At 50.0% G+C, this 57,671-nt stretch carries 44 protein-coding genes (2 of these 44 only partly in view); 27 read left to right on the forward strand and 17 right to left on the reverse strand.

Annotated features, from left to right (window positions below; all coding sequences use genetic code 11):
* The 3 genes from ACFVVF_RS16935 to ACFVVF_RS16945 all read left to right on the forward strand — a co-directional run.
* The coding region (locus ACFVVF_RS16935) for an S-layer homology domain-containing protein (RefSeq protein WP_387811895.1) at window positions 1–1,877 on the forward strand (1,877 nt) is incomplete at its 5' end.
* Window positions 1,878–1,999: 122 nt separating this feature from the next.
* On the forward strand, window positions 2,000–2,974 hold the full coding sequence (locus ACFVVF_RS16940) for a helix-turn-helix transcriptional regulator (protein ID WP_387811898.1): 975 nt from the start codon (window positions 2,000–2,002) through the stop codon (window positions 2,972–2,974).
* Between the two features lie 97 nt (window positions 2,975–3,071).
* Window positions 3,072–3,590, forward strand: a complete 519-nt coding sequence (locus ACFVVF_RS16945) for a DinB family protein (RefSeq protein ID WP_387811901.1) — start codon at window positions 3,072–3,074, stop codon at window positions 3,588–3,590.
* Between the two features lie 91 nt (window positions 3,591–3,681).
* Here the strand turns inward: ACFVVF_RS16945 and nspC are convergent, their stop codons facing one another.
* Window positions 3,682–4,809, reverse strand: coding sequence for a carboxynorspermidine decarboxylase (gene nspC / locus ACFVVF_RS16950; RefSeq protein WP_387811904.1), 1,128 nt, complete (start codon window positions 4,807–4,809; stop codon window positions 3,682–3,684).
* Between the two features lies 1 nt (window position 4,810).
* Window positions 4,811–6,049: a saccharopine dehydrogenase family protein gene (locus ACFVVF_RS16955; protein WP_387811906.1), complete on the reverse strand. Its 1,239-nt coding sequence runs from the start codon at window positions 6,047–6,049 to the stop codon at window positions 4,811–4,813.
* 786 nt (window positions 6,050–6,835) lie between these two features.
* Here ACFVVF_RS16955 and hprK point away from each other — a divergent pair.
* Window positions 6,836–7,756 (forward strand): HPr(Ser) kinase/phosphatase, encoded by a 921-nt coding sequence (gene hprK, locus ACFVVF_RS16960; protein WP_387811909.1) that lies wholly within the window; start codon window positions 6,836–6,838, stop codon window positions 7,754–7,756.
* 216 nt (window positions 7,757–7,972) lie between these two features.
* Window positions 7,973–8,506 (forward strand): GNAT family N-acetyltransferase, encoded by a 534-nt coding sequence (locus ACFVVF_RS16965; protein ID WP_387811913.1) that lies wholly within the window; start codon window positions 7,973–7,975, stop codon window positions 8,504–8,506.
* 125 nt (window positions 8,507–8,631) lie between these two features.
* Here ACFVVF_RS16965 and ACFVVF_RS16970 read toward each other — a convergent pair whose 3' ends face one another.
* The gene (locus tag ACFVVF_RS16970; RefSeq protein ID WP_387811916.1) at window positions 8,632–9,951 is read right to left on the reverse strand and encodes an LLM class flavin-dependent oxidoreductase; all 1,320 of its coding nucleotides are present in this window, start codon (window positions 9,949–9,951) and stop codon (window positions 8,632–8,634) included.
* Window positions 9,952–10,198: 247 nt separating this feature from the next.
* Between ACFVVF_RS16970 and ACFVVF_RS16975 the strand changes: the two genes are divergently transcribed.
* Complete coding sequence (locus ACFVVF_RS16975) at window positions 10,199–11,077, forward strand: AraC family transcriptional regulator (RefSeq protein ID WP_387811919.1); 879 nt, start codon at window positions 10,199–10,201, stop codon at window positions 11,075–11,077.
* A 100-nt stretch (window positions 11,078–11,177) separates the two neighbouring features.
* On the opposite strand, the gene ACFVVF_RS16980 is transcribed toward ACFVVF_RS16975, so the two are convergent.
* From ACFVVF_RS16980 to ACFVVF_RS17000, 5 genes are all read right to left on the reverse strand, one after another.
* The gene (locus ACFVVF_RS16980; RefSeq protein WP_387811921.1) at window positions 11,178–13,526 is read right to left on the reverse strand and encodes an ABC transporter permease; all 2,349 of its coding nucleotides are present in this window, start codon (window positions 13,524–13,526) and stop codon (window positions 11,178–11,180) included.
* Window position 13,527: 1 nt separating this feature from the next.
* Window positions 13,528–14,286 carry an ABC transporter ATP-binding protein gene (locus ACFVVF_RS16985; protein WP_387811924.1) on the reverse strand — a complete coding sequence of 253 codons (759 nt, stop codon included), beginning with the start codon at window positions 14,284–14,286 and terminating at the stop codon, window positions 13,528–13,530.
* A gap of 127 nt (window positions 14,287–14,413) precedes the next feature.
* Window positions 14,414–15,685, reverse strand: a complete 1,272-nt coding sequence (locus ACFVVF_RS16990) for a sensor histidine kinase (RefSeq protein WP_387811927.1) — start codon at window positions 15,683–15,685, stop codon at window positions 14,414–14,416.
* Window positions 15,682–16,362 carry a response regulator transcription factor gene (locus tag ACFVVF_RS16995; protein WP_387811930.1) on the reverse strand — a complete coding sequence of 227 codons (681 nt, stop codon included), beginning with the start codon at window positions 16,360–16,362 and terminating at the stop codon, window positions 15,682–15,684. The genes ACFVVF_RS16990 and ACFVVF_RS16995 overlap by 4 nt, the downstream gene beginning before the upstream one ends.
* Before the next feature lie 479 nt (window positions 16,363–16,841).
* A complete protein-coding gene (locus tag ACFVVF_RS17000) occupies window positions 16,842–17,825 on the reverse strand; it encodes a glycoside hydrolase family 43 protein (RefSeq protein ID WP_387811933.1) in 984 nt (327 codons plus the stop codon).
* A gap of 205 nt (window positions 17,826–18,030) precedes the next feature.
* On the opposite strand from ACFVVF_RS17000, the gene ACFVVF_RS17005 reads away from it, so the two are divergent.
* From ACFVVF_RS17005 to ACFVVF_RS17040, 8 genes are all read left to right on the forward strand, one after another.
* The gene (locus tag ACFVVF_RS17005; RefSeq protein WP_387811940.1) at window positions 18,031–19,845 is read left to right on the forward strand and encodes a cache domain-containing sensor histidine kinase; all 1,815 of its coding nucleotides are present in this window, start codon (window positions 18,031–18,033) and stop codon (window positions 19,843–19,845) included.
* Entirely contained in the window at window positions 19,842–20,630 is a 789-nt protein-coding gene (locus ACFVVF_RS17010) for a response regulator transcription factor (RefSeq protein ID WP_387811944.1), read from the forward strand. The genes ACFVVF_RS17005 and ACFVVF_RS17010 overlap by 4 nt, the downstream gene beginning before the upstream one ends.
* Before the next feature lie 110 nt (window positions 20,631–20,740).
* Window positions 20,741–22,132 carry an ABC transporter substrate-binding protein gene (locus tag ACFVVF_RS17015; RefSeq protein WP_387811947.1) on the forward strand — a complete coding sequence of 464 codons (1,392 nt, stop codon included), beginning with the start codon at window positions 20,741–20,743 and terminating at the stop codon, window positions 22,130–22,132.
* Window positions 22,133–22,229: 97 nt separating this feature from the next.
* The gene (locus ACFVVF_RS17020; protein ID WP_387811950.1) at window positions 22,230–23,198 is read left to right on the forward strand and encodes a carbohydrate ABC transporter permease; all 969 of its coding nucleotides are present in this window, start codon (window positions 22,230–22,232) and stop codon (window positions 23,196–23,198) included.
* Window positions 23,199–23,201: 3 nt separating this feature from the next.
* Window positions 23,202–24,056: a carbohydrate ABC transporter permease gene (locus tag ACFVVF_RS17025; protein WP_042169527.1), complete on the forward strand. Its 855-nt coding sequence runs from the start codon at window positions 23,202–23,204 to the stop codon at window positions 24,054–24,056.
* Window positions 24,057–24,122: 66 nt separating this feature from the next.
* The gene (locus tag ACFVVF_RS17030) at window positions 24,123–25,439 is read left to right on the forward strand and encodes an extracellular solute-binding protein (RefSeq protein WP_387811955.1); all 1,317 of its coding nucleotides are present in this window, start codon (window positions 24,123–24,125) and stop codon (window positions 25,437–25,439) included.
* Between the two features lie 85 nt (window positions 25,440–25,524).
* Entirely contained in the window at window positions 25,525–25,995 is a 471-nt protein-coding gene (locus ACFVVF_RS17035; protein ID WP_387811958.1) for a hypothetical protein, read from the forward strand.
* A 126-nt stretch (window positions 25,996–26,121) separates the two neighbouring features.
* Window positions 26,122–26,817, forward strand: a complete 696-nt coding sequence (locus tag ACFVVF_RS17040) for an HAD family hydrolase (protein ID WP_387811961.1) — start codon at window positions 26,122–26,124, stop codon at window positions 26,815–26,817.
* A 59-nt stretch (window positions 26,818–26,876) separates the two neighbouring features.
* Here ACFVVF_RS17040 and ACFVVF_RS17045 read toward each other — a convergent pair whose 3' ends face one another.
* Window positions 26,877–27,725 carry a hypothetical protein gene (locus tag ACFVVF_RS17045; protein ID WP_387811964.1) on the reverse strand — a complete coding sequence of 283 codons (849 nt, stop codon included), beginning with the start codon at window positions 27,723–27,725 and terminating at the stop codon, window positions 26,877–26,879.
* 306 nt (window positions 27,726–28,031) lie between these two features.
* On the opposite strand from ACFVVF_RS17045, the gene ACFVVF_RS17050 reads away from it, so the two are divergent.
* Complete coding sequence (locus ACFVVF_RS17050) at window positions 28,032–28,508, forward strand: GNAT family N-acetyltransferase (RefSeq protein WP_387811967.1); 477 nt, start codon at window positions 28,032–28,034, stop codon at window positions 28,506–28,508.
* Between the two features lie 23 nt (window positions 28,509–28,531).
* Here ACFVVF_RS17050 and ACFVVF_RS17055 read toward each other — a convergent pair whose 3' ends face one another.
* Together ACFVVF_RS17055 and ACFVVF_RS17060 are read right to left on the reverse strand one after the other, a co-directional pair.
* Window positions 28,532–28,792 (reverse strand): hypothetical protein, encoded by a 261-nt coding sequence (locus ACFVVF_RS17055; RefSeq protein WP_387811970.1) that lies wholly within the window; start codon window positions 28,790–28,792, stop codon window positions 28,532–28,534.
* A gap of 3 nt (window positions 28,793–28,795) precedes the next feature.
* Window positions 28,796–29,668 (reverse strand): helix-turn-helix domain-containing protein, encoded by an 873-nt coding sequence (locus tag ACFVVF_RS17060; RefSeq protein WP_387811973.1) that lies wholly within the window; start codon window positions 29,666–29,668, stop codon window positions 28,796–28,798.
* Window positions 29,669–29,791: 123 nt separating this feature from the next.
* Between ACFVVF_RS17060 and ACFVVF_RS17065 the strand changes: the two genes are divergently transcribed.
* Complete coding sequence (locus ACFVVF_RS17065) at window positions 29,792–30,556, forward strand: phytanoyl-CoA dioxygenase family protein (RefSeq protein ID WP_387811976.1); 765 nt, start codon at window positions 29,792–29,794, stop codon at window positions 30,554–30,556.
* 124 nt (window positions 30,557–30,680) lie between these two features.
* Here ACFVVF_RS17065 and ACFVVF_RS17070 read toward each other — a convergent pair whose 3' ends face one another.
* Window positions 30,681–33,209, reverse strand: coding sequence for a DUF7507 domain-containing protein (locus ACFVVF_RS17070; RefSeq protein WP_387811979.1), 2,529 nt, complete (start codon window positions 33,207–33,209; stop codon window positions 30,681–30,683).
* Window positions 33,210–33,451: 242 nt separating this feature from the next.
* On the opposite strand from ACFVVF_RS17070, the gene ACFVVF_RS17075 reads away from it, so the two are divergent.
* Together ACFVVF_RS17075 and ACFVVF_RS17080 are read left to right on the forward strand one after the other, a co-directional pair.
* Window positions 33,452–34,498, forward strand: a complete 1,047-nt coding sequence (locus ACFVVF_RS17075) for a phosphotransferase enzyme family protein (RefSeq protein ID WP_387811982.1) — start codon at window positions 33,452–33,454, stop codon at window positions 34,496–34,498.
* A complete protein-coding gene (locus tag ACFVVF_RS17080) occupies window positions 34,495–35,046 on the forward strand; it encodes a GNAT family N-acetyltransferase (protein ID WP_387811985.1) in 552 nt (183 codons plus the stop codon). Before ACFVVF_RS17075 ends, ACFVVF_RS17080 begins: the two co-directional genes overlap by 4 nt.
* Before the next feature lie 25 nt (window positions 35,047–35,071).
* Here ACFVVF_RS17080 and ACFVVF_RS17085 read toward each other — a convergent pair whose 3' ends face one another.
* A complete protein-coding gene (locus ACFVVF_RS17085; protein ID WP_387811988.1) occupies window positions 35,072–35,461 on the reverse strand; it encodes a VOC family protein in 390 nt (129 codons plus the stop codon).
* 192 nt (window positions 35,462–35,653) lie between these two features.
* Between ACFVVF_RS17085 and trpB the strand changes: the two genes are divergently transcribed.
* Both trpB and ACFVVF_RS17095 read left to right on the forward strand, forming a co-directional pair.
* The gene (gene trpB / locus ACFVVF_RS17090; RefSeq protein ID WP_387811991.1) at window positions 35,654–36,820 is read left to right on the forward strand and encodes a tryptophan synthase subunit beta; all 1,167 of its coding nucleotides are present in this window, start codon (window positions 35,654–35,656) and stop codon (window positions 36,818–36,820) included.
* Between the two features lie 145 nt (window positions 36,821–36,965).
* A complete protein-coding gene (locus ACFVVF_RS17095; protein ID WP_387811994.1) occupies window positions 36,966–38,366 on the forward strand; it encodes a hypothetical protein in 1,401 nt (466 codons plus the stop codon).
* A 95-nt stretch (window positions 38,367–38,461) separates the two neighbouring features.
* Here the strand turns inward: ACFVVF_RS17095 and ACFVVF_RS17100 are convergent, their stop codons facing one another.
* Window positions 38,462–39,208, reverse strand: coding sequence for a glycoside hydrolase family 16 protein (locus tag ACFVVF_RS17100; protein ID WP_387811997.1), 747 nt, complete (start codon window positions 39,206–39,208; stop codon window positions 38,462–38,464).
* A 123-nt stretch (window positions 39,209–39,331) separates the two neighbouring features.
* Between ACFVVF_RS17100 and ACFVVF_RS17105 the strand changes: the two genes are divergently transcribed.
* From ACFVVF_RS17105 to ACFVVF_RS17125, 5 genes are all read left to right on the forward strand, one after another.
* Complete coding sequence (locus ACFVVF_RS17105) at window positions 39,332–40,276, forward strand: ABC transporter permease (protein WP_387812000.1); 945 nt, start codon at window positions 39,332–39,334, stop codon at window positions 40,274–40,276.
* Between the two features lie 18 nt (window positions 40,277–40,294).
* Window positions 40,295–41,179, forward strand: coding sequence for a carbohydrate ABC transporter permease (locus ACFVVF_RS17110; RefSeq protein ID WP_387812003.1), 885 nt, complete (start codon window positions 40,295–40,297; stop codon window positions 41,177–41,179).
* Between the two features lie 99 nt (window positions 41,180–41,278).
* On the forward strand, window positions 41,279–42,940 hold the full coding sequence (locus ACFVVF_RS17115; RefSeq protein ID WP_387812006.1) for an extracellular solute-binding protein: 1,662 nt from the start codon (window positions 41,279–41,281) through the stop codon (window positions 42,938–42,940).
* 126 nt (window positions 42,941–43,066) lie between these two features.
* Window positions 43,067–44,905: a sensor histidine kinase gene (locus ACFVVF_RS17120; protein WP_387812009.1), complete on the forward strand. Its 1,839-nt coding sequence runs from the start codon at window positions 43,067–43,069 to the stop codon at window positions 44,903–44,905.
* 3 nt (window positions 44,906–44,908) lie between these two features.
* Window positions 44,909–46,480, forward strand: coding sequence for a response regulator (locus tag ACFVVF_RS17125; protein WP_387812012.1), 1,572 nt, complete (start codon window positions 44,909–44,911; stop codon window positions 46,478–46,480).
* A 924-nt stretch (window positions 46,481–47,404) separates the two neighbouring features.
* Here the strand turns inward: ACFVVF_RS17125 and ACFVVF_RS17130 are convergent.
* Window positions 47,405–51,781, reverse strand: a complete 4,377-nt coding sequence (locus ACFVVF_RS17130) for a helix-turn-helix transcriptional regulator (protein ID WP_387812014.1) — start codon at window positions 51,779–51,781, stop codon at window positions 47,405–47,407.
* Window positions 51,782–52,235: 454 nt separating this feature from the next.
* Here ACFVVF_RS17130 and ACFVVF_RS17135 point away from each other — a divergent pair, with 454 nt between their 5' ends.
* Together ACFVVF_RS17135 and ACFVVF_RS17140 are read left to right on the forward strand one after the other, a co-directional pair.
* Window positions 52,236–52,571 (forward strand): hypothetical protein, encoded by a 336-nt coding sequence (locus tag ACFVVF_RS17135; protein WP_387812017.1) that lies wholly within the window; start codon window positions 52,236–52,238, stop codon window positions 52,569–52,571.
* 69 nt (window positions 52,572–52,640) lie between these two features.
* The gene (locus tag ACFVVF_RS17140) at window positions 52,641–56,561 is read left to right on the forward strand and encodes an S-layer homology domain-containing protein (RefSeq protein WP_387812019.1); all 3,921 of its coding nucleotides are present in this window, start codon (window positions 52,641–52,643) and stop codon (window positions 56,559–56,561) included.
* A 434-nt stretch (window positions 56,562–56,995) separates the two neighbouring features.
* Here the strand turns inward: ACFVVF_RS17140 and ACFVVF_RS17145 are convergent, their stop codons facing one another.
* Window positions 56,996–57,671, reverse strand: partial view of an ABC transporter ATP-binding protein gene (locus ACFVVF_RS17145; RefSeq protein WP_387812022.1) — the 3' portion only. It continues 2 nt past the right edge of the window; only the last 676 of its 678 coding nucleotides appear in the window; the start codon is cut by the window's right edge — 1 of its three bases falls inside, at window position 57,671; it ends in the stop codon at window positions 56,996–56,998.
* A protein-coding gene (locus tag ACFVVF_RS17150) for an ABC transporter permease (protein WP_387812025.1) crosses the window boundary here: on the reverse strand, window positions 57,670–57,671 show a 2-nt sliver of it. The gene runs 1,117 nt beyond the window's last position; a 2-nt sliver of its 1,119-nt coding sequence is all that appears in the window; its start codon lies beyond the right edge, outside the window — the gene reads right to left on this strand; the stop codon is cut by the window's right edge — 2 of its three bases fall inside, at window positions 57,670–57,671. The genes ACFVVF_RS17145 and ACFVVF_RS17150 overlap by 4 nt, the downstream gene beginning before the upstream one ends.

Here is a 57,671-nt window from a genome sequence, read left to right on the forward strand (position 1 = left end):
CGAACACGGAGAAGGAACTAAATACGTTCAGCTTTGCGGGACTGACACCAGCGGTGACAGGAACGATTAATGGAACAAACGTAACGCTGACTGTGCCGTACGGAACGAACGTAACTGCCTTGGCAGCAACATTCAGCAGCTCGGCAGGTTCGACCGTTAAGGTAGGAAACGTTGCTCAAGTGAGTGGAGTGACGCTGAATGACTATACGTCTCCGGTCATCTACACGGTGACGGCACAAGACGGCAGTACAAAGGATTACACAGTGACGGTCTCTGTTGCGTCGAACACGGAGAAGGAACTAAATACGTTCAGCTTTGCGGGACTGACACCAGCGGTGACAGGAACGATTAATGGAACAAACGTAACGCTGACTGTGCCGTATGGAACAGATGTAACTGCCTTGGCAGCAACATTCAGCAACTCGGCAGGCTCGTCTGTTAAGGTAGGAACTGTCGCTCAAGTGAGTGGAGTGACGTCGAATGACTATACGTCTCCGGTAATCTACACGGTGACAGCACAAGATGGCAGTACAAAAGATTACACAGTGACGGTCTCTGTTGCGTCGAACACGGAGAAGGAGCTGACTACGTTCAGCTTTGCGGGACTGACACCAGTGGTAACAGGAACAATTAATGGAACTAACGTAACGTTGACCGTGCCGTACGGAACGAACGTCACTGCCTTGGCAGCAACATTCAGCAGCTCGGCAGGCTCGACAGTCAAGATAGGAAACGCTGCTCAAACGAGCGGAGTAACGCCGAATGACTATACGTCTCCGGTCATCTACACGGTGACGGCACAAGACGGCAGTACAAAGGATTACACGGTGACAGTTACGGTAGCGTCGAATCCGTCACCAGGAGGCGGCAATGGAGGAAATGGAGGAAGCGGAGGTGCAGGCAGCGTTGATGCCGGACCTAAGGATTATGATGAAATTTTTGTAAAAGCAGGACAATCGGGGAGCTTCACTCGTAAAGGCGAAATCGCTCTTGCCATTCCGAACGGAGTATCGGAGCAGGATTTGACGCTTCAGGTAAGAAAGATCACTGACACAGCGAAGCTAGTAAACCATGGTGAACGTTTAGTTGGCCCCGTTTACGAGGTGCTGAAGAAATCATCAGGCACGATCGTGAAAAAAATGCTGATTTCGCTGAATTTTGATCCTGCCCTAATCAATGAAAACGAGAAGCCATCTATCTTCTATTATGATGAGGTTAATAAGAAGTGGATAGAGCTTGGCGGTGTTGTTGAGGGTAATAGCATTACAATGGAAACGAATCAATTCGCCAAGTTTGCTGTGCTGCCCGTTCTTAAAAAATCGGATGGCGGGACAACGTCTCCTCAGTTTATAGATATACAGGGGCATTGGGCTTCAGCTGCAATTATTCAAGCAGCATCGTTAGGAATTACTTCGGGGTACTCAGACGGCTCGTTCCGGCCGAATGCACCGATTACGAGAGCAGAATTCGCAGTTTTGCTCGTTAAGGCACTTCAAATTCAGGGTGAAGGTTCAGAATTACGTTTCACGGATAACGAAGCGATAGGAAACTGGGCCAAACATTATATCGCTCTCGCGGTCAAGGAAGGAATCATTAACGGCTACTCTGACGGTACTTTCCGGCCGCACGGACTTATTACGCGCGCAGAGATGGCTGTCATGCTGGCCAATGCCCAACATATGAAGCCTGAGACAGCTGCAGTGACAACCTTTGCGGACGATGCGGATATTCCAGCTTGGTCGAAGGGTGCAATTACGGAGATCGCTGAGCAAGGAATCGTGCAAGGAAGAGGCGGCAATAAATATGCGCCGCTGGCGACCGCATCCCGAGCAGAAGCAGTCGTAGTTCTCTTGAAGCTAATTCAAATCGCAAACTAAGCAAATACAAAGCAGCCATTGACGACCGGTGAGTCGTTGATGGCTGTTTTAGTTTTCTAAATTATTGAATGATTCGGCCTTGTCCAGTAAAATAGGAGAAAAATCAGAAGAGGGTGCTTCCGGTGGCGAAATGGGATAACATGCTGTCTATGCTTTGGATGCTGCGCTCCGGAAGAAAATTTACTGCGGCGCAGATTGCAGACAGCTTGGAGATCAGCGTCCGTAGTGTGTACCGGTATATCGATGCACTATGTGCCAGTGGCGTACCTGTCGTGGCGGAAGCTGGCCATGATGGCGGTATTCACATTATGGACAGCTTCAAGGAAACGCCGCTGTTTTTCAACTCCGTAGAGCTCAAGGCGCTTGTAGACGCGTTTAAGTTTACGCAAGGGGCGGGCTATCCCTATACAGAGGAGCTGGAAAGTGCGCTGAAGAAGGTGGAGAGCGGACTGCATGAGGAGCAGCGCCATGAGCTGTCCCGTCAGACAAGCGGGCTGGATGTGATTGCGCCGTCGATTCCGCCATTTGTCGTGCCCTTGTTAAAGGACTTGGAGCAAGCGGCAAAGGAAGGACAAACGGTCCGTATCGCCTACCGCAAAGCGAATGCCGAGCAGGCTGAAGAGCGGGATGTTGATCCGCACGGATTAGCTTACGACCGGAATATATGGTATGCTGTCGCGTTCTGTCACCGGTCACAAGCGGTGCGGACGTTCCGTGTGGACCGTATGACGGGGCTGGAGCGGACAGAAGCACGCTTCGAAATACCGGAGCGGTTCTCCGCGTCAGACTACTTTCGAGACCAGTCTGAGCAAGGACGGGAATCGGCTGGGCCGCTCACCCTGATTCGAATTGGGGGAGAGCCTGACACATTGAACGCAGTTTGCAGCCATTGGCATTTGCGCCACTTTTTAAAGGAAAGGACCGATCAAGAGGCCAGGTTTCTGCTCGATGTCCCAACGATGAACAAGTACCTTCCAATGTATCTGATGACGTTCGGCAAGGCTATTCGTATTCTGGAGCCGCTGGAGCTGAAACAAGAGATTAAGAAAATTGCATACGGAATCGCCAAACATTATGATGCTGACGACACCAATTAAATCTTCACTGACAGCGGTTGTCAGTGAATCGGGTATACGATACAGGTAAGGCTAAGGCAGCCAAACGACAGCGTATAAAAGAAAGGTGTGTTCATCGATGCTGCAGCAATCCCATCAATTGTACGAATATCATGTTTGGGCGAACGATCAGTTATTTGCTCATATAGATGAGCTTCCAGAGGATGTATTTCATGCGGAGATAACGAGCGTCTTCCCGTCCGTTGCACAAACGCTGGGTCATATTTACTTATTTGATCAGCTCTATAGGCTTGTGCTCGCAGAAACCCCCAATGAGGATATTTTTCCGAGGATGCCAGGCTGGATGGAGGAAGCGAAGGGGAAAACCGCAGGTGAGATGCGGCAGCTGTTTGCGGGTGTCACCGAACAGTTCCGTGAGTTGCTGCGGCGTACGCCAAATCCTGACAAGGCAATGACAATTCAGCATCCAAAGTACGGCAGTCTTGATACTCGCTTCTCTGACATTCTGCAGCATGTGGTCAACCACGGAACCTATCATCGGGGTAATGTCACCGCAATGCTGAGGCAGCAGGGATATGTCGGCGTCCCGACGGATTATATGTTTTATTTGCTGGCTCTGCAGAAAAGCCAGCGATAAATTACCTCATTCATTTAAAACCTCTGTCCATTCAAAAAAAGCCTTAACCCTCTCACGAATCAGGGTTAAGGCTTTTCTATTCATTAATTCATTAAGCTAGGCGCGTCTTGAAGTCCTGATAGCCGAACTCGCGAACGACGCGGCAATCGCCGTCTTTGTCCTGCACGGCAATTGCCGGCAGAGGCATGCCGTTGAAGGTGTTCGTTTTGACCATGGAGTAGATCGCCATATCACCGAACACTAACCGGTCGCCGATCTTCAGCGGCTGATCGAAGGAATAATCCCCGATGACATCGCCCGTAAGGCAAGTTGGACCGCCGAGACGATACGTATGCGGCTTCTCGCCAGCTTCGCCCGAGCCGAAAAGCGGCGGACGATACGGCATTTCCAGCACATCCGGCATATGACAGGTTGCCGATGTATCTACGATCGCAATGTCAATGCCGTTCCGGTTCAAATCGAGAACGGAGGTAACCATGTAGCCTGCATTAAGCGCGATGGCTTCCCCTGGCTCAAGGTAGACCTTCAGACCGTACTTCTCCTGCATTCTGCGAATGCAAGCTTCCAGTCTCGGAATATCATAGTCTTCTCTTGTAATATGGTGGCCGCCGCCGAAATTGATCCATTCCATTTGCGGCAGAAACTCGCCGAATTTCTCTTCCACTGCATTCAGCGTCGTCTCCAGATCATCGGAGTTCTGCTGGCAGAGCGTGTGGAAGTGTAATCCGGACACGCCTTCAAGCAGCTCCGGTTGGAAATCTACCCGTCTTACGCCGAATCTTGAACCTGGCGAACACGGATCGTAGATTTCATGACCAACTTGCGTGGAGCATTCCGGATTGATGCGAACGCCTATTTTACAGCCTGCAGCAAGAGCTTTCGCTTTATACTTCTCCAACTGTGAGAAGGAGTTGAAAATAATGTGATCGCAGATCGCTACAATATCGTCGATCTCATCTTCACGGTAGGCAGGGGCAAAGACGTGATTTTCTTTGCCCATCTCCTCATGACCCAGTCGCGCTTCGTACAAGCCGCTTGCAGTCGTGCCGCTCAAATGTTTTCCGATAAGCGGGTACATGGTCGTCATGGAAAACGCCTTTTGCGCCAAAATAATTTTGGCTCCTGTACGCTCCATAATACCGCTCAAAATGTTCAAGTTTTTCTCGATCAGGGCTTCATCGACTACGAAACAAGGTGTCGGTAATTGCTCGAACCGCATCTTAGCGAACAAGCTCCGGCTTCTTCGTATCTTCAGGCAATGCGTCAACCAGTACGGGGTTGAAGTCTTCTACCCAAGGAAGGCCCCATTTGTTCAGCTCTTCCATGAATGGATCCGGGTTGAACTCCTCGACATTGTATACGCCTGGTTTATTCCATTTTCCAGTCATAACCATCGCTGCACCGATCATGGCAGGAACGCCAGTTGTGTAGGAGATGGCTTGGGAGCCCACTTCTTTGAAGCACTCTTGGTGGTCGCAAACATTGTAGACATAGTAAGTTTTGTCTTGGCCGTCTTTTTTACCTTTGAAAATGCAGCCGATGTTCGTTTTGCCCACTGTACGAGGTCCCAGGGAAGCCGGGTCTGGAAGTACAGCCTTCAGGAATTGAAGTGGAATGATCTGCTTGCCTTCGTATTCGATCGGCTCGATGGAAGTCATGCCTACATTCTCAAGCGCCTTCAAGTGCATGAGGTAGCTTTGACCGAACGTCATGAAGAAACGGATACGTTTCAGGCCAGGAATGTTTTGTGCAAGGGATTCCAGCTCTTCATGGTAAAGCAGGTACATATCTTTTTCGCCAACTTCAGCGAAGTCGTACGTGCGTTTGATTTCCATCGGCTTTGTTTCGATCCATTCGCCATTTTCCCAGTAGCGTCCGTTAGCAGATACTTCACGGATGTTGATCTCCGGGTTGAAGTTCGTTGCGAACGGATAGCCGTGGTCGCCGCCGTTGCAATCCAGAATGTCGATATATTCGATTTCGTCAAAATAGTGCTTCAATGCGTAAGCGGAGAATACGCCAGTTACGCCTGGGTCAAAGCCGCTGCCGAGCAGAGCTGTGATGCCCGCTTTTTCAAAGCGCTCACGGTAGTCCCATTGCCATTTGTATTCGAATTTCGCCGTATCTTCCGGCTCATAGTTCGCTGTATCCATGTAGTTTGTCTTAGTAGCCAAGCAAGCATCCATGATCGTCAGATCTTGATAGGGCAAAGCCAGGTTCATAACGATATCCGGCTTCACTTCGTTGATCAGAGCGATCAGCTCTTCTACATTGTTGGCATCGACTTGTGCAGTCGTAATTTTCGTTTTGCCGCCATCCAATTTAGCTTTGATCTCATCGCATTTGGATTTTGTACGGCTGGCAATGCAGATTTCCTCGAAAACTTCGCTGTTTTGAACGCATTTATGAATTGCTACTGATGCTACGCCGCCCGCGCCGATGACTAGTGCTTTTCCCATTTTTCATTCTCCTCATCCAAATAAAGTATTTTTTTATGCAAAACGGTAACAAAAAAAGCAAGCGAAATACGCCTCATGCGCATCACACTTGCTTGATATTTAAATTATTAAAAGACATGACTGGACATGCGTGCTCGCCAGTCCGCCACAAAACACATCGTTTCATGGAGAAGCCTTTAATATTCAAATATCATGTTAGGATCAGAGTCTATATAGCAAATAATTACTTTTACCACTCTTATTGACCGTTTCACAAGTTGACGTGCATATGCACTGGTTGTAAAGTAACCAACTTATAAAATTTGAGCTTTTAACTCAATCAATAAGGCAACGAAAGTTGCCAATCGGCATTTGACCCGGCTGTCCGTATGGCCTTAACTTCTTGGTGGAAGTGGTCAAAGATTATCTGCTTGGAAAGATCCTACATGACTGAATATTAGCTTTCCAAAATCATACCTCTGTATAATAGCAGGATAAAGTTTAATGAGCAAGAAAAATTTTTTGGTGGAGGTTATTTTATTTGCGGTGCTGAATAGCGCTCCTTGATACAGGCTGATTTCCCTATAGTTTGCCCGCAATTGAAGCCCGGATTTATGGTAATATAAGTAGACAACAACGCCATTTTTATTGCGCAATAACGCGAATTCATCAGCATTTTGAACTGGTAATTATTCAGCTGAACTCATAACGATAACAGGAAGACAATTTGACGGCCTTGCTTCACAGGCGATTTATGTTTTTTTTGTAAAGAAGATAAGGGTACGCCCTGCAGAAAGGGGAGCACGAATGAAAACAATTACAGTGAAACGTCTAACTGAAGCGTTCCAATTAGAAGTACTTGCAGGAGCCGACCGGATGGATCGTGTCATTTCCCGTCCGCGGACGCATAGACCGGGACTCGAGTTTGTCGGGTACTTCGATTTTTTCCCGATGGAACGGGTGCAAGTGCTGGGACGCAAGGAGATCAACTATTTGCTGACGCTGACTGTAGAGGAGCGGTTGCTTCATATCGGGAACATCGTGAAGTATCATCCGCCATGCTTTATTGTGACGTCAGGACAGCAGGAAATTCCTTATCTGACGCTGTTCTGCGAGCAGGAGGGCATACCGTTATTGCGTACACCAGAGAAGACGACGGAGTTTATTGCCAAGCTGGACGGCTATCTGGTCAAAGCGCTGGCACCGGAAGTGTCCATTCACGGCGTATGTGTAAATGTCTCGGGCATCGGCATTCTGCTGCGCGGCAAATCGGGAATTGGCAAAAGTGAGACCGCTCATACGCTGATCCGAAGAGGACATCGATTTGTTGCGGACGATATTGTCGTACTTAAGAAGCTTGGTCCGTCTACTCTTCTGGGCACACATAACGTGACAGCTCGTGAGTTTCTTGCCTTGCGCAGCGTTGGGCTGATCAATGTCGTACGCCAGTACGGACGCAGAGCTTTCCAAGATGAGACGCGAATTGTACTCGATATCGAGCTCTCTCCATGGCAGGAAAATTCGCTGAACAACGAGCTGGAGGTTATACCTCAGTTCACGGAATATCTCGGCGTTCAAATTCCGCATATTGAAATTCAGCTTCAGCCGGGGCGTGATGTGGCCGGATTAATCGAAGCAGCCGCGAATAACTGGTATTTGAAGCAGCACGGCTACAGTGCCGTTGATGAGTTTATGAAACGGGTCGAAGACGGTATGCAACAGCAGTGAATGCATGAAATTGCAGGGGAACGAGCGTTATGGCGTTCTCTTTTTTATTATCCCGCAAACAGAGATAGACAATTTCAATAGACAGATAGAACACCTTTATTAGGCAGAGCATTTACTTTTGCTTTGCAAAAGAGTAATTTTAAAACCAAGTTGATCAATTGGAATAATTTAGTTTTCATTCGCTTAGTCTTTTAATTTCAATAGCGGGGTGATTGTATGGGAACCGGTCAAGTCATTATTCGTGAGACTACGGCAAGTGATCTGCCTGAAATCGAAAGTCTGCTGCTGGATGCTTACGTGCAATATGCGCAGGTTTTGCCGGAGGAGGTGTGGTCAGGCTATCGGGAAGATATTTTATATAATGCCCGCAGCAGCGAAGCTTGGCATAAGCTCCATGCCGTGTATGAGAATAAGGTGGCGGGCAGCGTCTTCTTGTTCGGGCCATCCTTGTCAGAATCGGATATCGAGAAGCGCCGGGCCGGTGCTCCATTTGTCCGCTTGCTTGCTGTCCATCCGTCCGCAAGAGGCAAAGGCGTTGCTACAGCGCTCCTTCAGCATTGCGCTCGTCTATCTGCAGACCAGGGCAAGGATTATCTTTATCTGAACACATCGGATATGATGTCGGATGCGGTCCGTCTCTATGAGAATCTGGGATTTGAGCGGATTCCTGAGTTTGAGCGGAACAATTCGGGAATATGGATTAAAAGCTATAAATTGAATTTGCAAACGACGAGGCTGCTTCATGCTTAATACGTGTATGCTGGAAGGGGAGCGCTTCGGTCTAACGGACTGGAGCGTTCTTCTTTTTATTTTGCACGGAATCAGCGGCTGTATTGGTGTTTGCATGTGCACGTCCCATACAGCCGCCATGAGCATTATCGTTCTTTGGCATATCGGTTAGCTGGAACAGGCACACCCAGATTGCCGCGCAGCGTATCCGATTCATATTCCTTGCGGTAAATGCCTCTAGCTTGCAGGAGCGGAACAACCTCATCGACGAAGTCGTCTAATCCGCTCGGTACGGCAGCGCCAACAATAAAGCCGTCCGCAGCATCTTCTTCCAGCCACTGTTCAATAAGATCAGCCACCCTTTCTGGAGTGCCGATAAAGCCTGGGCGCGGTGTTGCGACGCGAAGAGCAACCTCACGTAAAGTTAGTTGTTCTTCTTTGGCTTGCCGTTTAATGATCTCATTGCCGCTGCGAATGCTCGGCCAATTATAAATATCAAGATCCTCGAACAGCGCGTCAAGCGGATACTGAGACAGGTCATGATGATTGAAGTACCGTCCTAAGTAATCAAGTGCTTTGTCCACCGTGACCAGATTGGCTACTTCCTGATATTTGCGTTCCGCCTCTTCAGTTGTCCGGCCTACAACGGGGCCAATGGCCGGGAAAATCTTGATAGCGTCAGGAGAGCGTCCGAAACCTGCTGCCCGGGCTTTAATATCGGCATAGAATGTTTTGGCGTCCTCAATGGATTCAAGGCCCGTGAAGACGGCATCGGCTTCCCTTGCAGCCAGCGCGCGGCCGTCTTCGGATGATCCCGCTTGAAAGATTACTGGCTGCCCTTGCTTGGAACGGGAAATGTTAAGCGGACCTCTGACGGAGTAATATTGGCCCTTATGATGGAGCGTGTGCAGCTTATCAGGATCGAAAAACTGTCCACTTTGCTTGTCCACCACAAACGCGTCGTCCTCCCAGGAATCCCACAATCCGCGAACGACATCCAGATATTCTTGTGCAATCTTATAACGCTCTTCCCGCTGGATATGATTTTCCTTGCCGAAGTTGGCAGCTGATCCTTCCATATAGGAGGTGACGAGATTCCAGCCCGCACGTCCGCGGCTGATTTGATCCAGCGAGGCGAATTGTCTCGCCACGTTAAAGGGTTCACTATAAGAGGTAGAGAGTGTGCCGACTAGACCGATGCGGGAAGTGACGGAGCCAATAGCCGACAGAAGGGTGAGCGGCTCGAAGCGATTAAGGAAATGCGGCAGCGATTTCTCTGTAATGTACAGTCCGTCTGCGATGAAGACAAGGTCAAACTTGCCCTCTTCCGCTTTTAATGCCTGTTTTTTATAGAAATCAATATTTATACTCGCATCAGGCGACACGTCGGGATGCTGCCAGTCCGTATGGCTGCCGCCTACTCCATGCAAGATAGCGCCAAGCTTAAGCTGTTTACGGCGGGACATTTGATTTCCTCCATTTCATCATATGAAATTAAACCTAAGGGATAAGTGGTATTTATAGTCGTGGAAAAAAGCAGTTGATTATATTAGTCTATCATTGGGAGTTTTTCCTCCGTTATAAAGCTTTTCAATGGATACATACAATTTTCTAATTGATGGTTTGTAGAACGCCCCTGCAATAGTTGAACGGAATAAGTCGGATGCTAAATGATATATCCTGCTAGTCTGAGTGAGAAGGGAGGTCGTTGGAATGAATATGCTTGAAAATTTAAATAGAGCATTAGCCTATATCGAACAGAATTTGGAGAATGAAGTGGATGAGCAGGAGCTAGCTAGACGTGCGTATTGCTCGGTGTATCATTTTAAAAGAATGTTCGCCTACTTGGCAGGCATACCGCTTCAAGAATATATTCGCCGCAGACGTCTAACGCTTGCTGCACTAGAACTGCAGAACAGTACGATGAAAGTAATTGATGTTGCCGTGAAGTATGGATACCATTCCCCTGATGCTTTTACACGAGCGTTCCAAAGTCAGCACGGGATGACACCTACAGAAATGAGAGCAACGAATCAGTCGCTCAAAGTATATCCGCCAATGACCTTTCGTCTAATGATTGGAGGAGGCGAACCGATGAAGTTTAGAATCGAGAATAAGGAAGCTTTTCAAGTGATCGGGATAACGAACCGGGTTACACCCATTGAGATGGGGGAGCATCCTGGTGTCGAACAAGTGTGGCGGTCGGTGAATCATGACACTTATGCCGAGCTGAAATCACTGAATAACGTGGAACCATTCGGAATGGCTCATGTGAATGTAGGAGAAGGGGCTGGACGCACGAAGGGTGATTACGATTATTATTTGGCCGTTTCGTCAACCGAGGCATGCCCTGACAAATTCACTCGCTTGCACGTACCGGCTGCGACATGGGTTGTGATCGATGTGAAAGTTCCGTGGGGACCGGAAAAATGGCAGCAAATTTATGGAGAATGGTTCCCCCGCTCTGGATATGAACAGATCGAGGGGCCTACTGTACAGGTTGGACCAGACATTCAGATCGGCGTAGAGAAGCAGATCATGACAGAAGAGGTTGCAGTGGAGTATTGGATACCTGTTAGGAAGGTTCGCTAGATATACCACGAAAATATAGACTAGGGCCATCCGGCAAAGGATGGCCCTTAGACTGTTCTATCGATTCATGCTTGGCGATTGATTTATATACTCTCGCACACTACTCGCTAATTAACGAATATGGCGAAATTTTGCGTATCCTCCAGGAGATCAGCATCGAGACAAGATAAGCTAAACCAGTTAGTACGATACACGTTATAATGGTCCATGCTGCGGGAGCAGGCAGGTTGGTTTTTACAATACCCGCACCGCGCATAAACAAAGACAGTATCGGATTTAAGCCGAAATATCCGCCTGAACTGCCGAGGATCGTTCCAATTAGAATAATTGGCGTATAATGAAATGCGGTTTGATTCATCAACTGAAAGGTAGTAAAGCCTAAGGCCTTTTGTAAACCGAGCTCACGCTTTTTGCGGAGAATCATCGTCTTAATGACCATGTACAAAATCAGTAGCACCACCAGCATGGTGACAGCAAGCATTCCTGCGGCAACAACGGCAAAAATATCGCCAATCTGGCTAAATTGTGTACGGATTAGCTCTTTTGTGTTCACGGCATAGCTAAAAATATTGCCTTCTGCCGCTTTTACGCTTTGAAGAAATGCAGTCGTATCCGTGCCAGCTGCGAGATACACACAAATCTGATCAAAGGTGAAATCCGGTTTGATTGTAAGAATGCCGTCATAGGTCATCATCATATTGAGGCCGCCGCTGCTCATGCTTTGAATGAATCCGGTGATGATAAACTCTTTTTCCTGACCGCCCGCATTTACCATAACCGCATCACCGATCTTCTTGCCAGCCGCCGCCGCAAAGGTGTATCCGACAGCCACCTCATTGTCATGCTTAGGGTAACGCCCCTCGAACAGCATATTCACTTCGCGCTGCCCGAAATCCTTCGTAATGAAGCCGGAGACATCGATGTTTTCCGCGACCAGTGGAATGTGCTGATAACCGAACGCCTTGCGTACCTCTGGCCGCTGCTGCAGCTTTCGTACAACCTCATCGGTAAGGCTCCGGTCTTTCAGAACAAAGGCGGCATCTGCATTCTCGCCTGCAATCATCGACAGAAAAACATCCGGTTTAACCCCAATATTATAATAAACGGACATTCCTGCGACTGAAGCGAAGGACATCGCTGCGATGACCACGATAACCATAACAGCCTGCTTCTTGCTCTGCATAAGCTGCTTCATAGCCAGAATAAGGGGTAGGGGACCTTGTGTTTTTTCAAGCAAAAGCGTGTTTCGCTTGAAGCTGTGCGTGTGCAGTCCGCCGCGCAAAGCAATCAGAGGAGGGAGCTTGAAAATACGTTTCACAGCCCATAAGGATACCGCCAGCACCAGAAAAAGGATAAACAACAAGGATTTGAACGCTAATCCAGCATCCAGACCAGGCTTCCAGATCAATGCTGATTGAGACTCCATAATTGCTGCCAGAATAGGCAGTAAGAGCTGCGATGCGGCGATTCCGATCAGTCCGCCAGCTAAGGCGATGCTTGAGAATTGCAATACGATGGAAAGCATGATCTGACTGCTTTTATAACCCAATGCCTTCAACGCACCGATGTTTGTCATGCCCTCATCGATGTTGTTGACAATGCCGAAGTGAATAACAATCAGGCTGACGATCAGCATAATTAGTGCAAAGGCTGTAATCAGCAAGGCGGTGATAGAGACCGTTGACCGTGCCTCTTTTGCCGCATTATAACTAAGGGCAAACACAAAGGGCGATGATACATTTTTCATTTCCTCAGTATGATAAAATGCTTTCTCATAATCCAGCTGAGCCTGCGTCCCCAAGCTGCTTTTTTCCATCCGGGCCGTCTGTAAATAGCTCTGGCTATCCGGAAACCGGGCGGACATTGCTGCGAACGCTTTATCCGGCACATAAAAACGATATAAATCACTCATCAGAGCGCCGAAAGTAATCTCTTCGGTGAAACCGGCAATGGTGAAATGCAGCTCTTGGCCGTCAAAGTTCAGCCGGTAGTCATCGCCGAGACGATAATCGCCTGCGACCTTCATAATGTAAGGGACATAAATACCGTTATTTTCGAGGGGCAGCGATTCCCCTACCAGCCTGAATGGGTTCATCGACGAGCGGTCGTTGGCGTTTTGAAAAATAACGGCGGCAACGTTTTTAGATCCGTGCATAAAGTATTCGCCGTAATCCGCTAATACAGCCAGCTTCTCCGCTTCGTTGACGCCGGGATACCGCTTCAGCCAGTCCAGCTGCTCCTCTTTGGTGTACTCGGATTTTTGCAGGACGGTGAGATGGGGGGTGTGGCGCTGCTCGGCCCGGATATCGAAAAACTTGTCAAAGTTCAGCAGCATCACCAAGCCTGCATTCAGAAACAGAACCGCGATGAGGACAAAGAGGAGCAGGCTGCCCGCCTGACTTTTGTTTTTACGGATATTCGCAGCAGCCAGCATCATAATCTTCCGCACTCTACCACCCCATCTCTTGCAAAAAGGAGCTTAGCTTCTCATGCCGTTCCCTGTCACCGCTGACATACTTGCCTAGCTGGCATTCGCCGCATACGACCCCATCCCGCAGGTAGATAATGCGGTTGCCGCGCCGCGCCGATTTCAAATCATGGGTGACCATCACAATGCTTTGTCCCTGCTCGTTTACTTCCGTCAGCGTGTCCAGAACGGCTTTGCCAGAGGCCGAATTGAGCGCGCCTGTCGGCTCGTCTGCAAACAAAATTTCCGGGTTATTGATTAACGCACGAACGATAGCAGCACGCTGTGCTTCGCCCCCCGACACTTGAGCAGGGAATTTGCGCCACATCGTCTCATCAAGATTTAACCGAAGCAGAAGCTGCTTCGCCCGCTGGATGACCGCCTTATGGTTTCTCGTGACCAGCAGGCCGCTGGCTATGATGTTATCCAGAATGCTCATATTGTCCATGAGATAGATTTGCTGAAAAACAAAGCCGCAGTGATTCCGCCGGAATACGGCAAGCTTGTCGTTGGAGAGCTTGGATATTTCTTGATCGCCGAAATAGATTTCACCTAGCGTCGGCTTATCCATGCCGGAGAGCGCATAGAGCAGCGTCGATTTCCCGGCCCCGGATGACCCCATAATAACGGTAAAATCTCCACTGGTAATTTGAACGTCCAGATTTTTCAGAACATGCTGCTGGTTTCCGCCAATGGAAAACGTTTTGCACAGCTTCTTCGTCGATAAAATAGCTTTTTGCATGTATGAACCTCCTAAGCAAACTAAAAAATGAGACTGTATCTCTGTACAGCCTCATTATGTCACGCCCTTTCTTAATGGGTCTTTGCCGGTTCCTTAACCAATTCTTAAATCGGCAACGATATCGAATTTACTCCGCCAGGCGCAGCATTAATATAACGGTGAAGCCGTCCTTCTGCTTTTTAACATGGAGTTCGCCTAACATTTTCTCCGTCAAATAGCTGCTGATGTACAGCCCGAGTCCGTAACCGCCGACACCTTCTGCATTTTTCCCGCGGTAATATTTGTTGAACAGGAGGGGGAGCTCTTCAGAGGGGACGCCGTCCCCGTAATCAGCAATCTCCAGGACGAGGAAGCCGTCTTCGATAGTTGTGCTGATCGCAATCGGTGTTCCCGCATACTTGTAGGAATTGCTGATCAGGTTATCGAGCACCTGCTGCAGCCGCGATACATCGGCCACAATGAAGCAATCCGGAATGTCATACGGCTTTACCCGGAACTCATAATCCGCATTTCGGATTAAGTCTGGCAGGGTGGTGCTTGGCATCTCGGCGACCGTCACCGTCAGCTCCTGAAGCTCCTTCATGGTTGTGTCGAACAGGTTGGTCAGCAGAGCTTCGATTTGATCGGCTTTCATTCCGATGGCCATTAGCTGTTCAGCAGCCCGCTCGCTCCCGGCAGTCACAAGCATAAGCTCAGACACTGCTTTTATAGATGCAAGAGGCGTTTTAATATCGTGGCTTAATGAGGCGACAAGCTCTTTTTTGCTTTGATTGGCTTTCCGTTCACTTTCACGAGCAAGATGCAGCTGTTCCCGCATCATATCAAAGCTTTCGGTAAACACGCCGAAAATATTGGACCGGTCGATTGCTAACGGAACATCAAGATTTCCTGCTGCAATGTTGCCCGCAAACCTTTTCATCTTATGAAACGGGCGGATGATCGTATGGTTCAAATAAGCCGTATAGACGAGATAGACGGCCAATAATAAGGCTAGAAAGCTCATGTAGGCGATAATCAAAGTCGTTCGATAGGCTTTCCAAGTGACGGCTGTATCGTTATAAAAGACGACTTTTCCTACAATCTGACCGCCTTTGTCGATGTCCACAAGCGTGTCTCTGTTGCGAATCGCATAATTGATGCTCTCATATTGTCCATTCCGAGTAGAGGCGATAAGCTGGCCTTTTGAATCGACAACAGCATAATCGAATTCATAAGGTAATTCCGGCAAGCTTGCTGTATCCTGCACCTGCAGCCAGTTGTCCGAGACGGTTTTGACGATATCATTGGCTTGAACGAGGTCTAGCTGCGCAACCGGCGCAGTGCGGAACAGATACAGGGGGAAAAGAACGCCAACAGCAAGAAGCGTTAGAGCAAGCACAAGCAGCGGCTTGATCCTCATGACTTGTCCTCTTCGAATACGTAGCCTGTACCCCATACGGTTTTGATATAGCGGGGTTCATTCGGATTTTGTTCAATCTTCTCGCGCAGGCGGCGGATATGAACGTTTAACGTATTGTCTCCGGCGATGTAATCCTCCCATACCTTTCGGAAAATTTCATCTTTGGAAACGATACGGTTTTTATTTTCAACCAGATAGGTCAGCAGCTTATACTCCATAGACTTGAGTGTGATTTCCTGTCCTTGGACGAACACACGTCTTAACTCATAATCGATTTTGATTCCGCCGGAAATGACCGATTTCACATCCTGGGCCTGATACCGCTTCAGAACGGCTTTTACTTTGGCCAGCAGCACGGAGAGGGAATACGGCTTTTTAATATAATCATCTCCGCCAATATTTAAGGCGAGCAGCATATCGTCATCGCTTGTGCGGGCGCTAATGAACAGGATCGGCACACTGATCGTCTCGCGAAGTCTTTTGCACAGGTCAAAGCCCGAGGAATTGCCTAAGTTAATATCGAGTAAGATGACTTCCGCAGAATTTTCTTGAAAAAAATTCAGACAGGCCGTGGAATCGGCGACCCAGGCTGTTTTCACGCCAAATAGATTAAAATACTCGCAGGTGCTTTGAGAGAGGACATCCTCGTCATCTACAATTAAGCAGTCATATTTCACGTGATAGCTCCTCCAGTCTTTATCCAGCTACAACTATTGTCATGCTATCTTCATTATTCGATACTGTTGGATGATCTGCAAGACTCGGTACGCTTGAGCTCTAAAAATATAGACAAAAAGAGGGAGGAGCTTAGAAGCTCTTCCCTCGGTTTAGTCTTGCCAGAAAAGGTATGGCGGTCATACTTTGCGAGTTCAGGCTGCCATTGGCTGCAGCAATCAGCGGATCAAAATGTAAAAGTACATGTGGGATGCCGGTTTTTCGGCGATTTATCGCTCCAAAATGCAAATGTGCATTTTGTTTGGGCGTTATAGAGCCTTTTCAGCCGTTATAGCCATTTCTAAATGTACTTTTGCATTTTGACAGCTGTTTTGGAGCTTTTGAGGCTGAACAACATGCAAATTTGCATGTTGTTCCTCATTTCAGGGGGGAATGCAGAAAGAGGGAGGAGCTTTTCACAAGCTCCTCCCTCTTTCTGCGTTTATTCAGCGCCATATGGATCGATCGTTTGAATCGTGCCATCAGCGTTGTACTTCAGCTCTGTATACTTCACGCAGCGCTTGTTGTCGGCACCGCCGGACAGGGAGCTGTCGTGGTAGAACAGATACCATTTGTCCTGGAATTGGACAATCGAATGATGGGTCGTCCAGCCAATGACCGGCGTCAGAATCGTGCCTTGGAAAGTGAAAGGCCCGTACGGATTGTCGCCAATAGCGTAGACGAGCTTATGCGTGCTGCCTGTCGAATACGAGAGATAATATTTGCCGTTGTACGTATGCATCCATGGACCTTCGAAGTACCGTCTATCCTCGTCACCCGCTAAAATCGGCTGGCCGGAAGAATCGACAATTGAAATCTCGCGTGGTGTTTCTTTGAAGGTCAGCATGTCGCCAGACAGCTCGGCCACTCGCGGACCCAAGGCAGGCGCTTCGGAAGCGGGCCCTTCAGCATCCCCGATAAATTCGCCGGTCTGCCATTTCTCCAGCTGTCCGCCCCATAAGCCGCCGAAGTACATGTAGGCTCTATCGCCATCAACGAGGACAGCCGGATCGATGCTGAAGCTGCCGGGAATGTAGTCTGGCTGCGGCACGAACGGCCCGGCTGGCGACGAGCTGGTTGCTACGCCGATCCGGAAGATATGGTCGTGATCACGCGCCGGGAAGAACAGGTAATAGGTATCGTTCTTGTAAGCTGCGTCCGGTGCCCACAATTGCTGCTTCGCCCACGGAATATCGCGCAGATGAAGCACTTCACCGTGGTCAACGCAAGGGGAGTTCTCGTCCTCCAGCGACAGCACATGGTAGTCCTCCATGTCGTATTGATCGCCGTTGTCATTCGATATTTGTTCATGATTCAGGTCATGCGACGGATAAATGTATAGCTTGCCCTCGAATACATGAGCCGAGGGATCGGCGGTATAGATATGGGTAACAAGCGGTTCATTCCGCTTAACAGCGTTCTTCAATGTCAGACCATCCCCTTATCTGAGAAATCGTGTTCACCCTTTATTTTAGCCACTTTTTCTAGTGCCCGGCATCCTAATATGTTTATGAATAATACCAAAATCTTTAGTTGTTTGCCCGTTGTTTGTCCAGCAACAATCAATTGACACTCCATTTTGAATGAGGTACGTTGAACCTAGAACCTACTGAAGCGAGGATTGGTTGCATGTGAGAACGTGGGCGGACCGGATCAACAATTTACGCGAGATTAATACGCTGAGAAATCAGATTTTCGTCGGTTTTACGCTAACCATGATTCTCGTACTGATCTTTGCGGGTGCGTTTATTTATGGTGAAGTTTCCGTATTGCTCAAGCAAAGCGCGGAAAAACATATTCAGCAGACCGCGATTCAGGCTAACGGCCGATTGGATGTGCTACTTGAACAAATCGATTCGCTGACCACTCAGGTGGTGACGGATTCCTATGTACAGAAGCTGCTGCTAAAAGAAGCGAAGGGAATGCCGTCCAATTTTAACGAACGCCAGTCCTTGCTCCAAATCGCCAACAATTATATGGCCTACTCCGCCGGCATAAGCTCGCTTGAGCTGTACACGCTGGATAACAGACGGCTGTTTCCCCTTGATGATTCAAGTATAAAACGCATTTCTGTGAATGCGCTTACACGAGCGGATGAAAAGAAAGGACGCATTGCCTGGGTAGGCATCGATCCCCGCGTGCCGGACTCGGTGCTTGCAATCCGGCGTATCAATCTGCTGGATAATTCCTATTTGCCTGGCGGCTATTTAGTCGTTCATGTATACCGCGAGTACTTCAATATGTATGAGTCAGAGACGGAGAAGGAGGAGAAGAATCCGTTCAGAAGCAGGGAGTTAATGCTGCTCAGCGATAGCGAAGGCAACCCGATTATTTCCGATATCGACGATGAGGCAGCGAAGGCGGTGCTTGCGCAAACAGGCAGCACGGTTACTCTTGAGCAGGAATCGATGCTTGCCGTCAGGCAGCATTCCAAACTGGCGGACTGGAAGCTGGTGCTGCTTATGCCGGTCGAGGCGGCGACAGAAGGCATTTCCGTGCTGCGAACCGCCATTTATGTGTCCATCGGCATCGCTGCTCTAGCTTTTCTGCTGTTAACACTGCCGCTCTCTACGATGATCACCCGTCCGATCCAGCAGTTGATGAGAAGCATGCGGCGTGCCCGGTTTGGCGGACTGAGAGTCATTCCGGCAGGCCGCAACTACTTCCGGACGCTGGAAATCAACGAGCTGAACAACACGTACAACCAGATGGTCACCCATATGAATGAACTGATCCAAGTCGTGTATGAGAAGGAAATTACGCAGAGCCGTACAGAGCTCAAGGCACTGCAGGCGCAGATCAATCCGCATTTTCTGTTCAACACGCTGGAGGCTTTCTATTGGTCGCTGGAGGAAAAAGAAGAAAGCGAGCTTGCGCAGACGATTCTCGCCATGTCCGGACTATTCCGGTATGTTATTGGCAGTGCGGCTGACAACGACGAAAAGGTTACGATTCGCGATGAGCTGGAGCATGCGCAGCGTTACTTGCAAATTATGAAGATGCGGCTGATCGACCGGCTGCAATGGAGCATCGAGGCAGATGAACAGCTGCTGCAGGTTCCGATTCCTAAGCTGATTATCCAGCCGTTAGTAGAGAATGCGATTCTGCATGGCGTGGAAAGCCGGATTACGCCAGGCTCGGTCACAATCCGTGTATTTTCAGCCAAACCCGGCTTTGCGACCATTGCTGTAATCGACGACGGAGTGGGTATGGACGCAGAGGCATTGGCCAAGCTCATGCAGAGCATCGAGGGTGTCCCTTCCCAAGAACTCAAAAAGGGAGCAGGGGTTGCCATGTCCAACGTGCAGCGGCGGCTTAAGCTGTATTACCGGAACACACTGGAACGTGAGCGCGGAAGCGGCTTGCAAATCGACAGCAGGGCAGGCGCAGGAACGACAGTAAGCTTTGACATTACGATCCCCCCAGAAGGAGATGGACTGTCTTGAGAACGATATTGATTGTGGATGATGAACCACGCACAAGACTGGGCATACAGAAGACGCTTCTCGCATGGTCGGCAGGCGAACACCGGATCGAGAGTGCGGCCAGCGGGGTTGAGGCGCTGGAATGGCTGGAAACGAATACAGCGCATATTATCATTACCGATGTGAGGATGCCTGAGGTCGACGGTCTGCAAATGCTGGAGCGGGTGGCTTCGCGCAGTCAGCTGCCTGTTGTCATTGTCATTTCCGGCTATGCCGAATTTGAATATGCGAAGAAATCGCTGCAGCTCGGCGTGTTCGAATATATTCTCAAGCCTCTCGACAAATCGATCTTGATTGATGCGGTGCAAAGAGCGCTTGCGGTCGACAGCGGCAGGGAGCGCTTGGATGCGATGGAGAAGCTTGTGGACCACAAGCTTCTTGAAGTAGGCCGTGATGAAGCGCGGTATGGGACATCGATTAAAGACGCCATCAGTTATATCTATAACCACCTGCATGAATCGATCAGCATGAAGCAAGTAGCGGAGCAGCTGCACTTGAATGCAAGCTATTTCAGCGTGCTGTTTAAGGAACAGACCGGTGTTACCTTCAGCGACTATCTGACACGGAGAAGACTGCAGAAAGCGAAGGAGCTGCTGGTGACGACAAGAATGCCGATCTGGGAAATTGCCGAGAGGGTCGGCTACCAGACGGATAAATATTTTATCAAAGTATTCAAAGACAATGAGGGGACGAGTCCCAGCCAATACCGGCATCAAGTGCTGGACACCGATTCGTCGATCCAATAAAAGTGGAATTTCTCCCAATCGCAGGTTCCTTATACGCTTATACGACACGCTCTATAATGATGACAGCGGTTACAAAGTAACTGTAAGCGTATAAAAGGGAGGATAAAGATATGAAACGCTTTTTAGCTGCAACCACTGCAATTATCTTGTTAACCTCGGTTCTCGCTGCTTGCAGCGGGAACACAAACTCTCCTAGCAACGGAGCAACAAATCAGCCAGGCAGCAGTTCTGAGCCTGCGGCGACCGACAAACCCAAAGAAAAGGTCACCATCAACCTCTGGAGCTTCACCGATGAAATTCCCAACATGACGACTAAGTATCTTCAAGCCCATCCGGATGCGAATGTCGAGTTCAAGACGACGGTAATCGCAACGACAGATGGAGCTTATCAACCGGCTCTTGACCAGGCCCTCGCTGGCGGCGGCAAGGATGCACCGGATATTTATGCGGCCGAAGCTGCTTTCGTCCTCAAGTATACACAAGGGGATGCGGCCGGCTATGCGGCTAATTATGCCGATCTCGGTCTTGACGATGGAATGGTGAAAGACGCTGGAATCGCTCAATACTCCGTGGATATCGGCAGCAAGGACGGCCAGCTGAAAGGCCTTGCTTATCAAGCGACTGGCGGCGCCTTTATCTATCGCCGTTCGATTGCGAAAGATGTTTTTGGCACGGATGATTCCGCAGCCATTAAGAACGAAGTAGGTCCCGGCTGGGATAAGTTTTTCGATGCAGCAGCCAAGCTGAAGGCTAAGGGCTATGGCATCGTTTCGGGCGACGGCGACATCTGGCACCCGATCGAGAACAGCTCGGATGCAGGCTGGATTGTCGACGGCAAGCTTAATATTGATCCGAAGCGCGAACAGTTCCTTGATCTGTCCAAGAAGCTGAAGGACAACGGCTATCATAACGATACGCAAGACTGGACGGAAGCTTGGTACGCGGATATGTCCGGCACCGGCAAACAGCCGATCTTCGGCTTTTTCGGTCCAGCTTGGCTCATTAACTACGTCATGAACGGTCAAGTGAAGGATACGAATGGCGATTGGGCCGTTACAGAGCCGCCGACGGGCTTCTTCTGGGGCGGTACTTGGCTCCTTGCTAACAAGGACGTGGCTAAAAATGATGCGAAAAAAGCAGCCGTTGCTGATTTTATCAAATGGGTTACGCTGGATACTTCCGAGACAGGTCTTCAATATTATTGGGCGAACGGCACGATGAAGGATGGCGAGCAAGGTACGAAGGACAGCGTGGCATCGTCTGTCGTCATGTCCAAATCCAATGGCGAAGTTGAACTGCTTGGCGGACAAAATATGTTTGACGTATTTGTTCCGGCCAATTCCAATGCATCAGGCAAAAACCTTACCCAATACGATGAGTCGATCAACATTTTGTGGCGCGGACAAGTGCGCGAATATACGGCAGGCAATAAGACCCGCGAGAAGGCATTAGCGGACTTTAAGCAGCAAGTGAAGGATCAACTGGGCATCGACAGCAACTAATACGGCGCCACAGGGGCGGAATACCGCCCCCAGGCTGTCGAGAAATTGCTCTGGGGGCGGCGTACCGCCCCTTATATTAATTGATGGGGTGGGGGACATGCGTCATAAGGGCGTGAACTATTCGAAATACGGTTATCTCTTTAGTCTTCCTTTTGTACTTGCGTTTCTCGTTTTCTCGTTATATCCGACTTTGTATACTGCGGTCATCGGGTTCACTGATATGAAAGGATTAATCCCGAAGCCGATTCATATTCTCGACAATCCGTTCCAGAACTTTACCGATATTCTGTTCCATAACGTCTCCTTCCGAAAATCGCTTATTAATACGGGGATTATCTGGATTGCGAATTTTATTCCCCAGATCCTGCTGGCGCTTCTGCTCACGGCTTGGTTCACAAGCAGACGCAGCAAAGTGCGGGGACAAGGGGCGTTCAAGGTTCTGCTCTATATGCCGAATATTATAACGGCGAGCACGATCGCTGTCCTTTTTAATTCCTTATTCGCATACCCGATGGGTCCGGTAAACAGCCTGTTCGAGATGCTGGGCTGGACGGATTCCGCCGTCTTCTTCCTGCAGGATAAGACGACTGCAAGAGGCATTGTCGCGTTTATCCAGTTCTGGATGTGGTACGGAAATACGATGATTATCCTAATCGCTGGCGTTATGGGTATTAATCCGGCATTGTTCGAGGCGGCAGCGATGGACGGAGCGAGCGGGTTCCAGACTTTCTTCCGTGTTACATTGCCAAGTCTGAAAACGATCATGCTTTATACGTTAATTACATCGATGATCGGCGGCTTGCAGATGTTCGATATCCCGCAGATGTTCCTTGCCGGCGGACCGGATGATTCTACAATGACTACCTCCGTGTTCATTTACGGGCAAGCCTTCAAGGGCAGCTATATGTATAACACGGCTGCGGCTGCGAGTATGATTATGTTCGTCATTGCAGGCATTCTGTCGGGACTGCTGTTCTACTTCATGCGTGACCGCGATGCAGCAAGACTGAAGAAGGTACAAAAGAAAATGAATAAAGCTGCGCAAGCGGCGGCAAGGGGGATGTAAGTCATGGCAAAAATTCGCAAAGACAACGTTGTTGCTCTTAAGATCAATAAGACGATTATCTACATCGTCTGCATCGCCCTGTCGCTGCTCAGCATCCTGCCGTTCTGGATTATGTTCGTCAACGCGACCCGTTCGACACCGGAAATTCAAAGCGGCTTGTCTCTTCTGCCGTCGATCCACATGATGACCAACCTGGACGTGCTGCTGAGCAAGAGCTTCGATCCGCTTAAGGGCTTTTTCAACTCGCTTATCATTTCAGGCTTCTCGACGATTTGCGCCGTCTATTTCTCCTCTCTTACAGCATACGGGCTTGTCGTATACAACTGGAAGCTGCGCCAGCCCTTCTTCACATTCATCATGTGTGTCATGATGATTCCGGCACAGGCGAGTGCGATCGGCTTTTACCAGTTCATGTATCAAATGCACTGGACGAACAACTTTTTACCGTTGATTCTGCCTTCTATTGCGGCTCCGGCGATTGTGTTCTTCATGCGCCAATACTTGCTCGCCACGCTGTCGATTGAAATGGTGGAAGCCGCGCGGATCGACGGATCAGGTGAATTTTATACATTTAACCGGATTGTCATGCCGATTATGGTGCCGGCCATCGCGACACAAGCGATCTTCGCCTTTGTTGCCAGCTGGAACAACCTGTTCCTGCCGTTAATTCTGCTCACGCAGAAGGATAAATACACGCTGCCGATTATGGTCAGCTTGCTTAAGGGCGATATTTATAAGACGGAGTTCGGCTCGATCTACATGGGACTCTCACTGACGGTGCTGCCGTTGTTTGTGATATACTTTCTGCTGTCGAGGTATATTATCGCGGGCGTGGCGCTTGGCGGAGTCAAGGAGTAAGATCAGCATTCCATCGAAGTGTTTCTCGTCTGTTGAACGGTCATGATGATGGGTGGAGGTACGAACGTGCACACAAAAAATCAAGCGCTATTGGCACTTGCAGTTGTTGTCCTGGTTCTTGTTGTCATTTCCGGATGTGGGGGAGGCACTCACAGCAATAATCGTACTCCGGATTCGGGTGACAAGGTGGTCATCAACATGATGCATCTGTTTCCGGAAGCAGGCGCCTTGGGCCAACACCAGATCGTAAATAAAATTATAGACGAGTATCAGACGGACCATCCTAACATCATCATTAAGCAGGAAGTGCTTGAGAATGAGCGATATAAAGCCAGAATGAAAGTGCTGTCTGCGGTTAACGATCTGCCGGATGTCGGCATGACGTGGGCTGCCGGTTATCTTCAGCCTTTCGTGGAGGGCGGACTGTTCACACCGCTTGATGAACTGCTGCAGAGTGAATTGCAAGGCTCATTCGTAGCTGGAACGACAGAAGCGTATGCCATTGACGGTAGAACTTATGCACTGCCGCTGGAGTTTAATATCGCTCCGGTGTACTATAACAAGAAAATTTTTGCGCAATATGGCCTGCAGGTTCCAACCACTTATGAAGATTTTCTGCAGGTTGTGAAGAAGCTGGCGGATAGTGGCGTAGTGCCGATCGCGCTTGGCAATAAGGATCGCTGGACGGGTTCCCTTTGGTACATGTATATAGCTGATCGTATTGCTGGTACAGAGACGCTTGCGAACGCGATTAAAGGTACAGCTTCCTTCTCGAATTCGGGGCTAGTTGAAGCGGCGAAGCGTGTTCAGGACCTGGTGGACATGAATGCCTTCAACAAAGGCTTTAACGGCCTGTCCAATGACGAGGTTAAAGCGGAATTTATGAATGGCGAGGCGGCCATGTATCTAATGGGAACATGGGAGCTGCCCAACTACACAACGAACCAGGACATCCCGCAGCCATTCCGTGACAGCATCGGGTTTTTCAAATTCCCGGAAGTTGCTGGCGGAAAAAGTGATATCGACAGTTGGGTAGGCGGTCCTGGCGTGGGCTTGTTCGTCGCTGAGAACTCTCCAGTTAGAGAGGAAGCGAAAAAATTTGTCCAGTACTTCGTGAAGCGGTGGGGAGAAGAATCAGTCACTGGTGCTGGTGTTATTCCGGCTACGAAGGTCGATACGTCGAAAATCCAGCTTCCGCAGCTCTACATTGACCTGCTCAATGAAGTGAACAAAGCTACGAACATTACATTGTTCACCGACGTCCAGATGGCATCTGGTGCTGCTGAAGTCCACCTGAATCAAATTCAGGCGCTGTTCGGCAAAGAAATTACGCCAGCTGAGTTCGCCAAAGCTCATGATGCGGCCATCAAAACGGGGAAATAAAACAAGTCAGACACTTGCTCTACACACGTTGTACACAGGTGACCTTTATACTTGGCTTATAACAAACCGATGGAGGTCACACATCATGAAAAAAAGCGTATTTCTATTCAGCTTCATTATCGCAGTAACAGCCCTGAGCGGCCAGGCTATGGCAGCGTCCAATACAGCAGCGAGTAAGCCAAGTCCGGCTCCAACGGCCGCAGCCGTGAAACAAAACAATCCGTATGAGGTTGCCGGTATCGATAATGCTGCGGCTTTCTCTAAATACTTCAGCAAATTGCAGAAGGAAGTCAAAGCAAACAAAAAAGAGGCTGTCGCTGATCTCGTAGCCTATCCTCTGCGTGTGAATAGCAGCGGCAAAAGCATTGAAATTAAAACTAAAAAGCAGTTTATTGCAAAATACAACCAGATCTTCACCGATAAAGTGAAGAAGAAGCTGCTTGCTCAGAAGGAAGATGAGCTGTTCGTTAACTGGAAAGGTGTCATGGTTGGCGATGGAGAAGTGTGGATCGGCCAATTCGGCAAGAAGATTGGAGTATTTGCCATCAATAAGTAAGACGAGAGCGGCCGGAAGCGGCTGCTTTTTTTATTTTCAGGTGAGACCAAAATCGTTTGATTGCTGTTGGTTTCAAAAGTATGATGAAAGTGCTTGATGGGATTTCAACTAATGGGAGGGGCAGCCATGAAGGTGAAAGCAGTCTTTTTTGATTTGTTTGAGACGCTCATTTCGGAATTTGAGAATGGCAGCCGAAAAGCAGCCCGTTCGACTCGTTTGGAAGAGGCGCTGGGTGTGGATTCCAAGCTGTTTCGCACGGAGTGGAATGCCAGGCAGCAGCAAAGGATGGACGGCACCTATTCCGATTTTCCTTCCGTCATCAACGAGATCTTAGAAGTTCTAGGCCATGCTGCCGATGAAGGAGTCGTAGAAGCCCTTCATCAAGAGCGAATAGCTGAGAAAGCAGCAGCCTTCGACAAGCTGGATCGGAGAATTCTTGCTATGCTGGAACAGGTCAAAGAGCTGGGCATCCGCATTTGTCTCATAAGCAATTGTACGCATGAAGAAGTAACGGCTTGGCATTCTTCCGGATTAGCCGCTTGCTTTGACGCCGCTTTGTTTTCTTATCAGGTGAAGGCGGCCAAGCCCCATCCGGACATCTATCTGCTCGCTTGTGAGAAAATGGGGGTCTCCCCAGCCGAAGCTCTATTTGTTGGAGATGGCGGATCGAATGAGCTAGAGGGTGCTGCCAAAGTCGGAATGACGGCTTATCAGGCAACATGGTTCGTTCCGCCGTACATAAGCGATAAACTAACTGGCTATCCCAAGTTAGCTGAACCGTCAGAGCTGCTTGAACAGATACGATTGCATAATAGCAGATAAGTAGAAAGAAGCCGCTCCTGAAGATAGGGGCGGCTTCTTATAAAAAATGCTGTATTTAACTATTTTACAGGAATCGCATTTTCCAGTGTGCGCTTAAAGGCCTCAATATTAGCTGTCAAGCTAACTTCGAATCCGGTTTTGCCGATCAGGCTCTTAAGATCTTGGACAAACTCCGTCATGCTGGAGGTAGAAGCACTCTCGAACCGGTTTTCGCCGGAATAGCCCTCAATCGGTTTGGCAGCTTCTTTATATTGCTTCATCCATTCCTCATTTGCCGAAGCCTTCTTAGCGAAGGTCTGGAGAATATGGTTCCAGTCCTTTCCGTTTACGATAGCATCCTGCAGCTTGTTCAGCGTTTCTGGTTCGAATTTTCTCATCATGTAGTTCAGATCCATGTAATCGTCCGGTGCTCCAACAGGTCTTTGCGGCGGTGTTTCATAACGGAATTGCTGGGTTTCAGAATCTACAGTCCGGGTCTGGGAGATGGCTCCGATCTGACGGATTGTATTCATAAATTCCGCTGCTTCGCCATCCTGCATATAGTTGTCCGCAATATATTTGGCTTGGGTGAGTCCTATTTCCAGTAAAGATGACCGTTTCTCTTCATCAGTTTCGTTTGTAATTATATTGGATTGAATGATACCGTACACCGCTTCCTTCACTTCTGACGGCTGATCTTTGAGAAGGCGATTCAGCGATTCATTAATTTGAGTTGTGCCAAAATATACAGCCGAATGATTCACAATATCGGACTCCGCCAATTGCCGGGCAGCCGGGCTGATTTCCAATGTGTCGGTGTCATGCGACAATCCAGGTATCGTTCCGGAGACCAAGGTCGGCTTATTGGCGGATTGTTTCGAATTGGCATATAGATTTAAGTCATATTGGCTGGAGCCATAAATCTTCATAGGTAACACACCTCTATTCCTCTTACTAATCCGAGTTTTCTTCTAGTATCGGCATATTATTCCAGATTATTTATATTTATGGGCAAAATCTCGGATAACGGAATCAGCTGCTCGCGTCCGTCAACAAAAAAACCGGCACAATAATGTGCCGGCTGATCTATGCTGCCAAGAATTATGATCCCCTAAAAAAGTCACGGATACATAATAGTCTATAAAAAAATTGAACATAAGTCTATTACTTTTTTGGTATAGATTGTATGTTATATAGGCGGCCGCGGCGCAAGATAATGACGGGAGTGACTCGACATGATTACGCTTAGACAAATTACGCTGGAGAACCGGCGTGATATATTTAATTTGGAAGTTTCTGAAGATCAAAGACGCTTTGTTGCCTCTAATCTATCCAGTGTGGCTTCCTGCTACGTCCTTGCAACCAATGGGGGACATCCCTATCCGTTTGCCATTTATGCGGATGAGCAGCCGGTCGGCTTTGTTATGATTACTTATAAAATTACGGGCTATGATCTCCCGACAATTGCTGAAGACAGCTACTGTATTCTGAGGCTGATGATTGACCGGCGGTACCAGAATAAGGGATATGGGAGGGCAGCTATGCATCAAATCGTGGAGTTTGTCCGTACCTTGCCGGCTGGTCCCGCCCGATATTGCTGGATTTCATATGGGATTGACAATATGCCCGCGAAAAAGCTTTACGAAAGCTGCGGCTTTCGTGAAAACGGCGAAATCGTCCACGGGGAGCAAATAGCTGTATTGCAGCTCTGATCGATAGCATGCTGAGAAGGCCGTCATTCGCTTTGGCGGCCTTTTTCATATGCCTTCCCATATGATTCGAGAAACAAAATGTAAAAGTGCAGTTTGTTGAGCCTCAAATGGCCCAAAACAGCACTCAAAATGCAAAAGTGCAGTTTAATTGGCAGTTTTGGCGGAGAATGAGCCGTAAACAGCCATTTCACCTGCACTTTTGCATGTTGAACGATAAAATCGGCGATTTTGGGCAGATTCAAATGTATTTTTACATTTTGATCCTCTGCAGCATGCTGTGCCATGTATTACTCAGCGTTTCTATATTTTCCAGGCGATACGCCGTAGACCTTCGTGAACACTCTTGTAAAATAATGCACGCTCCCATAGCCCGCCCGCTCGGCGATTTCGGAGAAGCCGAGGTCAGTGTGCCGGATCAGATGCACGGCTCGCTTCATTTTTTCCCGTTGAATATATTCTTGGCAGCTGACCTGCAAATTCTCGTGAAATAACCGTGACAGGGTGCGCTCCGACAAATGCATATAGCGGGCGATATCCCTCACGGACAGTTCTGCAGACAGATTGTCGCGAATGTACAAGATTGCACTGCGCAGGGAATGATGCGACGTTTTGCGAGGCGATGGCGCCTGTTCCTCATTGCGCTCCCCTGCAAAGGCGGTGCACAACGAGAGCAGGAGGGAATGCGCTGTGCTGTTCAGCAGCGGGTCGGAGAGCGAATCATTTTGACGGGTATGCCCGACCAGAGCTCTCCAGATTAACGCGGCAGGCGCCTCTCCGATTTCGTACCGGATGCAGTTGGAAGAGTCCAGCAGCTCGCGGTAGTTTGCGGCAGCCTCAGCAGCCGAGTTCGCCTCGTCAATCTCGAACGCTACATAGCACAAGTCAATTCCGCTCTCGCTGCGGATTTGGTGGAGGATGCCGGGTTTGGATAGGAACAACGTATCTTTGTGGAGCGGGTATTCAATATTATGATCCAGATAGATGCCCTCGCCGTCCCTCACATAGCATGCTTCGTAGAAGGAGTGCTTGTGAAGCGGGTTATCGTAGTGATTCGGATTAATGCCCCAATATTGAACTTGAAACGAAAGCTGGCTGCCTGCCAGATGTTCTGCCGCGAAGTTTAACCAGTTCTCCCGATCTCTGCTCTCCTGCGCATTCATCCAATTGCCTCCTCTGTCCAAAAAGTGCAAAAAGCCGTCCGATCCGGTCAAATACGACGGTACGGATTTCATTTTACAATAACATCGAAAGTACATGATCACAAGATTGAAGGAGCTGATCGGATGATTACGAAGGAGCAAGCAGACTTTTATCAGGAAAATGGATATTTGCTGGTGAAGGGTGTTTTTAATAACGAAGAGATTGAAACGTTGCGGGGAGCAATGGATGGCATTATCGAACGGGCGGCAAAAACGTCGCTAGATCATAATGCGGCATGGCAGGGCGATTACTTGCCGCCTGAAGACATGAAGAAGCTGGTGCTTAAAGGATTTCATGACGTTCATTATCATGATGCAAGCTTTACCCGGGCGCTGTCCCATCCGAACATGGCGGCGATTCTGTCGAAGCTGATCGGTCCTAACGTACAGCTGCATCATTCGAAAATGCTGGTAAAGCCGCCGGAGAATGGCGCTGCATTTCCAATGCATCAAGACGCGCCTTACTTTCCTCACGACAAGCATACAATGATGGCAGCCAGCGTGCACTTGGATGACACGGATGAGTTGAACGGCTGTCTGAGTGTCATCCCAGGGTCCCACAAGGCAGGCCCAATCGCGCATATCGGGCAGCATTACCTGAATCACAAGGAATATCCGATCTCGATGGGAACGCCTTGTCCGGCCAAAGCAGGCGATGTACTGTTTTTCAACTATTTGACGATTCACGGCTCAGGGCCCAACCGAAGCAACCGGATCCGGCGCAATGTGCTGTTCCAATACCGCGATCCCGAGGATATTCCATCCGAGGATACACACGTCAACTGGGGGCAGGGCCTTATGGTTTGCGGCGAGAATCCGATTTTCAAAGCGTACAAAGGGGCGCACTAAGGGAGAGCTAAGTAAGCAGGGTCAGCATGCTATAAGCTAAGTAAGTAAGAAAAAAGCGAAGCACTCCGCGGAGATGCTTCGCTTTTTCCCTGTTCCCGATGCCCAGATTACTTGGAGGCGCACTTCACTCCTCATCATCCATCACTTCAAACGTCGTCACGTTAGAGGACGCGGACAATACGGTGTTCGAGCCCAAGATGTTGTAGGTGACAAAAGCTTGGTTGGATACCGTGTCGCCAGCTGGCGTCTCCAGTACAACAGCTCTAAATGCGACCCGGGCGGATTGCCCCGGCTGCAAAGCGCCTAGCGGAATGCCGCCTGCGGTGTCGGCGTTCTGGATGGTAACTGCATTAATACGCAGGCTGTCGGCAAGCAATCGGAGCTGCTGCGGCAAACGGTCGAACAATCGGACGTTTTGCAGTATGGCAGCAGTTTCTCCTGCTCCCTGCGGAGTGCCTGTTGTATTCCGGATGGTAATCGTATAAGACATCGTACTCCCGACTGCGGCTAGAGCTGGTGAGACGCTTTTTGCCACTTCCACGGGTTCTACGGGTGCTGCAGGGGGCACCGGAGGAACCGGAGGAACGATAGACGGAGCAACAGGAGGGACCGCAGTGATGACGATAAGCGCTTCATCCATAACTGCCGGCGTCTGATCGGAGCGTGCCGAAGCTATGTTGACGAAGCGGGTGCCGTTCGGCGTTCCTTCCGGAACAACGTAGGTTATATTAAAAGCTTGGCTTTCACCCGGGCTGAGTGAAGCAATCGTCTGGGAGAAGCCAATTGACGAATCGTTGATCGCTACATTAGTCAGCGGCGTATTTGAGCTATTCGTGACAGTCAGCGTATAGATGACCGTCTCTCCCGGAGAGGCGGTCTCGCGGCTGGCAGTCTTGGCGAGCGCCAGATTATAGACAGGCAGCACAAGCACATCAGCTATTGCATCAACAGGCCCGGCTTGGCTCGAGAGGGCCACAGCCGTGTTCGGAATGACGGTGCCGGCGGGAGTGCCAAGCGGAATCATATAGCTCACCGGAATTGTGAAGCTCTCGTCCGGCTGCAGATCTGGTATTGCTTGATTGAGCCCCAGCAGCGAATCGGCGACAGTAATGCCTGTAAGAGCGATTTGCCCTGTATTGACGACCTCAATCTCATACAACACTGTTTGACCGGGCAGCGCTTGATCTGGCGTTACCCTCTTAATAATGCCGATTCCCGGATTGATGACAGGTATAACCACTTCATTGGATACCATATCTCCGGAAAGAATCGGTCCGCCCGCTACACTCTGGTATTGAAAGACGACGGTTGCGTCATTAATAAGCTGTTCGTCCTCCGGTACATCCGTCACGATAGCTTCGAAGGTGACCGTAACGGATGAATCCGGCGCAAGCGAGCCGAGTGCAACGCCCCCCGCAAGATCAGCATCCGTCACGGAAATGCCATTCACTGTAACACTGCCGGGCACGAATTCGGTATCAGCCGGCAAGCTGTCCAGCAGCAGCATGGCATCGGCCGGCACCGTACCGCTATTCAAGATGACGACCGTGTAGGTCAACGTTTGGCCGACCTCTGCCAGCGCTGTATCGACGCTTTTGACAAGCGTGATTCGAGGCGAATTAATGTCGATATAGATGCCCACTGAATTTACCGTATAGCCGTCCCCGGATGTTTGAAGCTGGAAGACGGCAGAGGTCTGACCATTCGTCAATGTAGGGGTAATATCCACATTCGTAATATCCCAGCCCTGCCTGCCCCCGACAATATTGCTGCCCGGTACGCCGTTTATTTGATTGCGGTCACCGAAGGTGCCTGTCGTATCGAGCTCTCCCTCGTCGTTATTAATTTGTGATGCGAAAAAATTGTTCAAGAAGTTATTAGGACCTTGTAGCGCGACTAGGCCAGCTTCGCTAGGACCAAACAATACTTGGTCACCTGTTTTATTCGCATCCCCGTCCATCGCGCAGAGCGCCATTCTGCCGGTCACCGGTCCTGACGTTGGTGTGGCGAAGCCTGATAGCGTAGTCGTAACTGGCGGTGAACTGGATGCTATCTCGACAATGCCGACGTTAAGACTTAGGTTGCGAAAAGGAAGGGACATGTTCTCGTAAACGACGCATAACGTCCAGCCGCAGTTATTGCCTGTACTCGTTCCATAGTCGATATTGCCGACAATGCTGCCTGCTGTATAGTAACCGGCTCCTCCCGATTGGACGATAGAGGTGACATTGGCAGAGCGCAAGTAATTGTAAGTTGCATTGCGGCGAGCGGATTGTGCGGTCGCCGGATCAGGCTCAACCGAATAGGCTGTCCCTTGAGGGGTAATCAGATTCACGGGGTTATTGATGAAATCTGCGTAATTGTTCGTCCCTCCGGATACACGGTACGTACCGCCCCATACTAGCTCTGCGTACAATACGACGCCGTCTGCAGGAAGCCTTAGCAGAGCAGCAGCACTGTCAGAGCCGAAATCAGCTGTCGTGCCCGGCGGGTATGTACCGTATTGCTCGGCTGTATCTACCGTGACAAATGCCCCGATAATGTCGAGCGTTCCAGGTACGCCCGGTGTGCTGGACCTACTCAAGCCTAGCGTGTTGCCGGTGAACGTAATGGCACCTGTATCGTTATTGTTGTATCGAAGAACAAAAGGCAAAGTAAGCCGCTCCTTTCCAAGTCAGATTCTCCTATCCTATTTTTATGTATGGCGGCTTCTCTTCATGTTGTCAAATAAGTGGGTAATTTCCTTGCGGATGCTTCAAGGGAATATTCTGATGTGGCTTTTTTACATGGAACAACTCTTAATTGTTTGCTGCATATTTTTACAATGCTGTCCCTTGTATAATGATGCTCATAACCTTCAATTGGTGCGGTATTCATAGAACAGGAGGGACAAGAATGATTGATTTTTTTCAAAATGATACGGATGAGAACAGACAGTCTTTGCTTGGGAGAGCGAGGAAAGTGGCTTTATTGGCGCTGCAGCAGTTTGACGTAGAGTGGACGGGTATTCGATTTATTCAGCTTTCAGACACGATCACGTACAAAATCGAGACGGATACAGCGGCATGTTATTTGCTTCGTATTCATTCGGATAGATGGAGTGAGCTGGAGATTAGATCCGAGCTGGCTTTACTTCACGTCTTGAACAAGTCGGAAGATCTGAATGTACCGGAAGGGCTGGAAAGCCGTGATGGCTCTTATGTAGTGAAAATCAATACAGAGTCGGGTTATAGGCAGCCTTATGTCACGATGATGAAATGGGTTGAAGGCGAGCATGGAAGCGGGGAGTTTACAGACAGCACTGTCTATAATATTGGCGTAGTGACGGGGAGACTCCATGAGGCAGCAGCACGTTTCACGCCGCCCTCCGATTTTGTAAGGCCTGCATGGGGAGCAGACAGTTTTCGAAAAGAGATGGTTAAGCTGAAGCAGTATTATTCATGTTTTCTGTCGGAGGAGGCTTGGGGTAAATACCAGATGGCCGCTGAGAAGGTTTTATCCGAGCTTGCTGTCATGCAGCAGACGGAGCAAAATTATGGACTCATTCATGGCGATTTGCACACTGGCAATATCGTATTTATTGGCGATGAACCCCTTCCGATTGATTTCGGAAGATGCGGGTATGGCTATTACCTGTATGATGTGGCAAGCACGCTGCTAGGGCTGCACCCGGAGCACCGGCGGATTTTGATCCAAGGCTATGAAAGTGTCAGAAAGCTGGAAGCGGGCTATGTGCAGCAGTTGGAATGCTTTTTCATTATGGTCATGATCGGGAATTACAGCCATCATTGTTCCGATCCAAGAGAAACGTCAGGTTTGATCGATGAACAGCAGTACGCTCAAGCGTACATTGGACAATTTTTGAATGGTCAGCCCTTTCTATTCGACGTAATCGAACCTGTGGAAATTGACCGTTCTGCTATAGGGGGCTCCCTATTATGAAAATTGAAGTTAGACTAACGGATAAAAATGATGCTTATATCATAAAAAATATGTACCCGCTATACCTTCACGATTTGTCTGGCCATTATGGGCTCGTGCCAGGGCATACCCCCAACAAGCACGGAATATATGAGGACAGCGACCATTACATCACTCTAAATGACCAATACCAGGTTCAGAACATATGGTGGGAGCACCCAAATGCTCTTTTTCCTTATCTGATTGCAGCGGACAATAGACCGGCCGGTTTTGCACTCATTGCTGCGCCGCCGTATTGTCCGCCTGGTGCGGACTATTTTGTGAATGACTTTTTTATGCTGCAGCCGTTCAGAGGAAATGGGCATGCACAAATTGCGATTACGAGCCTATTCCAGCGGTTCACCGGCCAATGGGAGCTATATACGAACCCCTCTGAGAAAAATGGTGTTGGGCAAAGTTTTTGGCGCAGGACTGTCTCTCATTATACGAAAGGAAATTATGAGGAACGGACTGGGCCAACAATGGATGGTGAGAAGCTGATATTCAAATTCTCTAATCGGCCTCTCTAACCGGAAGACCTCTACCAGCTGGTTCCTAGCCCCGGGAGATTTGCACTTGGCTCGTGAGAGCATGCATATTCCGATCCGGATCGTAAAAGAATGCCATCCAAGTCTCGCTATCATTCATTTCGACAACTTTATGAGGCTTGCCGGCAAAGGATACACCGCGCTCCAACAACGTATCGTAGGCATCATTGATGTTTTCAACCTTGAAATAGAAAGTGGAGCTGGGATGCTCGAACTCGGGCTTCTCCGGCACGCTCAGCATCAGTTGAATGCCGTTGCAGGCAAAGAAGGCCATATTGGGAACTTCAAACAAGAGCTGCAGCTCCAGAATGTTCTGATAGAAGGATACGGCTGTTTTTATGTCGCGGACTGGAATCGAAATTTGTTCAATCCCTGTAATTTTGAATGATGTTGTCATTGGCGTTCACCCCTATTTATTATGTGTAAGACAGCATGTACAATATTTCTGCCATCTAATAGGGATTTCCTTTCTGTATGCCCCAGAATTTCATTAAAAATAGCGGTCTTCTAATCTTTCAAAAGCCAAAATTTATGATACGATAGATTTAGATTAGACTATCGCTATTTTAATAATGGAGGCGCTTACAATATGAGTGAACTGTTGCAGCAGCAAGAGGGTTATTTCGGGGAATTTGGGGGCAGCTTCGTCCCGCCGGAATTGCAAGAGGTGTTGAATTATTTAACCGAACAATTTAACAAATATAAGGAAGACCCAGAGTTTCAAGAGGAGCTCCGTTACTATTTACGTGAATACGTTGGCCGCGAGAATCCGCTGACGTATGCAGAGCGGTTGTCCGATGCTTGGGGCGGTGCAAAGATCTATCTCAAACGCGAAGATTTAAACCATACGGGTGCGCATAAAATCAACAACGCGATCGGCCAGATTCTGCTTGCGAAGCGAATGGGCGCGAAACGGATTATTGCCGAGACGGGCGCTGGTCAGCACGGTGTTGCGACAGCGACCGCTTGCGCAATGTTTAATATGGAATGTGTCATTTACATGGGGGCAGAGGATACGCGTCGTCAAGCGCTGAATGTGTTCCGGATGGAACTGCTTGGCGCAACTGTCGTTCCGGTAAACAAAGGTCAAGGCCGGTTGAAGGATGCTGTTGATGAAGCGCTGGACGATCTCGTCCGCAACTATCAGAACACGTTCTACTTGCTCGGTTCGGCTGTTGGACCGCATCCTTTCCCTACGATGGTTAAGCATTTCCAGTCGATTATAAGTGAAGAGTCCAAACGGCAGATTTTAGAAAAAGAGGGTCGGTTGCCGGATGCAATCGTGGCTTGCGCAGGCGGCGGCAGCAATGCAATCGGTGCGTTCGCCCATTATATCGATGAACCAAGCGTTCGACTGATCGGGGTTGAACCTGACCAAGCACCTTCTTTGACAGAAGGCGTTCCAAGCGTACTTCATGGCTTCAAATGTCTAGTGCTGCTGGATGAAGAGGGCCAGCCGAAAAAAACCTATTCGATCGCGGCGGGGCTCGATTACCCCGGCATTGGGCCGGAGCATAGCCATCTGAAGGTGTCAGGCCGTGCCGAATATGCAACGGTTACGAATCAGGAAGTGCTGGATGCTTTCCAGGAGCTTTCCCGTACGGAGGGAATTATCCCTGCGCTGGAGAGCGCGCATGCTGTAGCGCATGCGAAGAAGCTGGCGCCAACGATGAACAGAGATCAGATTATAATCGTGAACTTGTCCGGGCGCGGCGACAAGGATGTCGAGCAAGTGTTTCATATGCTTCAGAAGTAAGCTGTAAAAGAAGAATAAGGAGACAGGTGCTGCAAATGAGCAGCGAGCCTGTCTCTTTTTTTAGCTGCAAGGGGTCTGAACAGATTTCTTAAAAATCTATTAATATTTGGTATAATATAAATAAATTGTACAATGAGGTGACTGAATGTTAAGAAGCTCGGGAACGTATCGTCCTAAGGGGAACGCTTCAAGGGGCAGTGAGACAAGAGAAGTCCAGCGCACTGCCGCTCCGCCTAATCCTTCATCAGCGATCATGCAGCTTCAGTCGGCCATTGGCAATCGCGCAGCGCTACAAATGCTTCAAGATGCACCGAAGTCCGCTGGCGGCGTTATTCAACGGCAAATTCATCAGGTGAAGAAGGGTAAAAAGCCTTCAAATTCAAGCTGGACCCTTACGAAGTCCGATGACAAATATGACTATTATGATGACGGAGAAGACGAATTGGAGACAAAGCTTCAGCCAACAAGAGACATCCTGGATGAACTTGAATTGGACGACCTATCGGGAGCGGAGGAATCCGATACCGAGCTGGACGCGAAGACCCAGTCAACGCCGCTTAAAGTATATCGGGTAAACAATATTCGAGACACGATGAAGGTAAAGAAGCATGTGCTGAAAAAGGATCCGAAAGGCAAATTTGGCATCAAAGTAAACGGTACGGTATTCCGCATGACCGGCAGCGGATCGCAATTCAAACTGCAGACGACCAGCAAAAATGCGCTACTCCAACCCGATGATACACAGAAGGAAGGCTACATGCCGGACAGAGTGAAGGGCGATCCCAGCGCGAGAGGGAAACAAGGGAGTTATCTGCATGTGGTGAGTGAGCTGGAAGGGCATAGCGCAAAGGATGTTGCAACTGATATGTATCAGAAGTTTCATAAGGGCACCGATTACCCGGACGGCAAATATTCAGACCGTGTACAAGCTAAGATGAACGAGCTGTTCGCCGTACTCACGGTAACGGAGGGGTATCGTACCGACTATGCTCTTTCTTTATACACAGCTGCAATCGAGGCTATGAAGAACGGCAATTCGTTCGAGAAGGTGCTGTATAAAGGCAAAGGGCAGCTGGAAGCGCTGCACCCTGGTGCTTCGAGTCATACGGACAGTAAGGTTAGCGGCCAATTAATGGAACAAAATATTGGGATGGGCAGCAATAACCCGCATCCGACGCAGTCCTCGATGAACATCAGTCATGAAAATTATGTAGACGGCCTCTCTCGTGCCGTAGAGCTGTTTGATGAAGCTGTAACACCCGGGCGTGGCAAGAAACGCAGCTATAGTCAGATGCTAAAGGATGATCTGGTGGGGCCCTTCCAGTCCTTTAAGCGCCGGAAACTAGCTCCAAAGGCAGTCACGATTCAAGCTGCTGACGTCTCTAGTACTCGAACGCCGAATCCAAGCTGGAATGTCGATGTATCGTTAAAGCTGAACGCTGGCGTTCAGGTCGTACAGGGTCAGAAAGTAAAGTATAAAGGCAAAGATTATACAGTGAAAAACATTACTCCAACAGGATGGGTGCAGCTCCTTAGTGACACTTGAACAATGATAAAGCCCTGTCCGCTCCATCGCCGGACAGGGCTTTGAGAACGTGTTAAGCCGCGGTATTTCACCGCTTCACCACAAACCCAAAAAACTTATTCATACAGCCATATCCCCGCAACTGTCATAACCCCTGGCAGCGCAGCTTCGTCCACCGCAACATTGTCATACCAGCCGCCCACCGCAAGGTTAAGCACCAGATAAAAGGGTTCGTCAAAGGGCATGACGCCCGCCTCCAGACGGCGCTCGGCGAAGCAATGCCCGTCTACCAGCCATCGGATGGAGCCGGCATCCCATTCCAGCGCATAATCATGGAACTCGCTGATCGTACTATCCTCGAACTTATAGGAAAACTCGTCGGTGCTTTTACTCGCCATATCCTTCCCGTAATGCAGCGTTCCGGACACCTGCTGAGGCAGGCGGCCTTTGGCTTCCATAATGTCGATCTCGCCGGAGGCAGGCCATGGTCCGTAAACCTGATGCTGCGGCAGCAGCCAAATGGCGGGCCAAAGCCCTTGGCCGACGGGCAGCTTGGCACGGACGACCAGCTTGCCGTAGCAAAACGAAAGATGATCCTTCGTGTCCAGACGAGCCGAGGTATAGGCAAAGCTCCGTCCATCGGCCGTTTCGACGGTTTCGCGGCGCGCGCACAGGTGTAAGCCGGATTCATCGATATACAGGTTACTGGCACGATCCGTGTAAAACTGCTGCTCCCCGTTTCCCCAGCCCGGACAGATAGGCTGTCCGTCGTTATCCAGCAAATCATTGCCAAGGCGAATGTTCCATGCGCTTAGGTCGGCATGGCTGTCCAAGAAATTTTGCTGCCATATAAGCTTGTTCATTCCTCGTACACCCCTTTCATTTACTCTCAGCATACTTGCTTTTAGCGCCCCGTCAAACGAATCTAAAAAATTGGGATAGGGTCAAAAATGATGGCCTTTTTTTCCCATGTCCGTTTCTATACGATGAAATGGAAAGGGGCAGAGACGATGTTCCAACACAAAGCAGGTCCTATCAAGTCATTCACTAGGCAGTGGCAATTGCAAAGCATGGTCCTCCCGGGCATTGTCTGGATGCTGATCTTTTGCTACATTCCGATGTTTTGGCTGATTATCGCCTTTATGGACTACAGCATTGCCAAGCCGATGCTGCAATCGCCTTTTGTGGGGCTGAAGCATTTCGAGGATTTTATGACGGATGACCGTTTCTGGCGCTCGATCCGCAACACGCTCGGGATGAGCAGCATTAAGCTCATACTGGGCTTTCCGATTCCGATTTTTTTCGCCCTGATGCTTAATGAAATCCGGAATATCCGGTTTAAGCGTACGGTGCAGACGATCTCGTACCTGCCGCACTTTATTGCCTGGACGATATTCGGCGGCATTATGCTTAACTGGCTGGGCGAGGGCGGTGTCATCAACCAGCTGATGATGGCACTCGGGCTTCAGGAGCGTGAAATTTTGTTCAATAGCGATCCGAAGTACTTCTGGTGGATCACTTATTTCTCCGATACGCTCAAGGAGACCGGCTGGAGTGCTATCATCTACATTGCTGCGATAGCGGGCATTGATCCGGGACTGTACGAGGCAGCGGAGCTGGATGGGGCCAACCGCTGGCAGCGGATGTGGCATATCACCATTCAGAGCATACGTCCTACCATCGCCATACTGTTTATTCTCGCGGTCAGCGGCATACTCGGCAGCAACTTTGAGCAGATCTTTATGCTGAAGAACAACATGAACTTGAGGATGGCGGAAAGTCTGGATTTGTACATTTATAACATGGGCCTGGTTTCCGGGCGGCATTCCTTTTCGACGGCGGTTCTGTTTGTTCGCTCCATAGTGGCACTAGGGCTGTTGTTCCTGGCGAACTATACATCCAAAAAACTAACGGGCGACAGCATTTTTTAAGGGAGGGAGGACGGCTGTATGGTAAAACGGAGAAGACTCCGCCGTATTGGTGTGTTTGAGGTCTGCAATGGTCTGCTGATGCTGGTTGTTTGTTTTATAACGCTGTATCCGATGTGGTTCGTATTCATTAACTCGTTCAATGCGCCGGAGCAGGCGCTGCTCGGCACGGTCAACTGGTTCCCCAAGGAGCTGTCGCTGGCAAGCTACAGTGTGGTGTTCAATGACAAAACGCTGATGAACGGTTTTTACATCACCACAATGCGTACCGTAATCGGCACCGCAGTGCATGTACTCTTTACCGCAATTGTGGCCTACGGATTAAGCAAAACCAATCTGATCGGACGCAAGCTGTATCTCAAAATCGCGCTGATTACCATGCTGTTCTCGGGCGGACTGATTCCTACATTTATTTTGATGACGAAGCTGGGCTTGTACGATAACTTCCTCGTATTCATCATTCCGGCTATGTACACGTTTTTCAATATGGTTATCTTTATGAGCTTCTTCCGCACCATTCCTGACAGTCTGGAGGAATCTGCGAAGGTGGATGGCGCTTCGGACTATGGTGTTCTGTTCAAAATCGTACTGCCCAACAGCATGGCAGTCATTGCGACCATATCGCTTTTTTCAGCCGTGTATCATTGGAATGACTACTATCAGGGCGTGCTGTACATCCGTTCGCAGGACATACTGCCGATGCAGACGATGCTGTATAAAATCATTGCTGAAAATTCAATGTCTTTCATGCAGCAGCAGGCAATGGCTCAATTCGGCGCAAGACTGCCAGGCAACTCGATCAAATTTGCATCGATGATGGTGGCAACGCTTCCAATTTTATTGTTCTATCCCTTTATTCAGCGCTATTTGGTCAAAGGGGTTATGATTGGAGCAATTAAAGGGTAAGCGTCCTGGGTCTGGCTAAGCCATCGTTCAGGTTTAGAGAGACAAAGGGTATCGATATACGAAACAAAATACAGCAGCGAATGAAAGGATGATGATGTCATGAAGCACAATCGCATGAAGCAAGGGGTCGCCGTAATTTTGGCCGTAATTCTGATGCTGAGCATGGCCGCGTGTACCAAGTCGGAGCCCAAAGAAAGCACCCCGACGGAAAAGCCTGCTGAAAGTACGCCTCCAGCGGGAGAAGCTGCACCAAATCCTGATGAACCGGCATGGAAGCTGGATACGAGCCCTGTAGAGCTATCCTGGTTTGTTGGTGCCTCCTGGTATGCCCATGCTTGGGGAGAGAGCTTGGCCTCCAAGTATGTGACCGAAAAAACAGGCGTTAACGTCAAGCTTGAAGTGCCCTCTGGCGAAGCCAATGAGCATATTACGCTGATGATGACCTCCGGCAAACTGCCGGACTTAATTACGATGGGCTCTTGGGAAAACGCTGTCAAAAAGCTGTGGGAAGGCGATCATGTATACGCCTTGAATGAATTGGCCGAGCAATATGATCCGTACTTCTTTAAAGTAGCAGGCGATGGTACGTTGAAGTGGTACCGTCAGGAGAATGGCAATACCTACGGTGTGCCGAATGATTCCTACAGCCCTAATCTCATGCATGAGACTGGCATGACGGCCGCGAATCAAACCTTCCTCGTGCGGAAGGATCTGTATGAGGAAATGGGAAGCCCGGACTTAAGCACGCCGGAGGGCTTCCTGGATGCCCTGCAATTGCTGAAGGATAAATACTCTAAGTATAAGGGCCAGTCGATCAGTCCCTTCTTTGCACAGGGCAATGTGCCTTACGGGATGACGGAGTACCTGCAAAATCTGCTCGCTGTTCCGCATGAACAGGAAGGCAAAGTATATGACCGTATTAATGACTCGGACTATATCAAATGGCTGAAAACGTTCCGCACCGCTTACGAGCGAGGGCTGCTTAATGTAGATTTTCTGGTAGATTCCGATACACAGATTGAGGAAAAGACGAATAATGCCCGTTATTTCATGATGATTCGTGAATGGAATGGCATGGCGGCGGTAAATCCGATGCTGGCTGCCAGCGCCAATCCGGATTCCCACTATATCGCAGTAGATGGACCGCAGAATAGTAAAGGCGACAGTGCCAAGCTGTTCCCAGGCAATATGGACGGCTGGATGGTTACGATGATCAGCAAATCGGTTAAAAATCCTGAACGTGCAATCCGCTTCTTGACCTACCTCGCCAGCGAAGAAGGGCAAAGAGACTTATTCCTTGGCAAGGAAGGCGAGACATGGGAGCTGGCGAATGACAAGCCTCAGTTGAAGGCTGATATGGTAGAACTGATTAGTACCGATATTGAGAAGCTGGAGAAAGAGTACGGGATTATGGACACCTATTGGATGATGCGCAACCCGGTCATTATCAATCAGTGGAGACCGGAGAAGGCTCCTGTTATTAAGCAGATGGAGGATTTTGCGAATAAACAGGCCGATATCGACAGCGGCATCTATAAAGGGTTAGATCCGCTGGGCGATTCCGACGTAGCGGTAGCCTGGTCGCGCATCTCTCAGAATTGGGAGGAAGTAATGCCGGAGCTGATTATGGCGAAGGATGAGGCTGCCTTTGATAAAATTTTTGAAAGCTTCCTTTCCCGCCGCGCGGGCTACGGCTTTGACAAGGTGATGGAATACCGTCAAACCGAGCTGGATGCACGAAAAGCAAAGATGGCGGAGTAAATAAGCCTATGTCTGCCGGTCACCGGGATGGTGGCCGGTATTCCCCTTTGTATTAGAGATATAGCAATGCCGCTCATGACCTGCCAGTAATATATGGTATATTACAGAGGTTGGGAGGTCTATTAAATGAAGTATATATTCACTAAATGGAGGAAGATTTATCGCAACTCCCGCATCTCTCAAAAGCTCTTTATCGCTTTTAGCATAACGATTGCGGTTCCCGCCATTATCGTAGCCTTTTTATTTATCCGCACGCAGGAGAGCCAGCTGTACAAGGATGCTATGGCGAACGGAAGCAGCCATGTGTCACGGCTTAACGAGCAGCTGCGGAGCCGGCTGGAGATGATTGAAAACGCTTCCTCCACCGCGTTGACGCAAAAGGCCTTTGTCGATTTTATTCACTCTAATATGCGTAGCGACGGCCTGCGTCTAGTGAAGTTCAGGCAGAACCAGTATGAGCAAATGAGCAATATTATTCAAAGCCATGAGATGATAAGCCAGCTTAGCTTTTACGTCGACAATCCGAATCTGTATGAAATCTGGCCTGAAATTTATCACTATGACAGGTTCACGCCTCAGAATTACTGGGAAGAGCTTCGGGATGAAGGCGGCGCGGCCTACCGCCTGTTCGCTCTCCAGAATGGAGAGCATACGCTGTCCTACTACCGGCTGGTACGGCTTCAGGGTCCGCAGCAGAAGCGTCCGAGCATTATGGAGATTCGCGCCAAGCACAGCGTTTTTTTCAAAGACATGCTGGAGGAGACGGGCGGAGATTTCTTTTCCGTTGTAATGGATGGAATGAATCCTTCTCAGACGGTATACAATCCTCGGCATACCTTTGTTCAACAGGCGGGGGAGGGGCTGGATGAAGTTTTTGTCCAGGTTCACCTGCAGCTGGATGCGCTGCAGCAGAACCGTCCAATTAAGGTTAGTGTGGGCGACCATACCTATTATGCGCTGTACCGTTATATCGCGCCGTTGAACGCCTATGTCGTGGATATCGCTTCGCATCAGGAGCTGATGAAGGGCCCTCGCAGCTGGTATGTATTTGTTGCGGCGATTGCACTAATCGTACTGCTGCTGATTATGCTGATAGTTTCGTATACGACCCGCCGCATTTTCCGCCGCTTGGACAGCGTACTTGCTTCGATGCGCAAGGTGCGTAAGGGCCAGCTGGATGCGAAAATCGATACCGGTCTGGGTGATAACGAAGCCGGCGATGAAATCGATGAGGTGGCTGTTAATTACAACAAGATGCTGGATGAAGTCCAGCACTTAATGACGCAGGTCGTGGATAAGCAGCTAATTGCTAAAAACGCGCAGCTGCACTCTCTGCATTCGCAAATCAATTCGCATTTTTTGTACAACGCGCTGGAGTCTATTCGAATGCAGGCGGAGGTGCAGCGGCAGCCTGTTATCGCCGATGCGGTGGTGTCATTGGGCTCCTTGCTTCGCTATAGCATGAAGTGGAACAGCGATACCGTGGCCCTTAGTGAGGAACTTGCGAACATACAAAGCTATATCCGGTTTATGAATTTCATGGAAGGCGGCAGCTTGGAATTAACGGCGGACCTTCCGCAGGAGGTGCTTCGTTATGCGATTCCAAAAATGTGCATGCAGCCTATTGTGGAAAATGCCGTTCATCATGCAGCCCCATTAGGCGGAAGCATACGCATCCAAATTACTGTATCGGTGGAAAATGACCGTCAGCTGCTTATCGAAATACGAGATGACGGGGCAGGTGTAGACCCGCAAACGCTAGCGAGTCTGCAGGCGGCGCTGCGGGGTGACTGGGATTCGCCGATTGTTGCCAGCAAAAACGGACTGGGCTTGGAAAATGTGCATAAGCGCCTTCAGCTTCATTATGGCAAAGGCTGCGGCCTATGGATTGAAAGCGAGCCGGGCGCCTATACTTGTGTGACGATACGCCTGCCTTGGGAAAATGTGAATCTTGGAGGGTGGTAGGGCATGATCAACATTCTGATTGTGGACGACCAAAAGCATATACGCGACGGTCTGCAGGCTATGGTGAGCCAGTTCCCTGTGAAGCCTGATGCCATTTACGTAGCCGCCAACGGGGCGGAGGCGCTGCAGCTATTGCGGCAGTATGACATTCAACTGGTCATTACCGACATTCGGATGCCGGAGATGGATGGGCTGGCACTTATGGCGCGAACCAAGGAGGAGCGTATTGGGGCGGATTATCTCATTATTAGCGGGTATAGCGATTTTGCTTACGCTCAGAAAGCGATTGGGCTGGGGGCAAAAGGCTATTTGCTCAAGCCTGTGAAGCGGGACGATCTGCAGGCTTCAGTAGAGCATATATGCCAGGAGATACAAGCGCGTCAGGAGCTTTCGCTCAGCATGAAGCATATGACCCGCCGGGCTCAGGAGACAGACCGCAAAGAGCTGTGCATGTTTATGCAGGGGGCGGCGAATGAGGCGGAGTGGATCTGCCAGACCGAGCAGCACCATCCGGAACTGTGGCGCAGCTATCGCCTGTGCCTGCTGCGGGAGCAGCTGTGGATTAACCAGCCAGGGGCAAGCAGCAGCCATAGTATGGAAGCTATTGCTTACCGCGTATATGGCAGCAAGGGTTATTTAACGCTGCAGCATGGCCCGCATCTGATTCTCGCGGTTGACGCTTCTGTAGACACGGGTGCACTGTCCGCTGCACTGCAGGCGGAGCAGCTTGATGCCGTCATCGCGATGACGGGTCCCCAGCAAGGGTTGAAGGAGCTTCCGGGGAGCTATACGCAGGTAATGGAGTTATACCGTCATAGCTATATTTTTCCAGACAAGCGCTGCATCCTGCCTGTGCACATGGAACGGCTGCAGCAGCAATGGCAGCTTCCCTATGAGGAGCTTTATGCGCTGTTCCAACTGATCGGCACCAAAAACAGCGGCAATATTGCGCAAGGCATCTCTGCGATATTCCATAAGGATGTTCTGCAGCGCTACCATATTCGCTATACGCAGCAGCTCATTGGGGCCACCGTTCAATTGCTGGAGGAGTACGAGCGCGTGATCCGCCCCTATATGGGCGAAGTGGCGCTGGATATGGAATGCTTGCGCAATCTGTTCGACTATCCGAGCATTCGCGATTATATTCAGGCGCTGCAACAGCAGCTGCTCCGGCTTAACCAGTTCTACTATGATTACAATTGCAGCTATCGCAACACACAGGACTTGAACGAGGCGATCCGCTTCATACACGAGAGCTACCACAAGCCGCTGGATCTCGCGATGGTCTCCAATCATGTGTCGCTGAATTATGCTTATTTCTCCAACATATTCAAGAAAAACGTCGGCAAAGGCTTCGCCGAATATTTGCGCGACGTGCGTCTTGATAAAGCCCGGCGGCTGCTGGCCGAGACGGAACATAAAATTGTCGACGTAGCAGCCATGGTCGGCTATGAAAGCTATAAAAGCTTCACGCGGGCATTCCGGGATGTCATGGATATGCAGCCGACAGAGTACCGGCAACTGATGCGGCGAAAGTATGAAAGGGAGGTCAGCTGCCGGGATACGGCGCTGTGAAAGCGATGGTTCGTTGGAGTAATTGGGGGCGTTTTGCCCCAATAAGCGCCCTTTTTCTCAATAAGGAAATGAATTTCCGCAGTTGTGAAGAAATGGCCGTAAAGTTACTTTTTCAATGAATACAGCGAACAAATAGAGAAATGTTCGACGTAATAGCGAATTTACTTACCTACCGCACTCGGCTCGAGCCTCTCATGTACCGCCTACCCGCTAACGCAACTTTTTTCGCAGCTAACTAGCTATATTTCTTTAATTTTGATCTGGATAGGGTGATATTGGGGCGTTTTGCCCCAATAAGCGCCCTTTTTTCTCAATAAGGAACTGAAATTCCGCTGTTGTGAAGAAATGGCTATAAAGTTACTTTTTCGATGCATATGGCGATCAAATAGAGAAATGTTCGACGTAATAGCGAAATTTCTTACCTACCGCACTCCGCTCGAGCCTCTCATTTGCCGCTTACCGGCTAACGTACCTTTTTTCGCAGCTAACTAACTATATTTCTTTAATTTTGAGCTGGATAGGGTGATATTGGGGCGTTTTGCCCCAGTAAGCGCCCTTTTTTCTCAATACGGAAATGAAATTCCGCTGTTGTGAAGAAACCGCCCTAAAGTTACTTTTTCAATGAATACGGCGATCAAATAGAGAAATATTCGACGTAATAGCGAATTTTTTTACCAAGCACCTCTCGAAGCCCAACAAACCAAAAAGCCCCACTCATTAGGGGGCTAATAATAACTATTAAGGCAAGACACGCTCGTCGTTAGCGTTAATAGCAGTTGTCTTGCCTCTTAATTTGCCTTCCTCGGCTGCTCCTTACGGAACAAAGCCGAGCGTAACTGCGCAAAAGTGACACCAAGCCCGTTCAATCAGCGGCACACCGATTGCAACCTCGGCGATAGTACCCGAAATCTCAGCCTCCAGATGCTACTGGAGCAGCTTTAGCTCCTTGGCCTGCATAATGGCTTTGGTGCGCCGGTTTACCTTCAGCTTGGCGAATATATGCTTCACGTGAACTTTGACTGTACCGACCGCAATGACAAGCCGTTCGGCTATTTCTTTATTGGAGAGACCTGCGGCCAGCAGCGCCAGCACCTCCAACTCACGTTCTGTTAGCGGCTCCTCCAGCGACTCGGTTTGCTCTGAAGGCACTTCTTCCTCCTCATTGTCTACGGTGGAAGTCTCTTCTTCTAAGGGCTGGCGCAGCACGATCATCATCAGCGCTTGGGAGGCCATTGCGAGCAGCACGCCGGTTTGTGCGGCATCAAGCACGCCGGCCGCATGGCGGTTCTCCAGATACAATACGCCTAGCAGGGTACCGTGAATTTTGACCGGCAAACAAAGCATGGATTGCGGGCAATTCATTGCTACGTAAGGGTTGCGGGTAATCCAGCTGTCCGGCTCCCCGTTGTAGGCGGCCGTTTCTTGCGTGCGATAAACATAGCGGACAATCCCCTCTGGCAGCAGCATGCTGCCTTGAAGCTCGCGATCAATTGCTGCAGCGGGTTCGTTAGGCTCGGCATAGACTTGAATGCGCAAATCGCCTTCATCTGCTGCCAGTAATGCGCCAGTGCCTGCGCCAGCGTACGTCATTATAATTGTCAGCAGCTCGGCAAGCATAGCGTCAGCACTGTTGCGTCCAGTGATAACACGGGTCGCGCGCAGAATGGCAGCCAATTCAGCAGCATCCAGAGCAGCATTAGCCCGATCTTGCCCTTCAGCACCAGCTGCTGTTTCGTCGTGTGCTTGTTCTGCATCTCGCGGACTGTCTGTTCTGGGCCAGATCTCATTCTCATTCTGCTGCCCGCTTAACCGGCCTGTGAGCTCCATTATTTTGCGGGGCAGCTCCCATTCCGTATAGCCTTCCAGTGCTAACCGGTCATAATGACGGGCTGCAGCCGTTCGCCCGCTGCGCTCGTAAAACCGTCCCGCAAGCTCGCCTCCAAGTGCTTTGGCGCGCAAATCACCGTATTCGAAAGCTTCTCGAATTGCCGTGTCATACAGTTGTTCTGCTTCTTTGTGTCGTCCTTGGGCCTCGGCATAAGCAGCATGCAGCAGCGTACAGCGCGCACGGAAGTTGATTTGACTGCCGTCAGCAAATTTGCGAAAACGCAGCAGCAGCTTTTGGATACGGGCAGCTTTGCATCGCGGCGGGTTCAGTCCTTTCTCCGTACATGAGCGGATTAAAGCGAGTGCTTCATAGAAACAGCATTCCGGCATATGCGGCAAATGGGTTGCATAGGGCTCGTACGGCGCAGCTTTGACGCTCCAAGCCGCAGCTTCCTCATAATCTCCTTCCAAGCAGAGCAATTGCACCTTGTACGTGCTGTACTGATAAAGTGACGTGGCAGCCGTTTCCTCTTGTCCGATACGGGCCAGAAACACGTCCTCTGAAAACCGCCCGTCGTTAAAGGACACAGGTGACTCCGTTCTTCCCTGCAATGCTGCTATCCACTGCAGGTACAAATAGAAGTTTTGCTGTACGAACTCGTCCTTCGTCGTATCCAGCACCGTCATGTACTCGGCAATTATGCGTTCCAGTTCACTGAGAGAGCTGCGTGTATACAGGGAATTAACATGTCCGCCCATCGCATAGCTGGCAAAAATATAATTGCCGGCGTTCATACCGTGGCGCATAGCCAGCGGCAAGTAGCGGTCGGCTTCACGAGCGTCTCCGGCAAAGCTGCTAATGACAGAGCTGTGCATCGTAAGTGCCATGCTGCTAGCCGATGCCATGCCAGTGCTTTCTGCTAGACGAATCCCTAGACCGCTAAGCATGCGGGCTTGTTTGTGACCGCGCCAGGCGGTTTCGGCAAGCATGCCGTAAGCGGAGAAGACGACTGAGGCAAGCGGTGATTGGCCGCCGCGCAGCGACAATCTTAGCGCCTGGCTTGTTAGCAGAAAGAAGATTTTTTTATCCGTAAAAAAGGTGGATGGCAAAATAGCAGAGATTTGATCTAAAGCTGCAGTCAGCTGCGGGTCGGTCATCTCTGGCAGCAAATGCAGCCGCTCGTGTGAGCGAGACAGCAGCCAGTTTGTTTTCCACTTCTCTGCAAGAAGCCGCAGCGGCCCTGGATTGGAAGAGAGACGGATACCTAATTCAGCCAAGCTTTCCAGTCCGAGCGCCGTTCCTTCGGCGTATTTGCCTTGATTAATCAAATGCATGATGCGGATCATTCGAATGCGGCTGCGCTCAATCGGGTTGCGTGCACGTAGCAGCAGGCTCTCGATTAGCTGCAGTGATTTTTCCGCCTGTCCGCACAAATAGGTACATTCCGCCAAGCGGGCATGCAGCTCAAAGCATAATTCAAAACGGCTGCTCCAGTGCCTCTCCTCCAGAAGCGAGCTGCCGTGGCTAAAATAGCCGAGTGCCGCATCGTAAGCCGAAGAGGCCAAGGCGCGATTGCCGGCCTTTACATTCAATTCTGCCAACAATAGCCTCTCTTCATCGCCTTGCAGCAGCCCTGCACCGCGGTTCATATGCTGCGTCTGCTCGAATAGCTGCTTGCCTCCATCCTCACCCGTACTTTGAGCGGAAAGGGAGTGTCCAATTGCCAAATGGAGCTGCGAGCGCCTTGTTTCATCAATGCGGCTATAAATTAGTTTTTGAATGCTGTCATGGACGAAGCGGGAATTTCCGTCAGGCAAGGCTGCAATCAGTCCCTCCCCTTCCAGTGAACGCCAGGCCTCCTGGCCATCATCATGCGTGAGCCCGCATCCTTGAGCGGCAAGCCCGGGAGTAAAGGTGCTGCCGATACAGGATGCCGCTTCTGCAAATTTGACGGCAGCCTGCGGAAGCAAACCTAGACGATACTCCAGAAGGCCGCCTACATCAAATTCCGCATCATCATCAGAGAGGGTATCAAGCTGCCATTGCCATATTTTTTTGTCAGGCTGAAGCTGTAATCGCCGTTCGTCGCGGAGCCTGAGCAGCAGCTGCTTGAAGTGAAACGGATTGCCCTCTGTCCTTGTGGCAATTGCTGCGCTCAGCGATTGCGTCTGTTCCTCATCTTCGCCAAGCGTAGCTGCTGCCAGCCGGTTTAACGTGGCCATCGGCAGCGAAGCAAGCTGGATGTGTTTGACGGTAATTTGCTCGGAATCGCTTCCCTTATCGTTCAAACCCGGGAGGGTTAAAGAGGCATGAAGCTCAGGGCGGTAGGCTCCGACCAGTAGCAGGTATTGGCATTCCGGGTCGCGGATTAATGCATCGAGAAGCTGCAGGGAGGAGGTATCCGCCCATTGCAAGTCGTCAATAAACAGCACCAGAGGATGCTCTTTGTCCGCAAGTACTTGTGCAAATCGGCGGAAGGCATAAATGAAACGCTTGCGTGCCTCAGAAGCAGGCAATTCTTCTTCACTTCCCGTCTCCGTCTCAAGCAGAAGACGGGCCTCGGGAATAAGGGCTGCAATCACACCGGCTACATTTCCAAGTGACTGGGTTAACCTGCTACGCCAGGCCTCGACGAAAGCTTCCGGTTCACCGAGTAATCGGCGAATGAGGCCCCGGAACGCTTTGACAATCGGCTCATAAGGAACGCCTGCTGCAAACTGCTCGAATTTGCCGGAAATAAAATAGTAAGAATCTGCAAGCTGACCGTCGCGGAACGTTTCCTCAATGAGTCTTGTTTTGCCGATACCAGCTTCTCCACATACATATATGGCCTCGGTTGAGCCGAGACAGACGGAACGGAAAGCTTGCTCAAGCTGAGCAGCTTCGGATTCTCGGCCGTAAAAGCCTGGAGCTCCATGCTGGGCGGGACTCCCTTGCTCACAGATTTCAATAGCTGCCATCAGGCTTCTAGCCGAGCTGAATCGGTTGTCTGGGTTTTTGTCCAGCAGCTTTAGAACAAGCTGATCTAGCGCCTCCGGAAGCTCAGGAAGACGACTGCGCAGGGTAGGCGGATTTTGCGCCAGATGCATATACATCCAGTCCAGCGGATCATCCGCTGCAAAAGGCAGATCTCCCGCCAGCATTTCATAGAAAATAATACCTAATGAGTACAGGGCGCTGCGTTCGTCCTCCTGCCGCCTCATCCGCCCGGTACGTTCCGGGGAGCAGTACGGCCAGCTCGCTTCACTAAGCGGTTCGCGGCGTTCAGGCTGCAGCAGCTGGGCTTCGCCGTCTGCCGCAATAGCAATCGTATTGGGACGTAAATCAGGAAGCGGAAAACCTAGTTTGCTGTTTGCGTCAAGCGCAGATGAAATGGCGCGAGCAAGTGACAGAAACTGGTCTGGCAGTATAGCAGGTTGTGTGAGTAACAGATCACTCAGCAAAACATAGGAGGCATTACTCGATTGTTCCAATTTGATAAGGGAAATAGAATTGCCGGCATTCGACATCTATAGCACGTCCTTCAAGCAATCTAGGTAGGGAAAGGATTCTGGCAGCCAGTTCGCCTCCTATTAGAGAAGGGGATCCTTTGCTGTCCAAAGCTACTGCTAGAATCAATATTTAATATGAAATGGATAAGGTTAATTATTCCTCTTATATTAGTCTATCGTCAGAGGTACGCTCTGTAAATTGTCGATTTACTAGAGATTTTGCAAGACACGGCTTATAAGATCATGCCATGCTGTCCCTCGTTTGACTTCCTATATTAAAGAAGCGCCGCCCTCTGCTCCATACCTCTTTTTGCGTATATTTAGGGATGGCAGAGGGTCGAAACTAGCGAAAATACCCCAAAGGGGTAATAGATTTTAACGGTTCTGCGCCTTAATCTTAGATATTGGAAGTCATTGAGAGGGAGGGTTTTAAAGAATGACGGCGGGGCACGATACCTCTTTCCGGGGAAGGCGCTTTGCGCTTATTGCGACTATTGTCATACAAAGTCTGTATATGTTGACGATTCCGCTCTGGTATATCGTTTCTATGTTTTCTGTCATGCTGTTTGACGATCCGAACGCTGAACGGTTTCCGCCGGTGCTTATTTTCTACTACAGTTTGCAGAGCTATCCATATGTCACTGTCATCATGATTGCAGTCTCCTGGCTGTTGTACCGTAAGCGCTATTACCGGAGGGCGGTACTAATGAATATTTTGCCTGTTGCTCTAATCGTTATCGGTCTGATCCCTATGTTGATTTGGGGGGAGTAGTGGCGCAAGCAGGCGGAAATCGATACAGCAGACGAAATCCATGATCTTTTTTAGGAAAGGAATATTCTAATGAAAAAAAGAAGCATTTTCTCTACACTGGCAGCAATGGTCCTGCTTCTCCCGATTGTTGGAGCATTTGCCGGGGCAGTTCTTGTTGTTCCTGTTAGCGCCGCCAGTGCCACAAGCTTTGAAGGACAAATGCTGACAAACTACCAAATCCATGCCAATGCCGTCTATTCTAGTTGGGCTACACAGTATACGTTCAGCGATGGCGGTAGCGTGCAGCAAAGCGCTTCTCCGCCAGCAGAGGCCGATTGGGTGACACCTTCCAACTATTATGATGGCGCTTGGAACCACCTGAGTTGGAATAAAGTGTATACGTACAGTAATTTCGGTCTAGTTGCCCAAACGAATGATCCGCTCACCATTCCGCCAACCGCCGCGTGGGCAACCATTTCTTCTTTTCAAGTTGAAACGGTAACATCAGCTATCCCTATAAAAGATCCGGTCTTCCGTTATTCCATAAACGGCACCGATGTTCAGACTGTATCGAATGCTCTGGATATTCCGCCTAACGCATTGTGGGCAGCGCTTGCTTCCTTTAATGATGGCTGGCATCAAACGATAAACCATACGTTTTGGGACTATACGCTCGAACGAACGGTTCCATCGGTACAGTCGTTTATTGTTTCTTCCAATAGCGGCAATCCCGTCTATGCGAAGAGCGGAAACCGGGTGACGGTTGCGCTGCAAACCGATATTCCAATTGAAGCTCCTGTATTGAAAATTGCCGGTACAGCACTGACTGTAACGGGAAGCGGCACCAACTGGAGTGCGAGCCTGGATTTGTCTGGCGCTATTGCAGATGGAACGCTGTCTGTGTTTGCATCCATATATACGGAAGAAGGGGCTCCAGGACCAATTGTTACGGCTACTACGGATAGTTCAACCGTCGTATTGGACAATACCGCTCCTGTCTTGTCTTATTATTCGGCGCCCGTTGGCCCGACCCGTCAGGATGTAACCGTGCAGGTTGCTGCAAGCGATCCGGCCAGCGGTGTGGAGCTGACGAAATGGGCAGCAGGAACACAGACGGCAGCTTACTTTGCGACGCAAGGAGCCGCGTTCACAGACAGCTTTATTGCGAGCGCTAACGGGTCGTACACGGTATATGCCCGCGATCGGGCGGGCAATGAAGCTCTGCTTCCCGTAACCGTCTCCAGCATAGACCGGAACGCACCGGTTGTTTCACTTACGGCCAATACTACTGCACCTGCAAATGCCGATATTGAAATCACGGTTTCGGCAGTGGATGAGTCCCCCATCGCCAAGCAGCTATGGGCTGCAGGCTTGCAGGATGCAGCCTACTTCCAAGGGGGCAGCGGGAATACGTTCGCGGATCATTTTCCAGCTGCTGCAAACGGCCTATACTCCGTTTATGTGGAAGATGCAGCCGGCAATCATACGCTGAAGACGATAACGGTGTCGAATCTGTTCAGACAAGCACCTGAAATTACGCTCACCCCCGTTCCCCTTCGACCAACGAATGACACGGTCATAATCGAAGTTGAAGTGCAGATTGAGGGAGAGGACGAGGGCAATGAACTCGTTGAACTCCGCTGGTCCAAGGGGGAGCAGGATACGGCCTACTTCGCAGACGGCGGCGGTGAAGATATTGTTGCCTACTATGAATTTGAAGGCGATGAGAATGGCCGATATTCGGTTTATGCGCGGGATGCAGCCGGCAACGAGACCGTATCCTTCATTGACATCGCCAATATTGACCGTACCGCGCCGACACTGACGCTGACACCCGATGTAACGGCACCAACCAATGGAAATGTGACGATTACAGTGGATGCCGCGGATGCGGACAGCGGATTGGAGGATATTCGCTGGTCTGCAGTGGAACCGCTGCCGGACATGCCTTGGCCTTCCCGCGAAGTGCAGAACGGATCGTTTATAGCAGAGTCGAACGGGACGTACACGGTCATTGCTTTCGACAATGCCCGCAACGAAACCATCCGGCAGATCAGCGTGACAAACATTATGCGTGACAAGCCGACGCTGCTGTTAAGTCCTGAGACGACCGGGCCAGTCGGCAATAAAGCCGCCGTATCGGTGGAGGCATCTGCTGTGGGTGCCGGCAATAGAATTGCAGTGATTCGGTGGGCAGCGGGAGAGCTGCCAGTTGAATTTTTCTATGAAGGGTTAAGTGAAGATATTACGCAAGGCAAGCAATTTGATGCACCGGCTAACGGAACGTACACCGTCTACGCTCGTGATCTTGCTGGCAACGAATCGATCGAAACGATCGAGATTAACAATATCCGGAGTACGAACACAGCGCTCGCAGCGCTTGCCGTATCAAACGCAGGTCAAGAGCTGTCCATTTCACCGGCCTATAGTCCAGAGCAGCTGCATTATACGCTGCGCGTCGACAGCAAAGTGGAATCGATCACGCTAACAGCCGGGACGGTTGACGGGAGCGCAGCAGTTGCTGTAAACGGCCAGCCGCTTGCTGCAGGCGCTTCAGCTTCGGTGACGCTCAACAGCGGCGTTAATACCATTCATATCGTCGTAACTGCTGAGCTTGCTTCCGCGCAGCGGACATATACCATTGAAGTAACGCGTGAAAGACCAGCGTCCTCCGGATCTGAGACTGGGGCTGGAACTGGAAGCGGAACGGTACAAAATAATGCCTTTGTCGCAAAATTGAACGGCAAAGTGGTCGCAGGATTGAATGAAACTAGCAAAAGCAGCTCGGATGGCACCGTTTATTATAACTTGAAGCTGAACGATGCAGCGGCAATAGCAGCTCTTGCGGAAGCAAGCGGGAAAAATGTGCTGAGCATTGTGCGCAGCGGGGAGTCTGCTTCACAAATTTCCGGGGCTGAACTTACGTTGTCGTCAAAGACATTGACGCAGCTGAAGGAACGCGGTATTGGGGTTGTTTTCGATATCGGAGCAGCTGTATATGAAATGCCAGCCGGTATCTCCGTTCCTGGGGGCGGTGACTTGGTTGTGCAGTTGAAGGCACTTCGTCAGCCTGCAGATATAGAGCAGCTTCTTAGCGGGGCAATAGCTTCTGCTTCTCATCATTTAAAGCCGAAGTCCGTTGGCACATCAATCGCGTTTACATCAAACGCAGCGGAAGCCAAGGGGACTGATGCCGGCCATGTGCTGGTTCTTCCGTTGCCGAAAGGACTAGATGCTGCAGCGCTGCACAAGGTTGCCGTCTATTTGGAAAATGGCAGTGACTCGAAGTCGGTTTTGCCTGGCACGCTCCGTTATGATGCGCAAGGTAATGCAATAGGCATTGCAGTCGCTTCCGGCGCTCCAGGCCGTGCTGCAGTAATTCAGGCCGAGCCTGTGACGGTTGCGTATGAAAGTTATATTAAAGGCTACGCCAACGGCAGCTTTGCCCCTGCGCGGGCAGTCACGCGTGCAGAGCTCGCGGCGCTTCTTATGAAGCTGTCTCCGTCACAAGGCAACGGTTCTGCCAGCGGCAATGCTGTAGCATTCGGTGACGTGCCGCAAACGCACTGGGCGGCAGAAGCTATCGCTTATGCGGCAGCTGCCGGCTGGATGAAGGGCAGTCCGGACGGCTTGTTCCATCCGGGTGAATCGTTGACACGTGCGGAGCTAGCTGCTGTCCTCGTACGGTGGTGCGCAGTGCAAGCGACCGGACATGCCAGCTTCTCAGACGCAGCGTCCCATTGGGCTTCTGCTGAGATTGCCGCCGCTGAGCGGGAGGGCTGGGTAACCGGTTATGAAGACGGCAGTTTCCGTCCGGGCCGGAGCGTAACGCGCGCCGAAGTCGTCACGGTTCTGAACCGTGTATTAGGCCGTCCGCAACTTGCGGAGGGAGGGCCGGCTTGGTCCGATGTACCGACTTCTCACTGGGCAGCTGGTGCCATCCGCTCCGCTTCGCAATCCTTTGAGGCTTTATATTATCTGAGCGGCAAGGTTGAGCCGATCATCAAATAAGGGCGGCCGATTGGCCGCTATATTGGAAAAGGAGCCGGTCACCGGCTCCTTTTTCTTGCGGTTAGTGCCACATTCATTCACGTATCCGCTACCTCCGCTCATGCACCATCCAACCGCTAACGCAACTTTTTTCTTAGTTAACTAACTTAATTTCTTTAATTCTAGTTTGATTAGAGCGAATTGGGTGCGATTTGCCCCAATAAGTGAAGTTTTTTCGCAATACGGAAATGAATTTCCGCTGATGTGAAGAAACAGTCGTAAAGTTACTTTTTCAACGCATACAGCGAGGAAATAGAGAAATATTCGACGTAATAGCGAAATTTCTTGCCGTACATTCCTGAGGCCCCGAAAAGCAAAAAGCCCCTCACATAGGAGAGGGCTAATATCAGGGTTACATCAGTCTATCCATCAGAAGCGCCCGCCACTAACAGCAATCACGCTTCCACCAAAGCGCCATTCTTCAAATACAATACACGGTCGCACAGCGGCAGCACCCGCTCGTCGTGGGTGACCATGACAGCGGCCTTGCCTTCCGCTTTGACTTCCTCGGCAATCATCCGGACGACATCCTGTCCGCGTTCCGCATCGAGGCTAGCCGTAGGCTCATCGGCGAATAAGACGGAAGGGCTGTTCATCCACGCTCGAGCAATAGCTACACGTTGTTTTTCGCCGCCGGATAATTTGTCCGGGTAGTAGTTTTGTCGATGCTTGAGTCCCATGCGATCCAATAATGCAGATGCGCGCTTGGCCGCTTCGCCCGAGCTCATCCCCGCCAGCTGGGCAACGAACAGCAGCTGTTCTCCAACCTTCAGATAAGGGATCAGGTTCGCGCTTTGAAAAATAAACCCGATCCGCTTCAGACGCAGCTCCGCAAGCTCTTGGCTTCCCATCCCTGCTAAAGATAAGCCATCGATGGCCACCTCTCCGCTGGTGGGGGTCAGCAAAGCCCCGGCTATGGAGAGAAACGTGCTCTTGCCTGAGCCGGATGGGCCCATTACGGCTACCAGCTCACCTGCGTCTACCTGAAGGGACAGGTTATTCAGCACCGTTATTTCAGAATCCCCGTCGTGAAATGTACGTGTAACTTCATCTATTTTTAACATGGGCTTC

This window comes from Paenibacillus sp. NPDC058174 (genome assembly GCF_042883865.1).
GTDB lineage: Bacteria > Bacillota > Bacilli > Paenibacillales > Paenibacillaceae > Pristimantibacillus.

Bases quoted from the DNA above. Each gene is read 5' to 3' on its own strand.
- ACFVVF_RS17060 (WP_387811973.1), bottom strand. From the start codon at position 29,668: ATGAATGCGCAGGAGAGCAGAGATCGGGAGAACTGGTTAAACTTCGCG.
- ACFVVF_RS16985 (WP_387811924.1), bottom strand. From the start codon at position 14,286: ATGCAAAAAGCTATTTTATCGACGAAGAAGCTGTGCAAAACGTTTTCC.
- ACFVVF_RS17135 (WP_387812017.1), top strand. From the start codon at position 52,236: ATGACGGCGGGGCACGATACCTCTTTCCGGGGAAGGCGCTTTGCGCTT.
- ACFVVF_RS17140 (WP_387812019.1), top strand. From the start codon at position 52,641: ATGAAAAAAAGAAGCATTTTCTCTACACTGGCAGCAATGGTCCTGCTT.
- ACFVVF_RS17040 (WP_387811961.1), top strand. From the start codon at position 26,122: ATGAAGGTGAAAGCAGTCTTTTTTGATTTGTTTGAGACGCTCATTTCG.
- ACFVVF_RS16945 (WP_387811901.1), top strand. From the start codon at position 3,072: ATGCTGCAGCAATCCCATCAATTGTACGAATATCATGTTTGGGCGAAC.
- nspC (WP_387811904.1), bottom strand. From the start codon at position 4,809: ATGCGGTTCGAGCAATTACCGACACCTTGTTTCGTAGTCGATGAAGCC.
- ACFVVF_RS17065 (WP_387811976.1), top strand. From the start codon at position 29,792: ATGATTACGAAGGAGCAAGCAGACTTTTATCAGGAAAATGGATATTTG.
- ACFVVF_RS16955 (WP_387811906.1), bottom strand. From the start codon at position 6,049: ATGGGAAAAGCACTAGTCATCGGCGCGGGCGGCGTAGCATCAGTAGCA.
- ACFVVF_RS17050 (WP_387811967.1), top strand. From the start codon at position 28,032: ATGATTACGCTTAGACAAATTACGCTGGAGAACCGGCGTGATATATTT.
- ACFVVF_RS17080 (WP_387811985.1), top strand. From the start codon at position 34,495: ATGAAAATTGAAGTTAGACTAACGGATAAAAATGATGCTTATATCATA.
- ACFVVF_RS17085 (WP_387811988.1), bottom strand. From the start codon at position 35,461: ATGACAACATCATTCAAAATTACAGGGATTGAACAAATTTCGATTCCA.
- ACFVVF_RS17095 (WP_387811994.1), top strand. From the start codon at position 36,966: ATGTTAAGAAGCTCGGGAACGTATCGTCCTAAGGGGAACGCTTCAAGG.
- ACFVVF_RS17105 (WP_387812000.1), top strand. From the start codon at position 39,332: ATGAAATGGAAAGGGGCAGAGACGATGTTCCAACACAAAGCAGGTCCT.
- ACFVVF_RS17045 (WP_387811964.1), bottom strand. From the start codon at position 27,725: ATGAAGATTTATGGCTCCAGCCAATATGACTTAAATCTATATGCCAAT.
- ACFVVF_RS17075 (WP_387811982.1), top strand. From the start codon at position 33,452: ATGATTGATTTTTTTCAAAATGATACGGATGAGAACAGACAGTCTTTG.
- ACFVVF_RS17020 (WP_387811950.1), top strand. From the start codon at position 22,230: ATGCGTCATAAGGGCGTGAACTATTCGAAATACGGTTATCTCTTTAGT.
- ACFVVF_RS17055 (WP_387811970.1), bottom strand. From the start codon at position 28,792: ATGGCACAGCATGCTGCAGAGGATCAAAATGTAAAAATACATTTGAAT.
- ACFVVF_RS16975 (WP_387811919.1), top strand. From the start codon at position 10,199: ATGAATATGCTTGAAAATTTAAATAGAGCATTAGCCTATATCGAACAG.
- ACFVVF_RS17120 (WP_387812009.1), top strand. From the start codon at position 43,067: ATGAAGTATATATTCACTAAATGGAGGAAGATTTATCGCAACTCCCGC.
- hprK (WP_387811909.1), top strand. From the start codon at position 6,836: ATGAAAACAATTACAGTGAAACGTCTAACTGAAGCGTTCCAATTAGAA.
- ACFVVF_RS17100 (WP_387811997.1), bottom strand. From the start codon at position 39,208: ATGAACAAGCTTATATGGCAGCAAAATTTCTTGGACAGCCATGCCGAC.
- ACFVVF_RS16990 (WP_387811927.1), bottom strand. From the start codon at position 15,685: ATGAGGATCAAGCCGCTGCTTGTGCTTGCTCTAACGCTTCTTGCTGTT.
- ACFVVF_RS17110 (WP_387812003.1), top strand. From the start codon at position 40,295: ATGGTAAAACGGAGAAGACTCCGCCGTATTGGTGTGTTTGAGGTCTGC.
- trpB (WP_387811991.1), top strand. From the start codon at position 35,654: ATGAGTGAACTGTTGCAGCAGCAAGAGGGTTATTTCGGGGAATTTGGG.
- ACFVVF_RS17035 (WP_387811958.1), top strand. From the start codon at position 25,525: ATGAAAAAAAGCGTATTTCTATTCAGCTTCATTATCGCAGTAACAGCC.
- ACFVVF_RS16965 (WP_387811913.1), top strand. From the start codon at position 7,973: ATGGGAACCGGTCAAGTCATTATTCGTGAGACTACGGCAAGTGATCTG.
- ACFVVF_RS17115 (WP_387812006.1), top strand. From the start codon at position 41,279: ATGAAGCACAATCGCATGAAGCAAGGGGTCGCCGTAATTTTGGCCGTA.
- ACFVVF_RS17025 (WP_042169527.1), top strand. From the start codon at position 23,202: ATGGCAAAAATTCGCAAAGACAACGTTGTTGCTCTTAAGATCAATAAG.
- ACFVVF_RS17125 (WP_387812012.1), top strand. From the start codon at position 44,909: ATGATCAACATTCTGATTGTGGACGACCAAAAGCATATACGCGACGGT.
- ACFVVF_RS17015 (WP_387811947.1), top strand. From the start codon at position 20,741: ATGAAACGCTTTTTAGCTGCAACCACTGCAATTATCTTGTTAACCTCG.
- ACFVVF_RS16970 (WP_387811916.1), bottom strand. From the start codon at position 9,951: ATGTCCCGCCGTAAACAGCTTAAGCTTGGCGCTATCTTGCATGGAGTA.